Here is a 40,888-nt window from a genome sequence, read left to right on the forward strand (position 1 = left end):
CGGAGCGCATAGCGCTCCGTTTTTTTTAGTTCACATTTTTGTTACTGATAGGTGAAAGTGAACTGGACGGTGGTGTTAAATTCGCCTGCCGTGACGGTTCCCGTAGGGGTATAGAGGCGGGCCGCGAGAGGAAACTGCGCATTGTGCGTTGTTCTGTCTACATCGACGGTAATCGAGCCCGCGGGTGAGATCTCGGTGAGATGATCGCGGGTCATGATCTGCATCGCCATGCCTGTTGCATCCCCGCTGCTATTAGCAAATTTTGTCTGATCGTCACTGTCTGAATCGCCGGTCAAGGTAGCCTTAACACGTGTCGTTGAGCTGGGGCAGGATGAAAGCGTGAGTGAAAAATCCTGCCATTCTCCGGTTGCCCCAACGCGACTAAAGTTTACCGCTCGTGCTTGATCGAACCTTACTGTCTGATTTTTGGATCCCGCATCCACGGTACAGGCAGACGCCACGACCGTGCCGCTCAGATCGATAGTGGTTGCCTGCGCGGAGCTACAAAGTGCAAACACCAGGCATGCGAGAGTAGATTTTACCCGTTCTATCATCATCCCCATCCTGCATTACTGATAGGTAAAGGTGGCCTGTGCCTGGCCGATAATGGTGCCTGGCATCACGTTGCCGTTGGAAACTGCTCGGGCGCGCATTTTCAAATCATAGGCGTGCGTACTGCTGCTGATGGCGACATTTTGCAACGTGGCGCCACTCTTGTAAGCCGTGTTAGTCGTTTCGTCGGTCAACTCCAGCTTCAGGTTAGTGGCCGTTCCGGTATTTTTATAATAGTTAGTATCGGTATCCGCTGTACCGCCAAAAGTAACGCTAAAGCTGGACGTTGAAGCAGGGCAGTTTGTTAATGCAAGCGTAAAGTTAGTCCAGTTTGTTGCACTTCCGGCAGTGGCCAGACTATCAGCCTGTATATTGTCACCTAATTTTACCGCCAGCGAGGGGCTATCTCCATTGACCACACAGGGTGAGGCAACAACCGTGCCTGTAATGTCAATATTGACCGAGTTGGCTGAACACGTGCCAGAAAACAGACCTCCGCAGAGCGTTGCCAGAATCGCTATTTTTTTTCCATTCGCGATATTCATTTTCATTCCTTATGTATTAGTTGTAGGTTACTTTAAGTTCAATGGCCGATTTCACATTGCCAGCAGTAACGGTTGCAGCGTCATCAATATAATAAGCGACCTTAAAATCGGGCAGGGTGTAGTCGCCTGAGCCGTCATAAAGGCCCAGATTGATCTCACTGTTGATCTTATGTGCAGAACCATCGGCGTTCTGTACCTGAATATAGACATTGCTGGCGTAACCATCGCCAGTGACCGTATTTAATACCCCATTATTGGCATTGTGTGCGCCGTATACCGCGAATAAGTTATAGGTGATCCCATTAATCGCGCCAGGGCAGTTTTTCAACTCAACTTTGGGTACGTCGGTAATGTTTGATGCGCCACTTGCCAGGCTTGCGCCATACAGTGGGGATAATTTTATTTCCTTTGGTGCGTTAATAGTACAGGCAGTTATAATTGGCTGACTGACTACGCCGGACAGAATCAGGCCCGAATCTAACGCAACACCATCACCATCAGGGTTATGTACGTTCATGGTTACGTCGGGGACAGAAATAATAGTACCTGCTGGTATTTTTTCACTTAATCTGACCAGGCGATACCATACATGGTAGTAACCGTCACGCGCGCTACCATCGACAATTGGCAGATTGATGCGGTAATTGGGAGCTGTGGGATTATCTTGCGGAGAATATCCTGGTACAGATGAAACATGGACCTGATATTGAATACCAATACCTGGATTGCTTGTTGCCCAGGTCACATTGTCGGCAAGTAATTGTCCGTTAACAGACAAATCAATATAGGAGTTTTTTCCTTCGCCGGGGATAGTCTCGGTATAAATGGAATCATTATCATACCAGTCTGTCGTGCCGCCCACGACATTCGGTATAGATAATGTAGAAAATCCATGGTGCATGACATGGAAAGATTGAACTTCAATATAATTTGCGTAGGCGCAATTTATGCCTGACAGACCACATGGAATAAAAATAACAGGGGTTAGCCATTTTTTAAGCATTTTATTTAACGACATGATGCGTTGACCTCTACAATTGCGCTTGATGATGTGCTCTCTGGTAATTGCCAGCGGGTATGACACTGCTTATTTGCACCCCATTTAACGGTTGCACTTCCCTGAAGTGACATACCAGCCAGATAAACCTGTCCACCATCACCGACAATCGAGGTGGTTTTTGCGTTCTTGTCGTCAGTCACGATTGCACCAAACGGAACAGGGCGCCCGTCACGACGGGTTAACGTCATCAAAACGCGTTTACCCACACGTGTGTCAAAATGTGCCCGGACAATAGCCCCTCGGGTTGGCGTGACCGTTTTCGCAGAAAGCTCAACGTCGGCATCATCCGGCAGTTGTTCGGTATTCAGCGACAGCGTGTTTTCACGGTATGGGCTGATAAACGGCACAACGGTATAGCCGCGGAAATCGGTGCTGACGCCCGTCTGGTTAGTGATATCAACACCGCTTGCTCCCGGCGCTTCAACCAGAGCGACGGTCTCACCTAATTCCTGACTCAGCGTAATGCCATTTGCATGCGCAACCACACCGCCGCTGATACCATAATTTACCCGGCGCTGATCGTGGTCGTAACTGTAGGCGCTGTTCATTCTGGCATAGGTACCCTGATAGTCCAGGCTGGCGCTACCACCGTTACCCTCATCGTGGTTCGTCTCGCTTTCCTGCACGCTCCAGTTGAGGTTCTGATCTTGCAGCGCGGTGCCATTCAGCCCGACCGTATGGCTGGTGCTGCTATGTTTACTGGTATTGAGGTTGTAGGTGGCGCGACTGCTGCTGAGCCAGCGATCCAGCGGCACGCTGATACTCATTGAGAACACCTGGTCCTCGCTGTAAACGGTGTCGCTGTCGCGGGCATCAGTGGTGTTACGGTTAAAGCTGTAGTTCAGGCTCCAGGTGATGCCGTTCCAGCTGTTGCTGTAACCCGCGCCGATTGAGCGCATTGTTCGGTCGCTGTTCCAGTAATCCTCGCTGATGGCGTTTAACGAGATGGACCCCGCGCCTTCCCAGAGATTCTGGTTAAGCAATATCTCGGCACGATTACGCCGGCGTTCGGTATTGTCCTGCCAGTTACTGTCCCGCCAGGTGTCGAGTACTTCCTGCAGGGTGTAATAGCCTGAAGTTGAGTAGCGATAACCCGAAATGGCGATATTGGTCCCCGTTTCGAGAATGTTTTTACTGTAACGAACCCGCATTGACTGGCCGATCGCTTTTTCCTGATCCTGTTGGGTTGACCAGGCCTGCGTGCCATCGACGGATACGGCTCCTAGCCCACCAAAGTTTTTACCGATCCCCACAAGTAGCGACTGATAATGTTGCGATAGCTGTCCGCCGCCGTAGGCGGTAAATCCTGCTGGCAGGCCGTAGATGGCCGAGCCCTGAGTAAAGAATGTTTTATCGACGGCGCTGTCGTAAGGACGGTACTGACCGCTGGTCAGGCTGTACTTTAAACGACCTTCACGCTGTAGAACCGGCAGTGAGGCGAAGGGGACCAACTGGTGCTGTTCGCTGCCGTCAGCTTCTTTAATCGTCACGTCCAGATCGCCGCTACTGCCCGTGGGATACATGTCAGTGATCTCAAATGCCCCCGGCGACACATAGCTTTGGTAAATGGTGTAGCCGTTTTGTTTAATGATGACCTGGGCGTTGGTCCGGGCAATTCCGCGAACCACCGGTGCGTAGCCGCGCAGGCTGTCAGGCAGCATGTCGTCATCGGAGGCCAGTTGCGCACCCCGGAAAGGCACGCTGTCAAACAGATCGGAAGGGGAGTTGCTTTCGCCAAGTGTCAGCTGACTTTTGAGCGCGATAATATTTCGCTGAGCGTAGGTATATGCCGAATCCCAGTTATTCTGGGTATTGTCGCCGCTGGTATTGCGTGACCAGGTGCTGTAGTTACGAACGCGCCATGGGCCGATATTTAGCCCTGGGCGCAGGTTCAGGTAATAGCTGTCTGAATCGGTCATATCAGAGTGACGAGCCTGGGTGTTGCCGCCTGTAAAGCTGTAATTAAGCAGCAGCGCATTGATGCCTTCATCCAGGCGTTCTGGAGCAATATATCCACGCGCCTGGTTATTCATCGCCGCCTGAGGGATGCTCAACAAAAGTTGCTGTTTATTGAAGACGAACTGAGTAGCAGCGTTGGGAATAGCGGCCAGGTTTGCGCAATGGTTCTCTCCGGTCAGTTGCGGAAATTGCTCGGTTCGGACGCCAAAGTCACGTAGCATCTCCATGCTTATGCACGGTTGCAATGATGTCTGGCCGTGACTGTCCTTTTGCATGCTAAATTCAATGTCATGTGTGCCAGTCAATGTCTGATTGACCAGCACGTCAACGCGATAAGTACCCGGCATTTGGCCAACACCTTCTTCAAAGGCACTCAGGTCAGAAATGTCTTTACCTGGACCGTCAATACCCAGTAGCGCGGGGTTAAAATATTCCCGGGCACAGGCAGGGTGCGACAACGAGAACGTACACTGCAATGCGATGAAGCAGGCCAGCCTGGTTGGCGAGATCTTATTTTTTTTAGCTCTGATCATTCCGTGATCCTTTCGGAGTCCGAGTATCTAATGAGTGATTACTGCGTCTGGTGTTCCGCGCCAGCTGCGCCGAAGTCACTGATAATTTTCCAGCGAATATTGCCTTTGGCATTTGCCGGAAGACTGAAGGTCGCGCTGGACATGGGCGCAACGTATGTCGCATCCGTAACCGTACTGGCACCGACTTTGACTTCGCTGAAGTTCATGTAATAGGGGGTTGGGTTACTGACCGTAAGCTGTTGATCGCTGCGTTTCCAGCTAAGCTTGCTGGCAAACTTTTCCGGCATCTCAGTAAGCGATGCGGGGCGATAAATGAGTTTGATACGTGTCTTAATCGCAATCTGTAGGGTATTTACGTTGTCTAACTTTTCTGTTGCCGGAATGGTTTTAATGTTCATCCAGAACAGTGACTCACGATCCTGTGGCAGATTCCCGCCCGTATTAATAATACGCAGTTTGTTTTCTTCATTGCCAGCTAAGCGGAACAGGGGCGGCGTGACGATAAACGGTGTTTTACTGGTGTCGTTTTCATCTTTATCAACCCATGACTGAATTAAATAGGAGTATGGGTCTGGGTTTTTGACGTCCAGGGAAGATTCTTTTTTGTCTGCATGATATATAATGCGAGTGCCTCCAATAATAACACCCGCTTGCGCTGTTGCCATTGAAAAAACAAATGCAGCGGCGATTAATGAATTCACTAATTTCATCTGGTTAACCTCAAAATAGCAATGCCGGGAAGCCCCGGCATTGCTTATAGCCAAAGGCGGAAATTTATCGCGCGATGATTAATTGTATGCCAGCGTAAAGTTAGCGGTACCGTTAGCGGAACCCGCCTCAACGGTAGCGGCAGTTGCGATATACTGTGCGCTGAAATTCATGGTAGCGGTGCCAGCAGTCGCATCGATGGTCGCTGCTTTAGATGCGGTTGCCAGCGGTAACGCGGTGCCGTCGCCGTTCAGCAACTGAATAGCAACGCCTTTGGCAACGCCAGTGGTGCCTGCGCCGGTGACTTCCAGATAGTCATTATTAGTGGCGTCTGGTTTGCCGGTGTATTTCACAACAACAGCTTTGCCTTTCAGGTCTGCCGGGCACTCAGACAGTTTCAGAGTAAAGCGAGTATTCGCGGCAACGGAACCAGCCTCTGGCAGAGCAGTTTTAGCGATATCACCTAACTTGACGGTCTGCGGCGCGGTCATGGTGGTGTCAATTTTACAACCTTGCTCGATGATATTACCGGTGAAATTTACCTGTCCATCATCGGCCTGCGCGGCAGAAACCATTCCGAGTGTAGTGATTAAGGCAACAGCCGCTACTTTTCCTTTCATTGATAATGTCCTTGAAGAGTGTGATTGATATAAAACACAGGTGAGTACTCATGGCACACGATGTGATGATGCTCGATAGTTTTCAGCAAGAAACATTGTCTTGTGTTTTTAAAACCATCTTGCGCACTTGGGTATTCACATGGGGGATTATATCTATGTGCTAAAATATGAACTATAAACTATATCTAATGAGTGTTTTTAATTTAACTTTAATAATCCTATCCGTGAATAATATTTCATTTATTCATTAATAGATGAATAGCATTTCTCTCATGTATACAGGCGTAGGCGCGCCCAACCTTCCTGTGCTTTTTTACATTTATTCGAAGATAACAGACTTGCGATATCCTCTTTCACCTGCCACCCTAGTCAGGTATTTATATGGAGGGTGAATGTATCTAATTAATGGTGAGTTACAAAAAAAGTTAGATGTGAACGATCGTAGCGTTCAGTTTGGGGATGGTTGTTTTACCACTGCTCGAATTAGCGGCGGCGTTGTTTCACTTTTCAGCCACCATCTGACACGTTTGCAGACGGCCTGCACAAGGTTGGCTATCCCGTTTGATGCATGGGAAACCCTTGCTGCGGAAATGCGGGATATGGCGCAAAAACAGGGTGACGGCGTGTTAAAGGTCGTTATCACGCGTGGAGCTGGCGGTCGCGGCTATAGCCCCGCAGGCTGTCAGCAACCGGTGCGCATCCTGAGCGTTTCTGAATATCCTACGCATTACGCACGCTGGAAAGAAACCGGCGTAACGCTTGCTCTCAGCCCGATCCCCTTGGGTCGCAACCCTTATCTTGCAGGAATGAAGCACCTCAACCGCCTTGAGCAGGTGCTGATTCGTTCTCATCTTGAGCAGACGGATGCCGATGAAGCCCTTGTCCTTGACAGCGATGGGTGGCTTACGGAATGCTGTGCCGCAAATCTGTTCTGGCGCTGTGGGCAGGATGTCTTTACCCCACGCCTCGATCAGGCGGGCGTAAACGGCATTATGCGGCAGTTTATTATCGCCCAACTTGCACTGACCGCGTATCGCGTTGTCGAAGTGAATGCGCCGCTAACGGCGCTCGCGCAGGCTGATGAAGTGCTTATCTGTAACGCGCTAATGCCGGTTGTCCCCGTACAGCGCTACGCAGAGCGAGAGTGGCCCGCGCGCGAACTTTACCACTATTTAGCCCCAATTTGTGAGTCGTCCGATTAGCATGATGAAACTGTTACGCCTTGTTCTGTTACTGTTGGTTGTCCTCGGCGCTGCCGCCGGCGTCGGTGTATGGAAAGTTTTCCAGCTGGCGGACAGTAAGATCCTCATTAAAGACGAGACGATTTTTACCCTTAAAGCCGGTACCGGGCGGATGGCGCTGGGCGAACAGCTTTACAGCGATAAAATCATCAACCGCCCGCGCGTGTTCCAGTGGTTACTGCGTATCGAGCCGGAACTGTCTCACTTCAAGGCCGGTACCTATCGTTTTACGCCCGGCATGACCGTCAGGGAGATGCTGCAGCTGCTGGAAAGTGGCAAAGAAGCGCAGTTCCCGCTGCGTTTTGTCGAAGGGATGCGACTGAGCGATTACCTGAAACAGCTGCGTGAAGCGCCCTATATCAAGCACACTCTGAAAGATGATCGTTACGAGACGGTCGCCGGGGTGCTGAAATTTGAGCATCCCGAGTGGGTGGAAGGCTGGTTCTGGCCGGACACCTGGATGTACACCGCGGGCACGACGGATGTCGCGATTCTTAAACGGGCGCACAAAAAGATGGTCGCGGCAGTCGATTCCGCCTGGGAAGGGCGTATGGAAGGGCTGCCCTATAAAGATCAAAACCAGTTCGTGACCATGGCTTCGATCATCGAGAAAGAGACTGCCGTTGCTGCCGAGCGCGATCGGGTCGCGTCGGTATTTATCAACCGTCTTCGCATTGGCATGCGTCTGCAAACCGACCCTACCGTTATTTACGGCATGGGCGAGCGCTACAGCGGAAAGATTTCGAGGAAAGATCTCGAGACGCCAACGGCGTATAATACCTACGTCATTAACGGCCTGCCGCCGGGCCCGATTGCAACGCCGAGCGAGGCGTCGCTTAAAGCCGCCGCGCATCCGGCCAAAACACCGTATCTCTATTTTGTGGCTGACGGAAAAGGGGGGCACACCTTTAACACCAACCTTGTCAGTCATAATCGCTCTGTTCAGGACTATCTGAAGGCACTTAAGGAAAAAAATGCGCAGTAAATACATTGTCATTGAGGGACTCGAAGGCGCGGGGAAAACCACCGCTCGCGACGTAGTGGTGGAAACGCTGAACGCGCTTGGCGTCACTGACATGGTCTTCACCCGAGAGCCAGGCGGCACTCAGCTGGCTGAGAAACTGCGCAGCCTGGTGCTGGATATCAAATCTGTTGGTGACGAAGTTATCACTGACAAAGCCGAAGTGCTGATGTTCTATGCGGCCCGCGTCCAGCTGGTTGAGACGGTGATTAAACCCGCTCTGGCCGATGGCAAGTGGGTGATCGGCGACCGTCACGATCTGTCCACTCAGGCGTATCAGGGCGGGGGACGCGGTATTGACCAGACAATGCTGGCAACGCTGCGTAATGCCGTACTGGGTGATTTTCGCCCGGACCTGACGCTCTATCTGGATGTCACTCCGGAAGTGGGCCTCAAACGCGCCCGCGCGCGCGGCGAGCTGGATCGCATTGAACAAGAGTCCTTTGATTTCTTTAACCGCACCCGCGCACGCTATCTTGAGCTGGCCGCGCAGGACAGCTCAATTCGTACCATCGATGCGACGCAATCGCTGGAAGACGTCACGCAAGACATCCAGCAGACCGTTACGCAGTGGCTACAGGAGCAGCAGGCATGAAATGGTATCCATGGTTGCGCCCGCACTTTGAACAGCTGATCAACAGCTATCAGGCCGGTCGGGGGCATCATGCGTTACTGATTCAGGCATTGCCGGGGATGGGGGATGATGCGCTAATTTACGCCATTACCCGTTTCCTGATGTGCCAGCAGCCTGAAGGGCACAAAAGCTGCGGGAAATGCCGTGGCTGCCAGCTGATGCAGGCGGGCACGCATCCTGACTATTACACGCTGGCGCCTGAGAAGGGCAAAAGCGCGCTCGGTATTGATGCCGTGCGTGAAGTCAGTGAAAAACTGTACGAACATGCGCGACTGGGCGGGGCGAAAGTCGTCTGGCTCAACGACGCTGCATTACTGACCGAGGCGGCGGCTAACGCGCTGCTCAAAACGCTGGAAGAGCCGCCGGAGAAAACATGGTTCTTCCTCTCATGCCGCGATCCGGGCCGATTGCTGGCAACGTTGCGCAGCCGCTGTCGTCTTCATCACCTTGCGGTGCCCCAGGAATCATGGTCCTTGAGCTGGCTAGAACGCGAGGTGACAACGTCACAGGAAAGTGCGCTCTCTGCGCTTCGCCTGAGCAGCGGCGCGCCCGCAGCGGCGCTGGCATTACTGCAACCCGACGTCTGGTCGCAGCGAGAAACGCTCTGTAAGGCTGTCGAGGCTTCGCTCAACAGCCAGGACTGGTTGAGCTTGCTGCCTGCACTGAATAGCGATCGGGCCGTTGAGCGTTTGCACTGGCTGGCGTCCTTACTTTTGGATGCGCTAAAGCTCCAGCAGCGGGCAACGCTACTGACAAACCCGGACGCGTGGCCACTGGTGAACCTGCTGGCGAGCCGCCTTTCAGGAACGTCCTTGCACGCTATCCTTCATGATATCTGCGAAAGCCGGGAACAGCTTTTAACCGTAACGGGTCTTAATCGCGAGCTGTTACTGACCGACCAGTTACTGCGTATTGAACATTACCTGCAACCAGGCGTTACGCCGCCTGTTTCCCATCTCTGAGAGAGACATTATGTTTTTAGTCGACTCACACTGCCATCTTGATGGCCTGGATTATCAATCCCTTCACAATGACGTGGATGACGTGCTGGCAAAAGCCGCTGCCCGCGATGTGAAATTTTGTCTTGCCGTGGCGACGACGTTGCCGGGGTACCGCGCCATGCGTAAGCTGGTGGGCGTTCGCGATAACGTGGTGTTCTCCTGCGGCGTGCATCCGCTGAACCAGGATGAAGCGTACGATGTTGATGAGTTACGCCGACTGGCTGCGGAAGAGGGCGTCGTGGCGATGGGTGAAACCGGGCTGGACTATTTTTACACGCCGGAAACGAAACCGCACCAGCAGGAATCCTTCCGCAACCATATCCGCATTGGCCGCGAGCTGAACAAACCGGTCATCGTGCATACCCGTGATGCACGCGCCGATACGCTGGCGATCCTCCAGGAAGAAAAGGTGACGGATTGCGGTGGCGTACTACACTGTTTCACAGAAGACAGAGAAACGGCGGGTAAACTGCTTGATCTAGGGTTTTATATTTCGTTTTCCGGGATCGTGACGTTCCGTAATGCAGAGCAGCTGCGTGATGCTGCGCGTTATGTTCCGCTCGACCGCATTCTGGTAGAAACAGACTCTCCGTATCTGGCACCGGTACCGCATCGCGGGAAAGAGAACCAGCCAGCCATGACGCGAGACGTTGCGGAATACATGGCCGTGCTTAAAGGCGTCAGCATCGAAGAGCTGGCCCGCGTCACGACGGAAAACTTCTCTGCGCTGTTCCATATCGACCCCGCCCGCCTGCAATCTGTCTGATACACCTGTTTTTTTTAGGCTCGTAATTAATAAACAAAACGAGTAAAGTTCACCGCCTCATTTGGGGCGGTGAGGATGTATTTAGACACATCCAGACATGCTTTTTGTAAATAACTGCAAGTTTTTCGTCCGTCTTAAGCTGAAACGTGATAGCCGTCAAACAATCCCAGAGGGAATTATTTTACTCTGTGTAATAAATAAAGGGCGCTTAGATGTCCTGTCCACGGCACGGTACTCCCCCCGGGCCAATGCGTGAAAGCGTAAAAAAAGCACAAATACTCAGGAGCACTCTCAATTATGTTTAAGAATGCATTTGCTAACCTGCAAAAGGTCGGTAAATCGCTGATGCTGCCAGTATCCGTACTGCCTATCGCAGGTATCCTGCTGGGTGTCGGTTCTGCAAACTTCAGCTGGCTGCCAGCCGTAGTTTCCCATGTGATGGCCGAAGCAGGCGGTTCCGTCTTTGCTAACATGCCTCTGATCTTCGCGATCGGTGTGGCGCTGGGCTTCACCAATAACGACGGCGTTTCTGCGCTGGCTGCAGTGGTTGCCTACGGCATCATGGTGAAAACCATGGCTGTGGTTGCGCCTCTGGTTCTGCATTTACCGGCAGAAGAGATTGCCGCGAAACACCTGGCAGACACCGGTGTTCTGGGCGGTATCATCTCCGGTGCGATTGCAGCGTATATGTTTAACCGCTTCTATCGCATCAAGCTGCCTGAGTATCTGGGCTTCTTCGCGGGCAAGCGTTTCGTTCCGATCATCTCTGGTCTGGCAGCGATTTTCACTGGCGTGATCCTGTCCTTCATCTGGCCACCAATCGGTTCCGCGATCCAGACCTTCTCTCAGTGGGCTGCTTACCAGAACCCGGTTGTGGCGTTTGGTATCTACGGCTTCATCGAGCGTTGCCTGGTGCCATTCGGTCTGCACCACATCTGGAACGTTCCATTCCAGATGCAAATTGGTGAATTCACCAACGCAGCGGGCCAGGTATTCCACGGTGATATCCCACGTTACATGGCAGGTGATCCAACTGCAGGCAAACTGTCTGGTGGCTTCCTGTTCAAAATGTACGGCCTGCCGGCTGCTGCGATTGCAATCTGGCACTCTGCTAAACCAGAGAACCGTGCAAAAGTGGGCGGTATCATGATCTCCGCAGCGCTGACCTCGTTCCTGACCGGTATCACCGAGCCGATCGAGTTCTCCTTCATGTTCGTTGCGCCGATCCTGTACGTTATCCACGCGATTCTGGCGGGTCTGGCGTTCCCAATCTGTATCCTGCTGGGTATGCGTGACGGTACGTCCTTCTCTCACGGTCTGATCGACTTTATCGTTCTGTCCGGTAACAGCAGCAAACTGTGGCTGTTCCCAATCGTGGGTGCGTGCTATGCCGTTGTCTACTACACCATCTTCCGCGTGCTGATCAAAGCACTGGACCTGAAAACCCCAGGCCGTGAAGATGCAACTGAAGACAGCAAAGCAGGTGTGACCAGCGAAATGGCTCCGGCCCTGGTTGCAGCGTTCGGTGGCAAAGAGAACATCACTAACCTGGACGCGTGTATCACTCGTCTGCGTGTGAGCGTTGCCGATGTTGCGAAAGTAGACCAGCCGGGTCTGAAAAAACTGGGCGCAGCGGGCGTGGTTGTTGCAGGTTCTGGTGTTCAGGCAATCTTCGGTACGAAATCCGATAACCTGAAAACCGAAATGGATGAGTACATCCGCAACAGCTAAGCTGTGAGCAGGGGAGACTAAGGCAGCCGAATGGCTGCCTTTTTTATTGCTGCGGTTTGTTGTGCCCGGTGGCGGCTGCGCTTACCGGGGCAACGGAGTGCAAATGTAGGCCGGGTAAGGCGCAGCCGCCACCCGGCTAAACACTCAGAAGTCGTAGCTCGCGCTCACCGAGACGTTCAACGGCGCGCCGTAAACCACATAAGAGCCGACGTAATCGTAATACTCTTTGTCAAACAGGTTGTTGACGTTAGCCTGGACGGCAAACTCTTTGGTGACCTGATAACGGCTGAACAGGTTAACCAGCCCGTAACTGCCTTGCTCTGCACGTGATTGTCCCGCCGGGCCGCCGTCCACATCCGTCCACACCTTATTCTGCCAGTTTACGCCACCGCCCACGGTTAGTTCTGGCAGCATTGGCAGTTGATAACGGGTAAACAGCTTCATGGTTGTGCGCGACTGATCGGAGCTGACTGCGTTGCCGTTTTTATCTTCAGCAATGTAGCGGGTTGCGCCGAACGTTAGCTGCCAGTTATCCGTCAGCGCGCCGTTAAGCTCGAACTCAATCCCTTTACTCACCACACCGTCCAGCGATTCATAAATGGATTCACCGCTCGGCATGTAGGTATAAGTGTTGCTCGCCACGTTATCCTGTTCAATGCGGAAAATTGCCAGCGAGGTGGTCAGGCGGGTATTGAACCAGTCCGCTTTCACACCGGCTTCATAGCTTTTACCCGTCGTTGGGTCGAGGTAACGACCACTGGCATTACGCTTGTCCTGAGGCTGGAAGATTGAGGTATAGCTGACGTAAGTCGACCAGTCTTCATTAATGTCGTAGACCAGGCCCGCGTAAGGCGTGACGTCATCTTTGGTACTTTCCAGACGGGTGTCCGGAGAGCCCGCCGGGTTATAGCGAATGTTATAGTTGGTATAGCGCGCCCCGAGGATCAGGTGCAGCGGATCGGCAAGCGAGAAGCGGGCGGAAGTATAGGCCGATGACTGACGGATGTCGTCCTGGCTATAGAGCTTCCATGGCGTCCACTGAGGATCGGCAATATCCCCGTTCCAGTTTTTGAAATTACCCACGTCGATCATGCCGTATAACGCATCCGGCATCCTATTGTCATAATGGTTGCGCTGGCGGCTTAAGCTGCCGCCAAACATCATTTCGTGCTGACGGCCAAAGAGATCGAATCCGCCCCGCAGGAAGGCATCAACCGCATCCTGTTTGCGCTCGCCTTTGTTCCAGCCACCATAGCCCACCATGCCTGCACCGGTCGCTTGATCGGGATAGCCGGACATATACATCAGTTTGCTGTCGAAATTCGTATCAGCATGCATGCCGTTGATGTGGGCTTCCCAGCCGTTGTCAAAGCGCTGAGTCAGGTTGGCGAAAATGCGGGTGTTATCTTTATCCGAATATGCCCACTTTGGCGCTACGGTCTGGCTACGATCGTAATGGGTTTTACTCCCGTCGCTGTTCCAGGTTGGCAATCCGCCCCAGGTCGGATCCTCGGTGTTGCTTTCCTGGTATTCATAGCCGACAGAAAGGGTCGTGCTGTCGGTCACATCCGCATCCACCACGCCGTAGAGGAATTTTTTACGGTAGTGGTAGTTATCAACAAAGCTGTCGTTATCCTGATAGCCCGTAATCAGGCGGCCGTGTATCTTGCCGGACTCCACCAGCGGCGCCTGCAGATCCAGCACGTAGCGCTGTTTATCCCAGCTGCCGTAGCTGGCACTGACATTACCTTTGAATTCATTGCTGTCTGCATGTTTGCGCACCATATTGACATAGGCCGCCGGGTTTCCCGTCCCGGACATCAGGCCGGTTGCGCCGCGTACCACTTCGATACGGTCATAAATCGCGGTATCGGCGGCAGTATCGCCGAAGTTCCACACTTCGCTGATGGAGGTCGGCAGGTCATCGTACGCATAGTTACTCACGAAGAATCCGCGTGAGTAAAATACGGTACGGTCGCTGTCCTGAACCTGCGCCGTCACGCCAGTGGTATTAGTTAACACCTGGCCGATAGACTGCAGGTTTTGATCCGCCATGCGCTGCTGGCTGATGACGCTGACGGACTGCGGAATATCGCGAGGCACGAGGAGCAGTTTGGTCCCGGTGGTGGTGGTCTTGACGCTGTAGTCCCGATCCTGCCCGTCGGACAAGGCAGGCGCGTTATCGAAACTGCCATCAACCACAACGGTATCTTCGTCTGTGGAGGCAGCAAAACTCACGGCTGGCATCAATGCCATAGCAATACAGGCTGCCAGCAACGAAGGCGTTGCGACAGGCTGACGTTGCCCATCCCTGGTATGATGATTGAAAGACATGATCAAACCCTTAAGAACGGTGAAGGTTGGTAGCATCAGTCCCGCGATCGCGGTCTGACGTCGTTTTCTATGTTAAAAATGCGCATGAAAATGCAAATGCGAAATATACGCATTGCCATTAATGCTGTAAACAGATGTGTCGAGCGGAACTGAAATAATGTTTCAGCCAGTGAATACGCCTGAGCGGTCACTCTTCATTCAGCTGATGAAGATTCAGGAAAGAATTCGGGGGAGAAGGTTGAAAGGACAGGAGAAACTCGCTCATACTCTTGGATTGTGTCACACAGTCTTCCCGAGAGTGTGTTATCAGCGGACGCACCACGCCAGATTTAACAAAAAAGGAAAAGGTCATGGCTGAAGAAACGATTTTCAGTAAAATTATCCGTCGCGAAATCCCCTCGGATATCGTCTATCAGGATGAACTGGTGACGGCTTTCCGGGACATTTCCCCCCAGGCACCGACACACGTCCTTATCATTCCCAATATTCTGATTCCGACCGTAAATGACGTAAAAACCGAGCACGAAGTGGCGTTAGGTCGTATGCTGACGGTGGCGGCGAAAATTGCCGAGCAGGAAGGCATAGCGGAAGACGGTTACCGTCTGATCATGAACTGTAATCGTCATGGCGGCCAGGAAGTTTATCATATTCACATGCATCTGCTGGGTGGACGTCCTCTGGGGCCGATGCTGGCACACAAAGGTCTTTGACATGTTTAAAGGGCGTATTGCAGCGCTGGTAATGACGATGATGATTGTGGGATGCAGCACGCGCCCGGCGATCCCCGTGAGCGATGAACAGACGCTGGTGATGGAGTCCTCCGTGCTGGCGGCGGGTATTACGGCGCAACAGCCCGCGTTAACCGTCAGTGAAATTAAGTCTTCAGCCTCCTCTGCGCTCTTTAACGAACGAAATGAACCCGTGACGGTCCACTACCGTTTTTTCTGGTATGACGTAAGAGGTCTTGAAATGCATCCGCTGGAGGCGCCGCGCAGCGTCACCCTTCCGGCGAGGTCGTCGGTAACGATCTATGACAGCGCCAGCTATTTGGGTGCACATAAGGTAAGACTTTATCTTTATCTGTAAGGGGTGAACTTTGATTAAAAATTTGAGCCGTTATGCGCTCGTGACAGCTTTCGCTCTGTTTCTGGCAGGGTGTGTGACCCGTACTGAACAGCCTGCACCTGTAGAAGAGGCTAAACCGGGTACTGAGCAGCCGACAACGCCAACGGAGCCACAGCCAACCGTGCCGTCTGTACCGTCCATTCCGTCACAGCCTGGTCCAATTGAGCACCCGGACCAGACGTCACAGCCTACGCCGCGCGTGCGCCATTATGACTGGAACGGTGCAATGCAACCGATGGTCGGTAAAATGCTGCAGGCACAGGGCGTGACGGCAGGCGGCGTGCTGCTGGTCGACAGCGTTAACAACCGTACTAACGGTTCGCTGAACGCGGGCGAAGCGACGGAAACCCTGCGCAATGCCCTGGCGAACAACGGCAAGTTTACGCTGGTCTCTGCTCAGCAGCTTGCGGTGGCCAAACAGCAACTCGGCCTGTCGCCGCAGGATAGCCTCGGCACTCGCAGCAAGGCGATTGGGATTGCCCGCAACGTTGGCGCCCAGTATGTGCTGTACTCTAATGCGACCGGCAACGTGAATACCCCAGCCCTGCAGATGCAACTGATGCTGGTTCAGACAGGCGAAATTATCTGGTCAGGTAAAGGTGCGGTTACGCAACAATGACAGCACGCGTGATGCGATCCTGACGCGCTATTTTCCGCAGTACCGCCTTATCGCGCCGCAGGCCCACTCCGGGCTTGGCGGCGCGAGTTGTATTCTGGAGCAGGGTGCGCACCGTCTGGTCTTACGGCATAATCACGATCCCTTCGCGCCCGCTTTCCATTTTCGTCGTCAGTTTCGTGCCCTCAGACGTCTTCCGTCGGATCTCGTGCCGGAACCCCGTTTTTTCCGACAGGGCTGGATGGCCGTCGACTATCTTGAGGGCGAGGTGAAAAGCGCGCTGCCGGACACCCCGGAGCTCGCGGCGATGCTGTATCATCTGCACCAGCAACAGCGTCTGGGGTGGCGAATCGCGTTACTTCCGCTGCTTGAGCACTACTGGCAGCAAGCCTCCCCGAAAAGACGTACCCCGGTCTGGCTTGCGCATCTCAAACGGCTGCGTAAAGCGGGCGAGCCGCAACCGATTCGGCTCTCACCGTTACATATGGATGTACACGCCGGGAACATTGTGCATACGTCAGGAGGAGCCAGACTTATTGACTGGGAATATGCCGGAGACGGCGATGTGGCGCTGGAGCTGGCCGCGGTCTGGACGGAAAGTGACGCCGCGCGGCTGACGCTCATCAGAGAGTATGCCAGAGTAGCGCATATTGACGCCGACGCGCTGGCTCGTCAGGTGAGACGCTGGCGACCCTGGGTCATTATGCTGATGGCGGGCTGGTTTGAAATGCGCCTTCAGCAGTCCAGAGATAAACAATTTATTGCGCTGGCAAACGATGCCTGGCGTCAGTTACAAACGAAAGGATAAGAGAGGTGAGTGTGGGTCCAGTCATGTTGAATGTTGAAGGGTTTGAGCTGGATGCGGAGGAGCGTGACATTCTGGCGCATCCGCTGGTGGGCGGCCTGATCCTGTTTACCCGCAACTATCACGATCCGGCGCAGCTGCGCGAGCTGGTGCGTCAGATCCGCGCCGCGTCGCGTAACCATCTGGTGGTGGCCGTCGATCAGGAAGGCGGGCGCGTGCAGCGTTTTCGCGACGGTTTCACCCATCTGCCGGCTGCCCAGTCTTTCGCCGCGCTGCTCGGGACGGAAGAGGGGGGAAAACTGGCGCAGGACGCTGGCTGGCTGATGGCCAGTGAAATGATTGCTATGGATATCGACATCAGCTTCGCCCCGGTGCTGGACGTGGGCCATATCAGCGCCGCGATTGGTGAGCGCTCATACCATGAAGATCCGCGTATTGCGCTGGCAATGGCGACCCGATTTATCGACGGGATGCACGATGCAGGTATGAAAACCACCGGCAAACACTTCCCGGGCCACGGAGCCGTGACGGCGGATTCCCATAAAGAGACCCCGCGCGATCCGCGCCCGGAAGCGGAAATTCGTGCCAAAGATATGTCGGTGTTCCGTTCACTTATCACCGATAACAAACTTGACGCTATCATGCCTGCCCACGTGATTTACAGCGACGTCGACCCGCGGCCGGCCAGTGGCTCTCCGCACTGGCTGAAAACCGTATTGCGCCAGGAGCTGGGTTTCAATGGCGTGATTTTCTCCGACGATTTGTCGATGGAAGGGGCGGCAATTATGGGCAGCTATGCAGAACGCGGTCAGGCGTCGCTGGACGCAGGTTGCGATATGATCCTGGTCTGCAATAATCGTAAAGGGGCTGTTAGCGTGCTGGATAACCTGTCGCCGATCAATGCTGAGCGTGTTACACAATTGTATCATAAAGGTTCATTTAGCCGTCAGGAGCTGATGGATTCGGCGCGCTGGAAGACGGTCAACGCCCGGCTTGAAGACCTGAATGAGCGCTGGCAGGCGCACAAAGCCAGCCTGTAATCCCTCCCGGAAGGCGTAGCATGGTGAGAAGACAATGATCATCTATTTACACGGTTTTGACTCAAACAGTCCTGGTAATCATGAGAAGGTGTTGCAGCTGCAGTTTATCGATCCCGATGTCCGGTTGATCAGCTACAGCACGCGCCATCCGAAGCATGATATGCAGCATCTGCTCAAAGAAGTGGACAAGATGCTGCAGCTTAATATCGACGATCGCCCGCTGATTTGCGGCGTGGGCCTGGGTGGCTACTGGGCAGAGCGGATTGGTTTTCTGTGCGACATACGCCAGGTTGTATTTAATCCTAACCTTTTCCCGAATGAGAACATGGAAGGCAAAATTGACCGCCCGGAAGAGTACGTCGATATTGCCACCAAGTGCGTCAGTAATTTTCGCGATAAAAACCGCGACCGGTGTCTGGTGATCCTTTCGCGTAATGATGAGGCGCTCAACAGCCACCGGGCTGCGGAGCTTCTGCATCATTACTATGAGATTGTCTGGGATGAAGAACAGACCCATAAGTTCAAGAACATCTCCCCACATCTGCAGCGCATAAAAGCCTTTAAAACGCTGGGCTAAGCCACAGTCAGTCACCTCCGGAACCCGGTCGCTAATGCGTACCGGGTTTCTTTTTGTCCAGAATTGTCTACTTTTAAGCCATCAAAACTTGATGCATATCAATTTTGGTATGACCAATGCGCCTGACGTGGTATTCTCAATTCACCTGAATGGTTTCAGTGCTGTAACCTGTTGTTAATTAAGGGTTATTTTTATAACTTTTAATTAACAATTGGTTAATAATTTGAGGGGGTCACGTTGACTACGCCATTGAAAAAGATAGTGATTGTAGGCGGTGGTGCTGGCGGGCTGGAGCTGGCCACACAGTTGGGTAAGAAGCTGGGTCGCGGTAAAAAAGCCAAAATCACGCTGGTGGATCGTAACCACAGTCACCTGTGGAAACCGTTGCTGCACGAAGTGGCGACCGGATCGCTGGATGAGGGCGTGGATGCGCTGAGCTATCTGGCGCACGCACGCAATCACCATTTCCAGTTCCAGCTGGGTTCCGTGGTGGATATCAACCGTGAAAGCAAAACCATCACCCTGGCAGAGCTGCGTGATGAAAAAGGCGAGCTGCTGGTTCCTGAACGCAAACTGGCGTATGACACGCTGGTAATGGCGCTGGGCAGTACCTCTAACGATTTCAACACGCCGGGCGTGAAAGAGCACTGTATCTTCCTTGATAACCCGCACCAGGCACGTCGTTTCCATCAGGAGATGCTGAACCTGTTCCTGAAGTACACCAATAATATGGGTGCGAATGGCAAGGTTAACATTGCGATTGTCGGCGGCGGGGCAACGGGGGTAGAGCTCTCTGCTGAGCTGCACAATGCGGTGAAACAGCTGCACAGCTACGGCTATAAAGGGTTAACAAACGACGCGCTGAACGTCACGCTGGTCGAAGCCGGTGAACGCATCCTCCCGGCGCTGCCTCCGCGTATCTCCGGTGCGGCGCACAATGAACTTACCAAACTGGGTGTGCGGGTGCTGACACAGACGATGGTGACCAGCGCCGACGAAGGCGGTCTGCACACCAAAGACGGCGAGTACATCAAAGCGGATCTGATGGTCTGGGCGGCAGGTATCAAAGCGCCTGATTTCATGAAAGATATCGGTGGTCTGGAAACGAACCGCATTAACCAGCTGGTGACGGAGCCAACGCTGCAAACCACGCGCGACCCGGAAATCTTTGCGATTGGCGACTGTGCTTCCTGCGCGCGGCCTGAAGGTGGCTTCGTGCCGCCGCGTGCTCAGGCTGCGCACCAGATGGCAAGCCTGGTGCTGCATAACATTCTGGCGCAGTACAAAGGCAAACCGATGAAGACGTATGTCTATAAAGACCACGGCTCTCTGGTATCGCTGTCCAACTTCTCTACCGTCGGTAGCCTGATGGGTAACCTGATGCGTGGCTCGATGATGGTAGAAGGGCGCATAGCACGCTTTGTCTATATTTCACTGTACCGTATGCACCAGATCGCACTGCACGGCTACTTCAAAACGGGCCTGATGATGCTGGTGGGCAGAATCAACCGCGTCATCCGTCCGCGTCTTAAACTCCACTAATCTTTCACTCCCTCCGGGCCCTCCGGAGGGAGTTTTTAGCATATCATGCTGCCCGTCATGGATTCGGTGCTTAAGAGTTCTCCTAAACATGATATATCCCTCTCCAGTGTCCACTTTTTGATCCTTTGTCTTATTGGCGAAGCCGTGGCTTCATTGCAAAATTGTTACCAATAGCAACAAAGGAGGAAGTCCCGTGAATAAATCTATGTTGGCGGGTATAGGGATTGGTGTCGCAGCGGCGTTAGGTGTGGCTGCTGTTGCCAGTCTCAACGTATTAGATCGCGGCCCGCAGTATGCGCAGGTGGTTTCTGCAACTCCCATTAAAGAAACCGTAAAAACCCCTCGTCAGGAGTGCCGTAACGTCTCCGTGACCCACCGTCGTCCGGTACAGGATGAAAACCGTATTGCCGGCTCTGTTCTGGGTGCAGTAGCGGGTGGGGTAATTGGTCACCAGTTTGGCGGTGGCCGGGGTAAAGATGTCGCGACCGTCGTTGGTGCGCTGGGTGGCGGCTATGCCGGCAACCAGGTGCAGGGTGCGATGCAGGATAACGATACTTACACCACGACTCAGCAGCGTTGTAAAACCGTCTATGACAAGTCGGAAAAAATGCTGGGTTATGACGTGACCTACAAAATTGGCGATCAGCAGGGCAAAATCCGTATGGATAAAGACCCAGGAACGCAAATCCCACTGGATGGAAATGGCCAGCTGGTACTGAATAACAAAGTGTAAAAAAGATGTTCTCTGAACTTAGCTCCTCAAGCGCTCAGGCTGAGGAGCTTTTTTTTACCTCAAATTTTGAGGAGTTCAGGCCACAAGCGTAGTGTGGTTTCGGTTATATTCTGCAGTTTTTCCAGCGTCGCGCCTTCACGCGCGCTGATCGACATACCCTGCAAAATACAGCTCAGGTACTGCGCCAGCATCTGCGGCTGACAGTGCGCGGGAATTTCACCGCGCTGCTGGCGTTGAGCCAGAAATGCGCTGAGCGTCTCTTCCTGCATGGCATGACGCGATTTCACCGTATTGGCGATCTCTTTCGACGCAGCCGCCAGGGTGGCGGAGGTGTTAATCATAAAGCAGCCCGCGGGCGTATCTTTACTGGTGAAGCAGGTGGCAACGGCGGTGAAGTAATCCCGTAGCGCCTGTTCAACGCTTTTCTCTTCACAAAACAGTTGGGCTTCGTGTTTCGCTGCAAAGCGCGAAATGTATCGGTCCAGCACTGCCCTGAACAGCCCCTCTTTGTTGGTAAATTCAGCATAGAGCGTCGGTGCTTTGGCGCCGGTGGCTTCTACCAGATCGGAAAGCGAGGTCGCTTCATACCCATGTTGCCAGAAGAGAGTCATGGCCTTATCAAGCGCTGCATCCCTGTCAAACACTTTTGGTCGGCCACGGCTTTTCTTCGCACAACTCGTGACGTCGGTTGTCATTTGCCGTTGGTCCTCAGTTGATTTGTTGAATAACCATTATAAAAATAAACGCAACCCATCACCAGTGCAGAATGCTTAAAAATAAATTAATCATATATGTATGAAAATTAAAGACTTTAAAAATTAATTAATGCTCGTTATAAAATTATGTTGACGCGTGAGCTGGATCACATTTATGATTTACCTATCGATCGTTAACTAAATCGCTAACGACCTCCAAATTCATCTGCCAAAGGTAAACATCATGAAAAACGTAAAAACCCTCATCGCTGCAGCCGTACTGAGTTCACTTTCTTTCGCAAGCGTTGCTGCTGTACAAGTTCAGTCAACGCCAGCCGATCAGCATAAAGTCGGGACGATCTCTGCGTCTGCCGGGACTAACCTGGGTTCACTGGAAGATCAGCTGGCACAAAAAGCGGAAGCAATGGGTGCAAAATCCTACCGCATCACCTCTGTGACCGGTCCTAACACGCTGCACGGCACGGCTGTCATCTACAAATAAGCCGGGCATAAACCCTCATTTATGCCACTGCAATAAAAAACGCCCTGCTAAGCAGGGCGTTTTACGTTCTGTTTTACATCGACTGCTGAACGATATCGTGATGCCGGGTGACATCGGTCGGCATGCCTGACCGGGCCTCCATCGCACGTTCCATCACCTGGCTCTCGGTATTCGCATTCGTTTTAAAGCTCACCATCGCAGCATTCAGGTTAATGGGTAACGTCTGCGGATCGTCGCCGATATTTTTTGAGAGCGGCTGGTGAATTTCGACCAGCCGTACGCCGCCCGGCTCCTCAGAGACTTTAATCGGCGTGTTGATAATATTCACTTTAGTCCCCGGCGTAACGACGTTGAACAGCGTTTTGATATCGTCATCGCGCAGACGAATACAGCCGGAGCTGACGCGCATGCCGATGCCAAAGTCGGCATTCGTTCCGTGCAGCAGGTAAACCCCACCGTATGCCGCCAGGCGGATCGCGTGGTGCCCCATAGGGTTATCCGGGCCAGCCGGAACAACCGCGGGAAGATCGATGCCCTGGGCTTTATAACGGGCGCGAATGTTGGCCGTTGGCGTCCAGGTTGGATTCGCCCGTTTATCCGAGACGGTCGTCACCATCGTCGGTGTCAGGGTGTCGCCGCCCAGTTGACCGATACCGATAGGGTAGACGGTCACTTCATTTTTACCCGGCGGATAATAATAGAGACGTAACTCAGCCAGGTTTATGACGATCCCCTCGCGCGGGGCATCCGGCAGGAGAGTTTGTAACGGGATCGTCAGTACGCTGCCCGCTCGCGGGACATACGGATCGACGCCGGGGTTCGCCTGCAGCAGAGCCAGAAAACCGACGTTATATTTTTTGGCAATCGCTTCCAGTGAACCGCCATTATTTTCAACCACATGAAAGCGGTTTTCCCCGACCAGCTTGCTGCCAGGCGGTGGAAGAGGCCAGGTGTTTGCGCGAGCGGGAAGCGCAACCGCGACGGCGGCAGCCAGCGCAAACAGGGTTATCCAGCGGGTAAAACGCGAAGAGGTCATCATCACCATAATCCATATAAATGATAAGGTTATTGTTTTATAAGGTGTTAATGATAATTATGGCGAAAGGGTGTGTCGGGAAGATCGGGTGAAGTGCAAAGAGTTTGTAAATTGTCCCCCCGGCAGCACTGGCTAACGGGGGAGGTCAGATTACGCGACCGCGTTCTCTTCGAGCTGTCGCATAAAGTTACGCACCCAGTCCATACGGGTTTTGCGATCCGCCAGCTCCTGGGTAAATTTCAGACGGGTTGGCCCATCCAGGCGGAAATACTGCGGCTGTTTTTGCAGCAGGCCAATCAGCCACATCGGGTTGACGTGGTTCTTCTCGGCGAATTCAATGACGCCGCCTTTTTCATTACCTTCAAGTTTGCGGATCCCCAGCTTCTGCGCCTGCTGGCGCAGCCGCGCGATATCCAGCAGATTTCTCGCCGCATCGGGCAGCAGGCCAAAGCGGTCAATCAGTTCCACTTTGATCTCTTCCAGCTCATTTTCATTCTTCGCGCTGGCAATGCGTTTGTAGAATGACAGGCGGGTATTCACATCAGGAATGAAATCATCCGGCAGCAGGGACGGCATACGCAACTCGACCTCGGTCTGCTGGCTGGTGAGATCTTCCAGCGACGGCTCGCGTCCGGCCTTCAGGGCATCAACCGCGTTTTCCAGCAGCTCCATATAGAGCGAGAAGCCGATGGTTTCCATGGAGCCGCTCTGATCCTCGCCCAGCAGTTCGCCGGCACCACGGATCTCGAGATCGTGCGTGGCCAGCGCAAAGCCTGCACCGAGGTCTTCCAGCGAGGCGATGGCTTCCAGACGCTTTTGCGCGTCGGTGGTCATCGCTTTCGGATGCGGGGTCAACAGCCAGGCGTAAGCCTGATGATGCGAACGCCCAACGCGACCGCGCAGCTGATGAAGCTGCGCCAGACCAAAGTGATCCGCACGCTCAATAATGATGGTATTCGCCGTCGGGATATCAATGCCGGTTTCAATGATGGTGGTACACACCAGTACGTTAAAGCGCTGGTGGTGGAAGTCGTTCATCACCCGCTCCAGCTCGCGCTCGCGCATCTGCCCGTGGCCGATGGCAATACGCGCTTCCGGTACCAGTTCGGCCAGCCTGTCCGCGGCTTTCTGGATATTTTCAACGTCGTTATAAAGATAATAAACCTGGCCCCCGCGCAGTACCTCACGCAGGATCGCCTCGCGTACCACCAGATTATCGTACTCGCGGACAAAGGTTTTCACCGCCAGACGACGCGCCGGTGGTGTGGCGATAATCGACAGATCGCGCATGCCGCTCATCGCCATGTTCAGCGTACGCGGAATTGGCGTTGCGGTCAGGGTCAGAATATCGACGTCGGCGCGCATCGCTTTGATCCGCTCTTTGTGACGCACCCCGAAGCGGTGCTCTTCGTCGACGATCAGCAGCCCCAGATCTTTCCACTTCACGTCGCTTTGCAGCAGCTTGTGCGTACCGATCAGAATATCGATTTTGCCTTCGCTTGCCTGTTCGAGGATCTGCGTCTGCTCTTTGGCGCTGCGAAAACGTGACAGCATCTCAATGCGCACCGGCCAGTTGGCGAAACGGTCGCGGAAGTTGTCGAAGTGCTGCTGGGCGAGCAGGGTGGTCGGCACCAGCACCGCCACCTGCTTGTTGTTTTCAACCGCCAGGAAGGCGGCGCGCATCGCCACTTCGGTTTTGCCGAAGCCGACGTCGCCGCAGACTAAGCGGTCCATCGCCAGCGGCTGGCACATGTCGCTCAGTACGGCGTTGATGGCCTGGGCCTGGTCCGGCGTGGTTTCAAACGGGAAACTGTCGCAGAACAGCTGGTACTGCTCTTTATCATGCTTAAAGGCGAAGCCCTCTTTGGCCGCGCGCTGGGCGTAGATATCCAGCAGCTCGGCCGCCACGTCGCGTACTTTCTCCGCCGCTTTCTGGCGCGCGCGAGCCCAGGCATCGCCGCCCAGTTTGTGCAGCGGGGCGTTATCCTCCGCGCCACCCGCGTATCGGCTGATCAGATGCAGGGATGACACCGGAACATACAGTTTGGCGTCGTTGGCGTAGGTCAGCATCAGGTATTCACCTTTGATGCCGCCGGCTTCCAGCGTGGTCATTCCCTGATAGCGCCCAACGCCATGCTCCAGGTGAACAATCGGCTGGCCCGGATGCAGTTCGGCCAGGTTACGGATCAGCGTGTCCGGGTTAATGGTTCGACGGCTGTCCTGACGGCGCCGCGCGACGCGCTCGCCCAGCAGATCGCTTTCGCAAATCAGCGCCAGGTTGTTGAGCGTATCAATAAACCCGTGTTCGGCGGCACCAATCATCAGATAACGGCCGTTTCCGGCCGCGTCGCTCAGGCGCTGAATGCGTTTCGGCGCAACTTTTATTCGCCCCAGCAGCTCGCCGAGTGCTTCGCGGCGGCCTTCACTCTCAACGGAGAACACCACCGGGCCGGTAAAGGACTCCAGGAACTTGCGCAGATTATCCAGCGGCGATTTCTGCTGCGCCTGTACGGCCAGGTCCGGCAGCGTCCGGAAGGCGAGGTTGGTGTTGGCGGCCTTATCGGCAAGCGAATCGGTTTTGAGCTGGATCCGCGGCCAGCGCTTCAGCTCCGCATTGAGTTCGTCGGTACGCAGCCACAGCGCTTCCGGCGGCAGCAGCGGACGCATCGGGTCAACGCCCCGGTTTTCGAAGCGGGCGTGGGTTTCGCTTTCGAAACGGCTGGCGCTGGCGTCGATATCGCCGGTGTTCACAATCAGCGTATTTGTCGGGAAGTAGCTGAACAGGGCAGGCAGCGGCTCGTTAAAGAACAACGGCTGCCAGTATTCGATCCCGGCCGGGAGCGTGCCTTTGCTGACCTGCTGATAGATGTGCTCGGCATCACGCTTGACCTCGAACTTATCGCGCCACTGGCTGCGGAACAGTTCGATGGCAGTTTTGTCCGTCGGGAATTCATGCGCGGGCAGTAAGTTAATGGACTCTACTTCCTCCAGCGTGCGCTGGGTGTCGGCGTCGAACACGCGCAGGCTGTCGATTTCATCATCGAAGAAATCGAGACGATACGGCTGGTCGCTGCCCATGGGATAAAGGTCAAGCAACGCGCCGCGGGTTGCGTATTCCCCGTGCTCCATCACCTGATCGACATGGCGATAGCCGGCACCGTCAAGCTGCTCGCGCAGGGCATCACGGGACAGGCGCTGGCCTTTTTTCATCACCAGCGCATGACCATGCAGATAGCTGTGCGGACAGACGCGCTGCATCAGGGTATTTACCGGCACAATCAGCACACCGCGCTGCATGGTCGGCAGTTGGTAGAGCGTCGACAGGCGCGAGGAGATGATCTCCTGATGCGGAGAGAAGCTGTCATACGGCAGCGTTTCCCAGTCGGCCAGGCTGAACACCAGGCTATCGGTGAACTGGCGGATTTCGTCGTGCAGGCGCAGGGCATTTTGCATATCCGGGGCAACAAGCACCACCGGGCCGGGGTGTCGCTCAGCAATTTCTGCCACCAGCGTGGCGCACGCCGCGCCCGTAAGTTCACCCAACTGGCGCTGGTCGCCCGCTTTGACAGGCAAGGAATAACGATAGTGTTCAGGCATGGCTATGTCAGAGTCTCTTATGGATATACCAACAGTATTGGGGCATATCACTGATACGCAATGTCTTTATTATCCTCGATCGTTTTACATAAGCAAATTGTAACCGCACGGGGTCACTTTCCGCCCCCAAAACGGGGGCGGAGAGGGCATTAGCGGGTGGACGGTGACAGGGAGAGCGTTGACGGAGGAGAGAAGAAAAGATCGCCAAACAGCGCGGTGGAGAGTTTGCGCACCCCGAGCCCGGCAAGGGTGCAGATAAGCAGGCTGGCAAACGGATAGACCAGAATTAAGCCCAGCTCTGCCCAGACCGGCCAGTATGCGGCATTCATCTCGCCAATCAGGAACAGGCTGAAGGCCTCAATGAGGATGCGGTGGGTGGTATAGATCGCAATGGTGTTGGAGCCAATCACGTTCAGCAGATTGTTGGGATGCACGGCGTAACGCTGCTCAATACCGTAGAAAAGCTTCATGATCAACACAATCGACAGCAGGGAAAGCAGGAGAGGAACGTTAGCAAACCACAGCACCACGGAGACGGCGGCGAACGCGCCTGTCGCCAGCCACGTGCGGCGCAGGTTAAAACTTTTCATCCACGCCATCAGCTCTGCGCCATACCACGCTCCGAGGCTGTAGTAGATCATGTTGCGTACTACGCTGTTCATTCCCCACCACGGCAACGGCAGGAAGTTGATCGCGACGCTCGCCAGTGCCAGCAGCCCGAGCACCGGTAGCTTCCAGCGGCTCAGTAGTTTACACAGCGTGAAGTAGACGACCAGAGCATACAGATACCACAGGCTGGTGCTGGCGGTGAGCATACCGCGTACAAATCCTGAGAGGGAATCGGCGTAGGCCGCGTTCGAGGAGGTGGCAAGCTCACGATCGGGCGCCAGCCAGGCATTCAGGTGGGTCAATGCCTGCCATTGCAGAATCCCCCACAGGACCAGAACCCAGACAATGCTCCAGATCCGTTTGTCGAGACTGGTTCGCCAGTTCACCTCATCGATATAACGACGGATCAGATAGCCGGAGATAAAGAAGAATACCGGCATGCGGAATGGGGCGAGGTAGAGATTAAAATAGACCCAACATTTCGCGAGAAGGCCGGATAGCGGGTGTTGCAGCCCGCTCAGGTGCGGATAAAAGGTGATGACCGAATGATAGATAACCACCAGGCAGATACACAGCCCTTTTATCTGGTTAATCCATAATGCTTTTTGCTTCATTGTTCGCGACTACCTTAAATTGCCATAAACGAACGAGCAATTGTTGTGAAATGAAACCGGGATGTAACGGGTAACAGTCTGTATCAGGAGGTTTTTCGGAAAAGGTGGAGGTTGCGAGGCGACAATTCAGACAATAGCACGCTGATTTATCTGAATTTTTCAGAAAAATGATTACCAAAGCTTACGGTTTCAGTCATTTACGCTTAACGGATTCGCTTATATACTCGTGGGTCTGCTATCAGCAAACAGACGGATTTCATGTATCAACCTGTCGCACTCTTCATAGGCTTACGTTACATGCGTGGGCGCGCCGCGGACCGCTTCGGTCGCTTTGTCTCCTGGCTTTCGACTATTGGCATTACGCTCGGCGTGATGGCACTGGTGACGGTCCTTTCCGTCATGAATGGCTTCGAGCGCGAGCTGCAAAACAACATCCTGGGGCTGATGCCGCAGGCCGTTCTCTCCTCCACCAACGGTTCGCTGAACCCGCAACAGCTGCCGGAAAGCGCGGCGAAGTTACAGGGTGTCACGCGCGTTGCGCCGTTAACAACTGGCGACGTGGTGCTGCAAAGCGCCCGCAGCGTGGCGGTCGGCGTCATGCTGGGTATTGACCCTGCACAAAACGATCCGCTGACGCCGTACCTGGTTAACGTGAAGCAGACCGATCTGGCCGCCGGAAAATACAACGTTATTCTGGGTGAGCAGCTTGCCGGCCAGCTTGGCGTCAACCGTGGCGACCAGCTGCGTGTGATGGTGCCCTCTGCCAGTCAGTTTACGCCGATGGGGCGCCTGCCAAGCCAGCGCCTGTTTAACGTAATTGGTACCTTTGCCGCCAACAGCGAAGTCGATGGTTATCAGATGCTGGTTAACATTCAGGATGCTTCGCGCCTGATGCGTTACCCGGCAGGGAACATCACGGGCTGGCGCCTGTGGCTCGACGCGCCGCTGAAGGTTGATACCCTCAGCCAGCAAAAACTGCCGGACGGCACCAAATGGCAGGACTGGCGCGAACGTAAAGGCGAACTGTTCCAGGCCGTGCGTATGGAAAAAAACATGATGGGGCTGCTGTTGAGCCTGATTGTGGCCGTGGCCGCTTTTAACATCATCACCTCGCTGGGTCTGATGGTGATGGAAAAGCAAGGCGAGGTCGCCATCCTGCAAACCCAGGGGCTCACGCCGCGCCAGATCATGGCGGTCTTTATGGTGCAGGGTGCCAGCGCCGGCATTATCGGCGCGCTGCTGGGGGCGGGGCTCGGCGCTCTGCTTGCCAGCCAGCTTAATAATTTAATGCCGATCATCGGCGCGCTGCTTGATGGCGCGGCGCTGCCGGTGGCTATCGAGCCGCTGCAGGTTATCGGTATTGCGCTGGCCGCGATGGCCATTGCGCTGCTTTCGACGCTTTATCCTTCCTGGCGCGCTGCCGCCACTCAACCCGCTGAGGCTTTACGTTATGAATAAGATCCTGTTGCAATGCGACAACCTGTCCAAACGCTATCAGGAAGGCGCTGTGCAGACCGACGTGCTGCACAATGTGAGCTTCAGCGTGGGCGAAGGCGAGATGATGGCGATTGTCGGCAGCTCCGGCTCGGGCAAAAGTACGCTGCTGCACCTGCTGGGCGGGCTGGATACCCCAACCAGCGGCGACGTGATTTTTTCCGGTCAGCCGATGAGCAAAATGTCCTCAGCGGCGAAGGCCGAGCTGCGTAATCGCGAGCTGGGCTTTATCTACCAGTTCCATCACCTGCTGCCGGATTTCACGGCGCTGGAAAACGTGGCGATGCCGTTGCTGATTGGCAAAAAGAAACCGGCAGAAATTAACGCCCGCGCCAGCGACATGCTGAACGCAGTAGGGCTGGGTCACCGTGGCAATCACCGTCCGTCGGAGCTTTCTGGCGGAGAACGTCAGCGCGTGGCCATTGCCCGTGCGTTGGTCAACAACCCGCGTCTGGTGCTGGCGGATGAACCGACCGGTAACCTGGATGCGCGTAATGCGGACAGTATTTTCCAGCTTTTGGGTGAACTTAACGCCTCGCAGGGCACCGCGTTTCTGGTGGTCACCCACGATCTGCAGCTGGCAAAACGCATGGGGCGCCAGCTTGAAATGCGTGACGGTCATCTGAATGCAGAACTGACCCTGATGGGAGCGGAGTAATGGCTTCACCGTTATCGTTACTCATCGGGTTACGCTTTAGCCGCGGTCGCCGTCGCGGCGGCATGGTGTCGCTCATCTCCGTCATCTCGACCATCGGTATTGCGCTGGGCGTGGCGGTGTTGATTGTCGGCCTGAGCGCCATGAACGGCTTCGAGCGCGAACTGAATAACCGCATTCTGGCGGTGGTACCGCACGGCGAAATCGAGCCGGTTAACCAGCCCTGGACCCACTGGAGCGATGCGCTCAACAAAGTAGAGAACGTCCCGGGCATCGCTGCTGCCGCGCCCTATATCAACTTTACCGGGCTGGTGGAGAGCGGGGTAAACCTGCGTGCCATCCAGGTGAAAGGGGTGAACCCCGCCCAGGAAGAACGCCTGAGCGCGTTGCCGAAATATGTGCAGAACGGCGCGTGGGCAAACTTTAAGGCCGGCGAGCAGCAGATCATCATGGGCAAAGGCGTTGCAGATGCCCTGAAGGTGAAGCAGGGCGACTGGGTGTCGATCATGATCCCGAACGCCAGCGCCGATCACAAATTGCAGCAGCCGAAACGCGTGCGCCTGCACGTCACCGGTATTCTTCAGCTGAGCGGTCAGCTTGACCATAGCTTTGCGATGGTGCCGATGGAAGATGCGCGGCAGTATCTCGACATGGGCGACAGCGTGACGGGCATTGCCATTAAGGTGAACGACGTCTTTAATGCCAACAAACTGGTACGCGACGCGGGCAGCGTGACCAATAACTATGTTTACATCAAAAGCTGGATCGGCACTTACGGGTATATGTACCGTGATATCCAGATGATCCGCGCGATTATGTATCTGGCGATGGTGCTGGTGATCGGTGTGGCGTGCTTTAACATCGTCTCGACGCTGGTGATGGCAGTCAAGGACAAGAGCGGTGACATTGCCGTGCTGAGAACGCTCGGTGCGAAAGACGGTCTTATTCGCGCCATCTTCGTCTGGTACGGTTTGCTGGCAGGATTGTTCGGCAGCCTGTGTGGCGTGGTGATTGGCGTGGTGGTTTCCCTGCAGTTGACGCCAATTATTAACGGCATTGAAAAGCTTATTGGTCACCAGTTCCTGTCGGGTGATATCTATTTTATTGACTTCCTGCCGTCTGAATTGCACTGGCTGGACGTTTTTTATGTGCTGGTTACAGCACTTTTACTGAGTCTGCTGGCAAGCTGGTATCCGGCGCGTCGCGCAAGCCGAATTGATCCGGCGAGGGTATTAAGTGGCCAGTAATTACGTCATGATCTAGCGGCTTTTGGGCCGCCAGGTCAAAAGAGGAATGCACTATGTATTATGGATTTGATATTGGCGGCACCAAGATTGCGCTCGGCGTATTTGATAAAGACCTCAGGCTGCAGTGGGAAACGCGCGTTCCCACGCCGCGCGAGAGTTACGACGAATTTTTAACCGCCATTGCCACGCTGGTGGCGCAAGCAGATGAACGCTTTGGCGTCAAAGGCAGCGTCGGCATTGGTATTCCGGGCATGCCCGAAACCGACGACGGCACGCTGTATGCCGCCAACGTACCTGCTGCCAGCGGCAAACCGCTGCGTGCCGATCTCTCTGCCCGCCTTGAACGCGACGTGCGTTTAGATAACGATGCCAACTGTTTTGCGCTCTCTGAAGCCTGGGATGATGAATTCCGTCAGTATCCATTGGTCATGGGACTGATCCTCGGCACGGGCGTCGGCGGAGGGATCGTGATCAACGGTAAGCCCATCACCGGGCGTAGCTATATCACCGGTGAGTTCGGCCATATCCGCTTGCCGGTGGATGCCCTGGACGTTGTCGGGCGTGATTTTCCGCTGACCCGCTGCGGCTGCGGCCAGCACGGCTGTATTGAGAACTACCTCTCCGGCCGCGGGTTTGCATGGCTTTACGAACACTTCTATCATCAGAAACTTGAGGCCCCTCAAATCATTACCTTGTGGGAGCAAGGGGATGCGCAGGCGCGTGAGCACGTTGAGTGCTATCTGGATCTGCTGGCGGTATGTCTGGGAAATATTCTCACTATCGTCGACCCGGATCTGCTGGTGATTGGGGGAGGGTTGTCAAACTTCACTGCGATTACGGAACAGTTGTCCGGGCGTTTGCCCCGACATTTATTGCCGGTTGCACGCGTGCCGCGTATTGAACGTGCGCGACACGGGGACGCAGGAGGCATGCGCGGAGCCGCATTCCTTCATCTCACCGATTAGTTTACGAGGTTTCTATGCTGTCGCGTCGCCAGGGTCGACTCAGCCGTTTTCGCAAAAACAAACGCCGCTTACGTGAGCGCTTGCGTCAGCGGATCTTTTTCAGAGACAGAATGATGCCAGAAGCGATGGATAAACCCAGAGTGTTGGTGCTGACCGGGGCGGGGATCTCCGCTGAGTCAGGAATTCGAACCTTCCGCGCGGCGGACGGACTGTGGGAAGAACACCGCGTGGAGGATGTCGCCACGCCGGAAGGTTTTGCCCGCGATCCGGAACTCGTGCAGGCGTTTTACAACGCCCGCCGTCGCCAGCTGCAGCAGCCTGAGATTGCGCCCAATCCGGCGCATCTGGCACTGGCGAAGCTGGAAGAGGCGCTGGGGGATCGTTTCCTGCTGGTGACGCAGAATATCGACAACCTGCATGAGCGAGCCGGTAACAAGAACATCATCCACATGCACGGTGAGTTGCTCAAAGTTCGCTGTGCCTGGAGCGGCCAGGTGCTGGACTGGAAAGAGGACGTGCTGCCAGAAGACAAATGCCACTGCTGTCAGTTCCCCGCACGCCTGCGCCCGCACGTGGTGTGGTTCGGGGAGATGCCCCTGGGGATGGATGATATCTACAGCGCGCTGGCGATGGCGGACGTGTTCATCGCCATTGGTACATCCGGCCATGTTTACCCGGCGGCGGGGTTTGTTCACGAAGCGCGACTGCACGGCGCCCATACGGTTGAGCTCAATCTGGAGCCAAGCCAGGTGGGCAGCGAGTTTGAAGAGAAACACTACGGTCTGGCAAGCGCGGTCGTCCCGGAATTTGTCGACAAGCTGCTGAAAGGGCTGTAGCGGCAATGGTGTAAAAAGGCACCCGTCCTGCGGGTGCCTGACGATTTACGAATGAAAGAACGCCAGCGTCTTCTCCAGCGATTTAGCCTGCTCGTCCAGTGAGAGCGCCGCGGCTGAGATCTGCTGCACCAGAGAGGCGTTCTGCTGGGTTGTGCTGTCCATCTGATTCACGGCGGTGCTGACCTGGCTAATCCCCCGATTTTGCTCGTCCAGCGCCTGAACGATATCGTTGATCACCAGATGCACATGCGACACCGCCTCGATAACCTGTTTCATCATCACGCCGGTTTCATTGACCAGCTCAACGCCTTTGTTGACGCGGCCAGACGATTCGGCAATGAGCTGAGAAATCTCTTTTGCTGCGTTAGCGCTCCGCTGGGCCAGGTTACGGACTTCACCGGCCACCACCGCAAAACCGCGTCCCTGCTCACCCGCCCGTGCGGCTTCTACGGCAGCGTTTAGCGCCAGGATATTGGTCTGGAAGGCAATGCCATCGACAATGCTATTGATCTCACCGATCTTACGTGCGCTGTCATCAATCTCGCCGATCACCGTGACGACGTCGTTCACCAGCGTTTCGCCATGTCCGGCGAGGCTGGCGGCGCGGTCGGTCAGCGTGGTCGCTTTGTGCGCATTGTCGGCATTATTCTTCACCGTGGCCGAAATCTCTTCCATGCTGGCCGCGGTTTCCACAATCGCTGCTGCCTGCTCCTCGGTTCGCGAGGCAAGGTCAAGGTTACCTGCCGAAATCTCGCTGGTGCCACCCCGCACGGAATGGCTGGCATCGCTGATGTTGTCGACTATGCGTTTGAGCTGCATCTGCATGGTGTGCAGGGCGTAAAAAATACTGCGAGTATCTCCCGCGCGCACCGGAATTGTATTGTTCAGCTCCCCGCGGGCGACGGCCAGGGCAATTCCGGCGGCGTCAGAAGGTTCGCCACCCACCGGTCGGTCAACTTTACGCGTAAAGATTTGCGCCATGACCAGGCTCACCACTACGATACTGAGCACCATAAGGACAATGGCTTTCAGCAAAAATGCACGCGCCTCGGCCATCACCTCACTGACCGGAGTGACGATGGCCAGCTTCCACGGCGTCTGGCTGTTACCAATTGCAATATCCTGCCAGATAATAAATGCCTCCTCCTTCAGCAGTGGATCGTTTTCCCGGATGACATCATGGCCCGTTATCTTTCCCGCGTAAGGTTTTCCGGTGGCCAGTTTGTCCGGGCTGAATACCACTTTATTTTCCGCTGAGAGGAGCAGGGCATAGCCAGTCCCGTTCCACGGCTTTATTGCCCCAGTCATGGCTTGCAGCGTGGCGAGTGAAAAGTCAGAGGTGACCGATCCCAGAAACTTACCGTCAGCCATAATGGGGGCGGCAATGGAGGTAAGCATGACGTCTACGCCATTGTAGGGGTAGATATAGGGTTCGATGATCACCTCTTTTTGCCGTTGCTTCGGCAGCAGGTAATAATCGCCGCTGCCGGGTGTTTCCAGGTCCGTCAGCAGGTGCAGTGCGGGTTTGCCAGAGGCATCGCGGTCGACATAGCGGGCATAGCGTCCGGCAGGATCCTCTCCGCTCTGTCCGGCAAAGGCGGCATCCTGATGGTCAAACGCGTTGGGCTCAAAAGCCATCGACATGGAGAGAAACTGCGGGTGGGCCGCAAGATAATGGATCAGCAGTTGGTTGAGACTTTGGCGATCGGAGATGCCCGCATCCCGCAGCGCCAGGGCACTGTTGCCCATATCCCTGGCGGCAGCCAGCGCGGAATCCATCTCCTTACTGACCTGCAAAGACTGCACCTCAGCAATCTGGCGGATATGTTTTTTGGCCAGACTGTCCTGCTGCGCCATCCACTGCCACATCATAAAACCAATCGTGGCGGTAAAGCCCACCGTCACGGTGAGAAAAATGGACAATAGCATTAACGTTTTGACGCTCATTTTTGATCTTCGGACCTTGGCGTTTTGCATTCTTATCTCCCGTAATCGTGTGCGTGTCGGTCAGGCACATATTACTTATCGGATATATCACTCTCTTTCTGTAGAGTACCGGGAGTATTTAATTTAAATTCTGAGAATATAAACCCTGTTAATTAGTGTGGATGCTTTTATTTTGTGCATTCAATCAAAATAGTGCTCGATAATGCTCGTTATCGTCGTGTAGAAAGAGGATGCTAATAAATATTAAGTGGTAGAGGAGGATGGGATATGTACGGATTTATCGCCAGACAACCCATTTTTAACCCGGAGATGAAGACGGTCGCCTATGAACTGCTCTTCAGAGAGGGAATGACAAACCGTTTTCCGGATGTCTCGGCGGAATATGCGACATCCAGAATGATATCAGATCAGTTTTTATGTGTACCCGCGCAACGGATCGCCGGGGAGCACACGTCGTTTATTAATTTTCCCTCCCGGATGGTCATCGACCGGAGCGGAGAAGCGCTCGATAAAGAGAGCGTGGTCATTGAGATACTGGAAGATGCGGTTCCGGGGGCTGAGCTGTTGCAGGCCGTCAGAGAGATGAATGCGCACGGCTACCACTTCGCGCTCGATGATTTCACCCTCGCTCCGGAATGGGATGCGTTTTTACCTTATATTTCGGTTCTGAAATTCGATATCAGAAATTATACCTTAGCGCAAATTAAACAGTATCTGGCATCGCGTAAGAACGAGACCGCACATATAAAATATCTCGCTGAAAAAATTGAGACTAAAGAGGAATTTATTCGATTCAGAGATGAAGGATTTTCTCTGTTTCAGGGTTATTTTTTCTGCCGTCCGGAGATGATTAAATATAAACGTTTATCGCAAAATCAGCTTGCGATTTTCCGCCTGCAAATGGAAATCGGACGTAATAAACCTGATTATCGCATTATCGAATCGCTGATAAAAAGTGATCTCACCCTCTCCTGGAAAATTATGCGCTACATGAAGCACACGGCATTTAAACATGTTGGTGCCTGTAATTTCAGCAAGTTAACCCTAAGTGAGGTACTCCGCTATCTTGGGGAGAATCAGCTGAGACGGTTCGTTGCCGTCGTGGTCCTGGCGAGTGCGGACAATGACACCGTCAGCGAGCTTTATCCGTTGAGCATGATGCGTGGGAAATTCTGCGAATTGATCGCAGAGGCGATAAACGAACCGACGCTGGCTGAAAATGCTTTTCTGTGCGGCCTGTTCTCGCTGCTGGATACTCTCCTTGAACTGCCGATGACCGAGTTGATGAAGCAGATTGCGGTGCCGCAGAGCGTGAGCAACGCACTGTGCCATCAGGAGGGGCAGCTAGCTGATATGATCGCACTCTGTTGTTACTACGAGCAGCAGCAGTGGGAGGAAGCGACAAGACTGAGTCACGCACTGGGGCTGTCGGATGATGATGTGGTCGAGGCGATGAGAAGGGCGACGATTTGGGCTGGCGAGAATGCGGCCAGTTAATGCTTCCTCACGCCGTTAGCACGGCGTGAGGAATAGCGCGATGCCGTTTATCGGCCCGCTTTTAGCTTCTGGTAATACTCTTCGTAGATGCGGCTGGCGTCACCAACGTCATTCTGCCATTCCCCTTTGCTGATGGTGTCGGCATCCGGATAGAGTGACTTATCGTTAGCCACTTCAGGCTTCAGCAGCTTGCGTGCCGCCAGGTTCGGTGTCGGGTAGCCAATCGTCTCGGCAACCTGTTTCGCCACGTCCGGGCGCAGCAGGAAGTTAATCAGCTTCAGCGCACCCTCCACGTTTTTGGCATTGGCAGGGATCGCGAGGCTATCCATCCAGAAGATCCCGCCTTCTTTCGGCCACACTACCTCCAGCGGCGTACCGGCCTGACGGGCAACATACGCGGAGCCGTTCCACACCATGCCCAGATTCACTTCGCCTTCCATATACGGGTTTGCCGGGTTATCAGAGTTAAATGCCGCCACGTTAGGCATCAGCTTTTTCAGCTCGTTATAGGCCGCTTCAATCTCTTTTGGGTCCGTCGTATTGCCGGAGTAGCCGAGCTTACGCAGCGCTACCTGGAACACTTCGCGCGCGTCGTCGGTTAACAGCAGGCTGCCTTTGTATTCCGGTTTCCACAGATCGGCCCAGCTTGTAACGGTTTTCGGATCGATAGCCTCGCTGTTGACACCAATTGCGGTTGCGCCCCAGATGTAAGGAATGGAGTAGTCGTTATTCGGGTCAAACGGCTTGTTGAGCATCTCCGGATCGAGATTGTTGAAGTGAGTGAGCTTCGTTTTATCGATCTTCTGAATCATGCCCTCTTTGCGCATTTTGTCGACAAAGTAGGTAGACGGCACCACCAGATCATATGCGCCGTCCTTGTAGGTTTTGAGCTTGGCATACATGGTTTCATTCGACTCGTAGGTCGAGTAGATGACCTTGATGCCCGTCTCTTTCGTAAACTGTTCCAGCAGGCCCGGTGGCACATACTCGGTCCAGTTATAGAAGTAGAGCGTTTTACCGTCATCAGCGTGCGCGGCACCCATGCCAAGTACCAGTGCCGCAGCGGCGAGCATTTTTTTCATTTCATTGTCCCCTGAGATTTTGTTTTATCACGAGCAATAATCTGGCTGGCAATCACCAGAACCAGCGAAAACACCAACAGAATGGTCGCCAGCGCGTTCACTTCAGGTGAGACGCCGACTTTGACCATAGAATAGATCTTCAGTGGCAGGATTTCGTAACTCGGCCCGGTCACGAACGAAGAAACAACCACGTCATCCATCGACAGCGTAAAGCTGAGTAGCCATCCTGCGGCTACCGCGGGCATCGCCAGCGGCAGAATGATTTTGCGCAGGATGGTCATCTCGCTGGCCCCCAGATCTTTCGCCGCCTCAAGCATACGCACGTCAAACCCTTTCAGACGTGCAAAGACGGTGACCACCACAAACGGCAGGCAGAAGGTGATGTGGGAAAACAGCAGCGACCAGAAGCCAAGCTGAATGCCCAGCAGCATAAACAGCACCAGCAGCGAAATCGCCATCACGATATCCGGCGACATCATTACCACAAACAGCATGCCGCTGACGAACGGCTTACCGCGAAAGCGATAGCGATACAATGCCACCGCGGTGAGGGAACCGATCAGCGTGGCGAAGGTGGCGGAGAAAATCGCCATCGTCAGCGAGTGCTGAGCGGCCTGCAGCAGACTGTCATTATTCATCAGCAGGCTGTACCAGTTGGTGGTAAAGCCCTGCCAGTTGATGCCGAAGCGTGAACTGTTAAACGAATTCACGATCAAAATGATAATCGGAATATAAAGGTAAGCGTAAATGGCGGTCATAAAACCGCCGCGAAGCAGTCGACCGATCATTCGAGTTCCACCTTCTTATTCAGCAACCGTGAGGCGCGCCAGTAGACCAGCAGCATCAGCCCCATTACCACCGTCAGCGTAATGCTGGTCGCGGATCCGAACGGCCAGTCGCGGATGTTCAGGAACTGGCTCTTGATCACGTTACCAATCAGCAGGTTTTTTGCCCCGCCCATGAGATCTGAAACGTAGAACAGCCCCATTGCCGGGAGCATCACCAGCAGACAACCGGCGATAATGCCGGGCATGGTCAGTGGAATGATAATGCGGATAAAGGTTTGCAGCTTGTTAGCACCCAGATCTTTTGCCGCTTCCAGCAGCGGTTTATCGAGCTTCTCGATGCTGGAGTAGAGCGGCATCACCATAAACGGCAGCAGAATATAGACAAGGCCAATAATCACCGCACCCGGAGTAAACATGATGCGTACAGGGGTATCGATCACCCCCAGCCACAGCAGAAACGCGTTGAGGTAGCCTTTGGTGCTCAGGAAGATTTTTAACCCGTAGATGCGAATCAGCGAGTTGGTCCAGAACGGCACAATCAACAGAAACAGCAACAGCGGGCGCACCTTTTGTGGCAGCCCGGCCATGAACCATGCGAAAGGATACCCCAGTAGCAGGCAGGCGACGGTAGCAATCAGCGCCATATTCAGCGAGTGCAGAAGCACGTCAAAATAGAGCGGGTCTAGCAGGCGCGCGTAGTTGTCCAGCGTAAAGACCAGCTTAACGAAGTGGGCATCGTCGCGGGTCAGAAAGCTGGTGGCGATGATCATCAGGTTGGGTAAAAAGACAAATAACACAAGCCAACCGACGATAGTGATAATCACCACCTTCTGGAATTTACTTGTGTTCTTCATCAGCCAGTACAACCTCCCAGCTTTCTACCCAGTTGATAACCATTTTCTGGTCGAGAGAGTGGTCGAAGTCAGGATCGTCCTCGTTAAAGAATTCGCTGACCATTACCATTTTGCCATTTTCCAGTTCGACGACGGACTCCAGCGTCATCCCTTTGTAATTGCGCTCGCGGATATAGCCGATAAGCCCTTCGGCTTCGGTATTACCGTGAATTTCATCGACACGCAGATCTTCAGGACGCAGCAGGACGTTGAGTTTTTGTCCCTTCTCGACGGCGAAGTTCACGGTGATATTGCATTCACGTCCTTCCACGTTCGCGCGCACGCGCCGATCGTCCAGACGTTCAATCACCGTGGCATTAAAGATATTGATTTCGCCAATGAAGCTGGCAACAAACAGGTTTTTCGGCTCTTCGTAAATTTCACGCGGCGTGCCGTCCTGCTCTATTTTGCCATCGCGCATCACCACAATACGGTCTGACATGGTCAGCGCCTCTTCCTGGTCGTGGGTGACGAAGACAAAGGTGATGCCAAGCTTACGCTGTAGCGCCTTCAGCTCGTTCTGCATCTGCTTGCGCAGTTTGTAGTCCAGCGCGGAAAGCGACTCATCTAACAGAAGCAGGCGCGGTTTATTGACCACGGCGCGGGCAATGGCCACGCGCTGCTGCTGACCGCCGGAGAGCTGGTGGGGTTTTCGCTGAGCAAACTCGTCCAGCTGCACCATCCGCAGGGCTTCCGTGACGCGCGGGGGGATCTCGCTGGCCGGCGTTTTTTGCATCCGCAGGCCAAACGCCACGTTCTCAAACACGGTCATGTGAGGGAACAGGGCATAGCTCTGAAAGACGGTATTGACGTGGCGCTCTTCGGCAGGAACCTGGGTTATGTCCTGGTTCTCAAGATGGATGTGGCCATTATCGACGCTTTCCAGCCCGGCGATAAGGCGCAGTACGGTTGTCTTGCCGCAGCCGGAGGGGCCAAGCAGCGTAAGAAACTCGCCGTCATTGATGGTCAGATTGAGGTCGGAAATGACCTCTTTGCCATCAAAACTTTTACGAATTCGTTCAAGTTGCACCAGCGGTGAACGAGAACGGGGTTGTGTATTCAATTTTTGCACTGTCCCATATAGACGCCTCAGGCAGCAGGCCGAAGCGGGGTTTGTGTGTAACCACCTTGGTGACTCGTAATGAGGGCGGACATTCTACGGCAAACCTCGGGAATCGCCAATCCTTGTCACTGATTCATAAGCTACATTTACTAACGCAGAACGATATAAACGGAATCTATGGTCACTCCCGTTTTTGCAACACCGATTTTGACGACAAGTTGGCTT

Annotated in this window: 37 protein-coding genes; 21 read left to right on the forward strand and 16 right to left on the reverse strand. The window is 54.2% G+C overall.

What is annotated here, in order from left to right; genetic code table 11:
- Positions 1–41: 41 nt before the first annotated feature.
- The 6 genes from ACOTYN_RS17690 to ACOTYN_RS17715 form a co-directional block, all read right to left on the reverse strand.
- On the reverse strand, positions 42–563 hold the full coding sequence (locus tag ACOTYN_RS17690; protein WP_032636988.1) for a fimbrial protein: 522 nt from the start codon (positions 561–563) through the stop codon (positions 42–44).
- Positions 564–569: 6 nt separating this feature from the next.
- A complete protein-coding gene (locus ACOTYN_RS17695) occupies positions 570–1,097 on the reverse strand; it encodes a fimbrial protein (protein ID WP_047361706.1) in 528 nt (175 codons plus the stop codon).
- A gap of 16 nt (positions 1,098–1,113) precedes the next feature.
- Positions 1,114–2,115 (reverse strand): fimbrial protein, encoded by a 1,002-nt coding sequence (locus ACOTYN_RS17700; protein ID WP_023338248.1) that lies wholly within the window; start codon positions 2,113–2,115, stop codon positions 1,114–1,116.
- Positions 2,106–4,649, reverse strand: a complete 2,544-nt coding sequence (locus ACOTYN_RS17705; RefSeq protein WP_071922377.1) for a fimbria/pilus outer membrane usher protein — start codon at positions 4,647–4,649, stop codon at positions 2,106–2,108. Before ACOTYN_RS17705 ends, ACOTYN_RS17700 begins: the two co-directional genes overlap by 10 nt.
- Positions 4,650–4,687: 38 nt before the next feature.
- On the reverse strand, positions 4,688–5,359 hold the full coding sequence (locus tag ACOTYN_RS17710; RefSeq protein ID WP_014883384.1) for a fimbrial biogenesis chaperone: 672 nt from the start codon (positions 5,357–5,359) through the stop codon (positions 4,688–4,690).
- A 78-nt stretch (positions 5,360–5,437) separates the two neighbouring features.
- The gene (locus tag ACOTYN_RS17715) at positions 5,438–5,977 is read right to left on the reverse strand and encodes a fimbrial protein (protein ID WP_014883385.1); all 540 of its coding nucleotides are present in this window, start codon (positions 5,975–5,977) and stop codon (positions 5,438–5,440) included.
- A 392-nt stretch (positions 5,978–6,369) separates the two neighbouring features.
- On the opposite strand from ACOTYN_RS17715, the gene pabC reads away from it, so the two are divergent.
- The 6 genes from pabC to ptsG all read left to right on the forward strand — a co-directional run bounded on the left by pabC (position 6,370) and on the right by ptsG (position 12,371).
- A complete protein-coding gene (gene pabC / locus ACOTYN_RS17720) occupies positions 6,370–7,179 on the forward strand; it encodes an aminodeoxychorismate lyase (RefSeq protein ID WP_014883386.1) in 810 nt (269 codons plus the stop codon).
- A gap of 1 nt (position 7,180) precedes the next feature.
- A complete protein-coding gene (gene yceG, locus ACOTYN_RS17725; protein WP_332957231.1) occupies positions 7,181–8,203 on the forward strand; it encodes a cell division protein YceG in 1,023 nt (340 codons plus the stop codon).
- Positions 8,193–8,834: a dTMP kinase gene (gene tmk / locus ACOTYN_RS17730; RefSeq protein ID WP_014883388.1), complete on the forward strand. Its 642-nt coding sequence runs from the start codon at positions 8,193–8,195 to the stop codon at positions 8,832–8,834. Before yceG ends, tmk begins: the two co-directional genes overlap by 11 nt.
- Positions 8,831–9,835: a DNA polymerase III subunit delta' gene (holB, locus tag ACOTYN_RS17735; RefSeq protein WP_014883389.1), complete on the forward strand. Its 1,005-nt coding sequence runs from the start codon at positions 8,831–8,833 to the stop codon at positions 9,833–9,835. The genes tmk and holB overlap by 4 nt, the downstream gene beginning before the upstream one ends.
- A gap of 10 nt (positions 9,836–9,845) precedes the next feature.
- Positions 9,846–10,640 (forward strand): metal-dependent hydrolase, encoded by a 795-nt coding sequence (locus ACOTYN_RS17740; protein ID WP_071922376.1) that lies wholly within the window; start codon positions 9,846–9,848, stop codon positions 10,638–10,640.
- Positions 10,641–10,937: 297 nt separating this feature from the next.
- On the forward strand, positions 10,938–12,371 hold the full coding sequence (ptsG, locus tag ACOTYN_RS17745) for a PTS glucose transporter subunit IIBC (RefSeq protein WP_014883391.1): 1,434 nt from the start codon (positions 10,938–10,940) through the stop codon (positions 12,369–12,371).
- A 144-nt stretch (positions 12,372–12,515) separates the two neighbouring features.
- Here ptsG and fhuE read toward each other — a convergent pair whose 3' ends face one another.
- Complete coding sequence (fhuE, locus tag ACOTYN_RS17750) at positions 12,516–14,705, reverse strand: ferric-rhodotorulic acid/ferric-coprogen receptor FhuE (RefSeq protein WP_071922375.1); 2,190 nt, start codon at positions 14,703–14,705, stop codon at positions 12,516–12,518.
- Between the two features lie 350 nt (positions 14,706–15,055).
- Here fhuE and hinT point away from each other — a divergent pair, with 350 nt between their 5' ends.
- From hinT to ACOTYN_RS17790, 8 genes are all read left to right on the forward strand, one after another.
- A complete protein-coding gene (gene hinT, locus ACOTYN_RS17755; protein ID WP_008500786.1) occupies positions 15,056–15,415 on the forward strand; it encodes a purine nucleoside phosphoramidase in 360 nt (119 codons plus the stop codon).
- 1 nt (position 15,416) lies between these two features.
- A complete protein-coding gene (locus tag ACOTYN_RS17760; protein ID WP_023332707.1) occupies positions 15,417–15,791 on the forward strand; it encodes a YcfL family protein in 375 nt (124 codons plus the stop codon).
- Positions 15,792–15,801: 10 nt separating this feature from the next.
- Positions 15,802–16,449, forward strand: a complete 648-nt coding sequence (gene lpoB / locus ACOTYN_RS17765; RefSeq protein ID WP_014883395.1) for a penicillin-binding protein activator LpoB — start codon at positions 15,802–15,804, stop codon at positions 16,447–16,449.
- Positions 16,430–17,254, forward strand: a complete 825-nt coding sequence (gene thiK, locus ACOTYN_RS17770) for a thiamine kinase (protein WP_023332708.1) — start codon at positions 16,430–16,432, stop codon at positions 17,252–17,254. Before lpoB ends, thiK begins: the two co-directional genes overlap by 20 nt.
- A gap of 11 nt (positions 17,255–17,265) precedes the next feature.
- Entirely contained in the window at positions 17,266–18,291 is a 1,026-nt protein-coding gene (gene nagZ / locus ACOTYN_RS17775; RefSeq protein WP_045135098.1) for a beta-N-acetylhexosaminidase, read from the forward strand.
- 34 nt (positions 18,292–18,325) lie between these two features.
- Positions 18,326–18,868, forward strand: coding sequence for an alpha/beta hydrolase YcfP (ycfP, locus tag ACOTYN_RS17780; RefSeq protein ID WP_014883398.1), 543 nt, complete (start codon positions 18,326–18,328; stop codon positions 18,866–18,868).
- 237 nt (positions 18,869–19,105) lie between these two features.
- Entirely contained in the window at positions 19,106–20,410 is a 1,305-nt protein-coding gene (locus ACOTYN_RS17785) for an NAD(P)/FAD-dependent oxidoreductase (protein WP_023337096.1), read from the forward strand.
- 193 nt (positions 20,411–20,603) lie between these two features.
- On the forward strand, positions 20,604–21,143 hold the full coding sequence (locus tag ACOTYN_RS17790) for a glycine zipper 2TM domain-containing protein (RefSeq protein ID WP_008500779.1): 540 nt from the start codon (positions 20,604–20,606) through the stop codon (positions 21,141–21,143).
- A 59-nt stretch (positions 21,144–21,202) separates the two neighbouring features.
- Here the strand turns inward: ACOTYN_RS17790 and comR are convergent, their stop codons facing one another.
- Complete coding sequence (comR, locus tag ACOTYN_RS17795) at positions 21,203–21,838, reverse strand: TetR family copper-responsive transcriptional repressor ComR (protein WP_014883400.1); 636 nt, start codon at positions 21,836–21,838, stop codon at positions 21,203–21,205.
- Between the two features lie 244 nt (positions 21,839–22,082).
- On the opposite strand from comR, the gene bhsA reads away from it, so the two are divergent.
- Positions 22,083–22,340, forward strand: a complete 258-nt coding sequence (bhsA, locus tag ACOTYN_RS17800) for a multiple stress resistance protein BhsA (protein ID WP_014883401.1) — start codon at positions 22,083–22,085, stop codon at positions 22,338–22,340.
- 73 nt (positions 22,341–22,413) lie between these two features.
- On the opposite strand, the gene ldtC is transcribed toward bhsA, so the two are convergent.
- From ldtC to ACOTYN_RS17815, 3 genes are all read right to left on the reverse strand, one after another.
- Positions 22,414–23,379 carry a L,D-transpeptidase LdtC gene (ldtC, locus tag ACOTYN_RS17805; RefSeq protein ID WP_045135031.1) on the reverse strand — a complete coding sequence of 322 codons (966 nt, stop codon included), beginning with the start codon at positions 23,377–23,379 and terminating at the stop codon, positions 22,414–22,416.
- A gap of 147 nt (positions 23,380–23,526) precedes the next feature.
- Entirely contained in the window at positions 23,527–26,973 is a 3,447-nt protein-coding gene (gene mfd / locus ACOTYN_RS17810; protein ID WP_332957239.1) for a transcription-repair coupling factor, read from the reverse strand.
- Positions 26,974–27,122: 149 nt separating this feature from the next.
- Positions 27,123–28,196, reverse strand: coding sequence for an acyltransferase family protein (locus ACOTYN_RS17815; protein WP_063434341.1), 1,074 nt, complete (start codon positions 28,194–28,196; stop codon positions 27,123–27,125).
- 258 nt (positions 28,197–28,454) lie between these two features.
- Here ACOTYN_RS17815 and lolC point away from each other — a divergent pair, with 258 nt between their 5' ends.
- Genes lolC through cobB form a run of 5 tightly spaced genes read left to right on the forward strand, consistent with a single transcriptional unit; the run spans position 28,455 to position 33,393 of the window.
- The gene (gene lolC, locus ACOTYN_RS17820; RefSeq protein WP_014883405.1) at positions 28,455–29,654 is read left to right on the forward strand and encodes a lipoprotein-releasing ABC transporter permease subunit LolC; all 1,200 of its coding nucleotides are present in this window, start codon (positions 28,455–28,457) and stop codon (positions 29,652–29,654) included.
- Positions 29,647–30,348 (forward strand): lipoprotein-releasing ABC transporter ATP-binding protein LolD, encoded by a 702-nt coding sequence (gene lolD, locus ACOTYN_RS17825; protein ID WP_023332716.1) that lies wholly within the window; start codon positions 29,647–29,649, stop codon positions 30,346–30,348. The genes lolC and lolD overlap by 8 nt, the downstream gene beginning before the upstream one ends.
- The gene (lolE, locus tag ACOTYN_RS17830; protein WP_058689747.1) at positions 30,348–31,592 is read left to right on the forward strand and encodes a lipoprotein-releasing ABC transporter permease subunit LolE; all 1,245 of its coding nucleotides are present in this window, start codon (positions 30,348–30,350) and stop codon (positions 31,590–31,592) included. Before lolD ends, lolE begins: the two co-directional genes overlap by 1 nt.
- A gap of 53 nt (positions 31,593–31,645) precedes the next feature.
- Positions 31,646–32,557, forward strand: coding sequence for an N-acetylglucosamine kinase (gene nagK / locus ACOTYN_RS17835; protein ID WP_071922366.1), 912 nt, complete (start codon positions 31,646–31,648; stop codon positions 32,555–32,557).
- A gap of 14 nt (positions 32,558–32,571) precedes the next feature.
- Positions 32,572–33,393: a Sir2 family NAD+-dependent deacetylase gene (gene cobB, locus ACOTYN_RS17840; RefSeq protein ID WP_332957246.1), complete on the forward strand. Its 822-nt coding sequence runs from the start codon at positions 32,572–32,574 to the stop codon at positions 33,391–33,393.
- A 45-nt stretch (positions 33,394–33,438) separates the two neighbouring features.
- Here cobB and ACOTYN_RS17845 read toward each other — a convergent pair whose 3' ends face one another.
- The gene (locus tag ACOTYN_RS17845) at positions 33,439–35,340 is read right to left on the reverse strand and encodes a methyl-accepting chemotaxis protein (RefSeq protein WP_369796270.1); all 1,902 of its coding nucleotides are present in this window, start codon (positions 35,338–35,340) and stop codon (positions 33,439–33,441) included.
- Positions 35,341–35,607: 267 nt separating this feature from the next.
- Here ACOTYN_RS17845 and ACOTYN_RS17850 point away from each other — a divergent pair, with 267 nt between their 5' ends.
- Entirely contained in the window at positions 35,608–36,837 is a 1,230-nt protein-coding gene (locus ACOTYN_RS17850) for an EAL and HDOD domain-containing protein (protein ID WP_047027473.1), read from the forward strand.
- 47 nt (positions 36,838–36,884) lie between these two features.
- Here ACOTYN_RS17850 and potD read toward each other — a convergent pair whose 3' ends face one another.
- The 4 genes from potD to potA are packed head-to-tail and all read right to left on the reverse strand — an operon-like array spanning position 36,885 to position 40,693.
- Positions 36,885–37,919, reverse strand: coding sequence for a spermidine/putrescine ABC transporter substrate-binding protein PotD (gene potD, locus ACOTYN_RS17855; protein WP_014883412.1), 1,035 nt, complete (start codon positions 37,917–37,919; stop codon positions 36,885–36,887).
- Entirely contained in the window at positions 37,916–38,707 is a 792-nt protein-coding gene (gene potC / locus ACOTYN_RS17860) for a spermidine/putrescine ABC transporter permease PotC (protein ID WP_014883413.1), read from the reverse strand. The genes potD and potC overlap by 4 nt, the downstream gene beginning before the upstream one ends.
- A complete protein-coding gene (potB, locus tag ACOTYN_RS17865; RefSeq protein ID WP_071922365.1) occupies positions 38,704–39,561 on the reverse strand; it encodes a spermidine/putrescine ABC transporter permease PotB in 858 nt (285 codons plus the stop codon). Before potB ends, potC begins: the two co-directional genes overlap by 4 nt.
- Positions 39,545–40,693 (reverse strand): spermidine/putrescine ABC transporter ATP-binding protein PotA, encoded by a 1,149-nt coding sequence (gene potA, locus ACOTYN_RS17870; RefSeq protein WP_371886084.1) that lies wholly within the window; start codon positions 40,691–40,693, stop codon positions 39,545–39,547. Before potA ends, potB begins: the two co-directional genes overlap by 17 nt.
- Positions 40,694–40,888 lie beyond the last annotated feature (195 nt).

It is taken from the genome of Enterobacter cloacae complex sp. IR5458 (genome assembly GCF_049238025.1).
Classification (GTDB): domain Bacteria; phylum Pseudomonadota; class Gammaproteobacteria; order Enterobacterales; family Enterobacteriaceae; genus Enterobacter; species Enterobacter kobei.

Excerpts from the sequence above, each read along its gene's own strand:
- holB (WP_014883389.1), top strand. The coding sequence starts at position 8,831 with ATGAAATGGTATCCATGGTTGCGCCCGCACTTTGAACAGCTGATCAAC.
- lolC (WP_014883405.1), top strand. The coding sequence starts at position 28,455 with ATGTATCAACCTGTCGCACTCTTCATAGGCTTACGTTACATGCGTGGG.
- ycfP (WP_014883398.1), top strand. The coding sequence starts at position 18,326 with ATGATCATCTATTTACACGGTTTTGACTCAAACAGTCCTGGTAATCAT.
- fhuE (WP_071922375.1), bottom strand. The coding sequence starts at position 14,705 with ATGTCTTTCAATCATCATACCAGGGATGGGCAACGTCAGCCTGTCGCA.
- ldtC (WP_045135031.1), bottom strand. The coding sequence starts at position 23,379 with ATGATGACCTCTTCGCGTTTTACCCGCTGGATAACCCTGTTTGCGCTG.
- nagK (WP_071922366.1), top strand. The coding sequence starts at position 31,646 with ATGTATTATGGATTTGATATTGGCGGCACCAAGATTGCGCTCGGCGTA.
- ACOTYN_RS17695 (WP_047361706.1), bottom strand. The coding sequence starts at position 1,097 with ATGAATATCGCGAATGGAAAAAAAATAGCGATTCTGGCAACGCTCTGC.
- comR (WP_014883400.1), bottom strand. The coding sequence starts at position 21,838 with ATGACAACCGACGTCACGAGTTGTGCGAAGAAAAGCCGTGGCCGACCA.
- potC (WP_014883413.1), bottom strand. The coding sequence starts at position 38,707 with ATGATCGGTCGACTGCTTCGCGGCGGTTTTATGACCGCCATTTACGCT.
- ACOTYN_RS17710 (WP_014883384.1), bottom strand. The coding sequence starts at position 5,359 with ATGAAATTAGTGAATTCATTAATCGCCGCTGCATTTGTTTTTTCAATG.
- hinT (WP_008500786.1), top strand. The coding sequence starts at position 15,056 with ATGGCTGAAGAAACGATTTTCAGTAAAATTATCCGTCGCGAAATCCCC.
- ACOTYN_RS17760 (WP_023332707.1), top strand. The coding sequence starts at position 15,417 with ATGTTTAAAGGGCGTATTGCAGCGCTGGTAATGACGATGATGATTGTG.
- lolE (WP_058689747.1), top strand. The coding sequence starts at position 30,348 with ATGGCTTCACCGTTATCGTTACTCATCGGGTTACGCTTTAGCCGCGGT.
- ACOTYN_RS17700 (WP_023338248.1), bottom strand. The coding sequence starts at position 2,115 with ATGTCGTTAAATAAAATGCTTAAAAAATGGCTAACCCCTGTTATTTTT.
- ACOTYN_RS17850 (WP_047027473.1), top strand. The coding sequence starts at position 35,608 with ATGTACGGATTTATCGCCAGACAACCCATTTTTAACCCGGAGATGAAG.
- pabC (WP_014883386.1), top strand. The coding sequence starts at position 6,370 with ATGTATCTAATTAATGGTGAGTTACAAAAAAAGTTAGATGTGAACGAT.
- ACOTYN_RS17705 (WP_071922377.1), bottom strand. The coding sequence starts at position 4,649 with ATGATCAGAGCTAAAAAAAATAAGATCTCGCCAACCAGGCTGGCCTGC.
- yceG (WP_332957231.1), top strand. The coding sequence starts at position 7,181 with ATGATGAAACTGTTACGCCTTGTTCTGTTACTGTTGGTTGTCCTCGGC.
- potD (WP_014883412.1), bottom strand. The coding sequence starts at position 37,919 with ATGAAAAAAATGCTCGCCGCTGCGGCACTGGTACTTGGCATGGGTGCC.
- potB (WP_071922365.1), bottom strand. The coding sequence starts at position 39,561 with ATGAAGAACACAAGTAAATTCCAGAAGGTGGTGATTATCACTATCGTC.
- ACOTYN_RS17845 (WP_369796270.1), bottom strand. The coding sequence starts at position 35,340 with ATGAGCGTCAAAACGTTAATGCTATTGTCCATTTTTCTCACCGTGACG.
- cobB (WP_332957246.1), top strand. The coding sequence starts at position 32,572 with ATGCTGTCGCGTCGCCAGGGTCGACTCAGCCGTTTTCGCAAAAACAAA.
- tmk (WP_014883388.1), top strand. The coding sequence starts at position 8,193 with ATGCGCAGTAAATACATTGTCATTGAGGGACTCGAAGGCGCGGGGAAA.
- ACOTYN_RS17690 (WP_032636988.1), bottom strand. The coding sequence starts at position 563 with ATGGGGATGATGATAGAACGGGTAAAATCTACTCTCGCATGCCTGGTG.
- ACOTYN_RS17715 (WP_014883385.1), bottom strand. The coding sequence starts at position 5,977 with ATGAAAGGAAAAGTAGCGGCTGTTGCCTTAATCACTACACTCGGAATG.
- ptsG (WP_014883391.1), top strand. The coding sequence starts at position 10,938 with ATGTTTAAGAATGCATTTGCTAACCTGCAAAAGGTCGGTAAATCGCTG.
- ACOTYN_RS17740 (WP_071922376.1), top strand. The coding sequence starts at position 9,846 with ATGTTTTTAGTCGACTCACACTGCCATCTTGATGGCCTGGATTATCAA.
- ACOTYN_RS17815 (WP_063434341.1), bottom strand. The coding sequence starts at position 28,196 with ATGAAGCAAAAAGCATTATGGATTAACCAGATAAAAGGGCTGTGTATC.
- lolD (WP_023332716.1), top strand. The coding sequence starts at position 29,647 with ATGAATAAGATCCTGTTGCAATGCGACAACCTGTCCAAACGCTATCAG.
- mfd (WP_332957239.1), bottom strand. The coding sequence starts at position 26,973 with ATGCCTGAACACTATCGTTATTCCTTGCCTGTCAAAGCGGGCGACCAG.
- bhsA (WP_014883401.1), top strand. The coding sequence starts at position 22,083 with ATGAAAAACGTAAAAACCCTCATCGCTGCAGCCGTACTGAGTTCACTT.